At 39.0% G+C, this 57,671-nt stretch carries 58 protein-coding genes and 1 tRNA gene (2 of these 59 cut by a window edge); 4 read left to right on the forward strand and 55 right to left on the reverse strand.

Annotated features, from left to right (window positions below; translation table 11 throughout):
- The 13 genes from rnr to ACRPLY_RS20095 all read right to left on the reverse strand — a co-directional run.
- A protein-coding gene (gene rnr, locus ACRPLY_RS20035; RefSeq protein WP_028412057.1) for a ribonuclease R crosses the window boundary here: on the reverse strand, positions 1-1,090 show its 5' portion. It extends 1,253 nt beyond the left edge of the window; the window shows 1,090 of its 2,343 coding nt (coding positions 1-1,090); its start codon is at positions 1,088-1,090; its stop codon lies off the left edge, out of view.
- Positions 1,091-1,128: 38 nt separating this feature from the next.
- Positions 1,129-1,869, reverse strand: a complete 741-nt coding sequence (locus tag ACRPLY_RS20040; RefSeq protein ID WP_028412056.1) for an alpha/beta hydrolase — start codon at positions 1,867-1,869, stop codon at positions 1,129-1,131.
- A 268-nt stretch (positions 1,870-2,137) separates the two neighbouring features.
- Positions 2,138-2,371 carry a preprotein translocase subunit SecG gene (secG, locus tag ACRPLY_RS20045; protein ID WP_014457843.1) on the reverse strand — a complete coding sequence of 78 codons (234 nt, stop codon included), beginning with the start codon at positions 2,369-2,371 and terminating at the stop codon, positions 2,138-2,140.
- Positions 2,372-2,579: 208 nt separating this feature from the next.
- Positions 2,580-3,875: a phosphopyruvate hydratase gene (gene eno / locus ACRPLY_RS20050; protein WP_028412055.1), complete on the reverse strand. Its 1,296-nt coding sequence runs from the start codon at positions 3,873-3,875 to the stop codon at positions 2,580-2,582.
- 24 nt (positions 3,876-3,899) lie between these two features.
- Positions 3,900-5,432: a 2,3-bisphosphoglycerate-independent phosphoglycerate mutase gene (gpmI, locus tag ACRPLY_RS20055; protein WP_028412054.1), complete on the reverse strand. Its 1,533-nt coding sequence runs from the start codon at positions 5,430-5,432 to the stop codon at positions 3,900-3,902.
- Entirely contained in the window at positions 5,432-6,187 is a 756-nt protein-coding gene (tpiA, locus tag ACRPLY_RS20060) for a triose-phosphate isomerase (protein WP_013085385.1), read from the reverse strand. Before tpiA ends, gpmI begins: the two co-directional genes overlap by 1 nt.
- A 175-nt stretch (positions 6,188-6,362) precedes the next feature.
- Positions 6,363-7,547: a phosphoglycerate kinase gene (locus ACRPLY_RS20065; RefSeq protein WP_028412053.1), complete on the reverse strand. Its 1,185-nt coding sequence runs from the start codon at positions 7,545-7,547 to the stop codon at positions 6,363-6,365.
- 309 nt (positions 7,548-7,856) lie between these two features.
- On the reverse strand, positions 7,857-8,864 hold the full coding sequence (gene gap, locus ACRPLY_RS20070; protein ID WP_014457839.1) for a type I glyceraldehyde-3-phosphate dehydrogenase: 1,008 nt from the start codon (positions 8,862-8,864) through the stop codon (positions 7,857-7,859).
- A gap of 46 nt (positions 8,865-8,910) precedes the next feature.
- Positions 8,911-9,939, reverse strand: a complete 1,029-nt coding sequence (locus ACRPLY_RS20075) for a sugar-binding transcriptional regulator (RefSeq protein WP_014457838.1) — start codon at positions 9,937-9,939, stop codon at positions 8,911-8,913.
- Positions 9,940-10,072: 133 nt separating this feature from the next.
- Positions 10,073-10,321 carry a glutaredoxin family protein gene (locus tag ACRPLY_RS20080; protein ID WP_165635049.1) on the reverse strand — a complete coding sequence of 83 codons (249 nt, stop codon included), beginning with the start codon at positions 10,319-10,321 and terminating at the stop codon, positions 10,073-10,075.
- 12 nt (positions 10,322-10,333) lie between these two features.
- Entirely contained in the window at positions 10,334-11,644 is a 1,311-nt protein-coding gene (rpoN, locus tag ACRPLY_RS20085; RefSeq protein ID WP_028412050.1) for an RNA polymerase factor sigma-54, read from the reverse strand.
- 286 nt (positions 11,645-11,930) lie between these two features.
- A complete protein-coding gene (locus tag ACRPLY_RS20090) occupies positions 11,931-12,605 on the reverse strand; it encodes a hypothetical protein (RefSeq protein WP_165635050.1) in 675 nt (224 codons plus the stop codon).
- Positions 12,606-12,806: 201 nt separating this feature from the next.
- A tRNA-Arg gene (locus ACRPLY_RS20095) sits at positions 12,807-12,878 on the reverse strand.
- A gap of 220 nt (positions 12,879-13,098) precedes the next feature.
- Here ACRPLY_RS20095 and clpP point away from each other — a divergent pair.
- Complete coding sequence (clpP, locus tag ACRPLY_RS20100) at positions 13,099-13,686, forward strand: ATP-dependent Clp endopeptidase proteolytic subunit ClpP (protein ID WP_013059707.1); 588 nt, start codon at positions 13,099-13,101, stop codon at positions 13,684-13,686.
- A gap of 34 nt (positions 13,687-13,720) precedes the next feature.
- Here the strand turns inward: clpP and ACRPLY_RS20105 are convergent, their stop codons facing one another.
- The 25 genes from ACRPLY_RS20105 to uvrB form a co-directional block, all read right to left on the reverse strand.
- The gene (locus tag ACRPLY_RS20105; protein WP_013059708.1) at positions 13,721-13,975 is read right to left on the reverse strand and encodes an HPr family phosphocarrier protein; all 255 of its coding nucleotides are present in this window, start codon (positions 13,973-13,975) and stop codon (positions 13,721-13,723) included.
- 28 nt (positions 13,976-14,003) lie between these two features.
- The gene (gene whiA / locus ACRPLY_RS20110) at positions 14,004-14,948 is read right to left on the reverse strand and encodes a DNA-binding protein WhiA (protein WP_013085390.1); all 945 of its coding nucleotides are present in this window, start codon (positions 14,946-14,948) and stop codon (positions 14,004-14,006) included.
- Between the two features lie 33 nt (positions 14,949-14,981).
- Positions 14,982-15,968 (reverse strand): gluconeogenesis factor YvcK family protein, encoded by a 987-nt coding sequence (locus ACRPLY_RS20115; RefSeq protein ID WP_325077789.1) that lies wholly within the window; start codon positions 15,966-15,968, stop codon positions 14,982-14,984.
- A complete protein-coding gene (gene rapZ, locus ACRPLY_RS20120) occupies positions 15,965-16,858 on the reverse strand; it encodes an RNase adapter RapZ (RefSeq protein ID WP_013059711.1) in 894 nt (297 codons plus the stop codon). The genes ACRPLY_RS20115 and rapZ overlap by 4 nt, the downstream gene beginning before the upstream one ends.
- A gap of 41 nt (positions 16,859-16,899) precedes the next feature.
- Positions 16,900-17,358, reverse strand: a complete 459-nt coding sequence (locus tag ACRPLY_RS20125) for an 8-oxo-dGTP diphosphatase (RefSeq protein ID WP_013059712.1) — start codon at positions 17,356-17,358, stop codon at positions 16,900-16,902.
- A 303-nt stretch (positions 17,359-17,661) separates the two neighbouring features.
- The gene (trxB, locus tag ACRPLY_RS20130) at positions 17,662-18,615 is read right to left on the reverse strand and encodes a thioredoxin-disulfide reductase (protein ID WP_013059713.1); all 954 of its coding nucleotides are present in this window, start codon (positions 18,613-18,615) and stop codon (positions 17,662-17,664) included.
- Between the two features lie 111 nt (positions 18,616-18,726).
- The gene (locus tag ACRPLY_RS20135; protein WP_432232096.1) at positions 18,727-20,229 is read right to left on the reverse strand and encodes a tetratricopeptide repeat protein; all 1,503 of its coding nucleotides are present in this window, start codon (positions 20,227-20,229) and stop codon (positions 18,727-18,729) included.
- Positions 20,230-20,410: 181 nt separating this feature from the next.
- Positions 20,411-21,034, reverse strand: coding sequence for a bifunctional phosphoribosyl-AMP cyclohydrolase/phosphoribosyl-ATP diphosphatase HisIE (hisIE, locus tag ACRPLY_RS20140; protein WP_432232097.1), 624 nt, complete (start codon positions 21,032-21,034; stop codon positions 20,411-20,413).
- The gene (hisF, locus tag ACRPLY_RS20145; protein WP_025752585.1) at positions 21,031-21,789 is read right to left on the reverse strand and encodes an imidazole glycerol phosphate synthase subunit HisF; all 759 of its coding nucleotides are present in this window, start codon (positions 21,787-21,789) and stop codon (positions 21,031-21,033) included. Before hisF ends, hisIE begins: the two co-directional genes overlap by 4 nt.
- On the reverse strand, positions 21,789-22,523 hold the full coding sequence (gene hisA, locus ACRPLY_RS20150; protein ID WP_325077790.1) for a 1-(5-phosphoribosyl)-5-[(5-phosphoribosylamino)methylideneamino]imidazole-4-carboxamide isomerase: 735 nt from the start codon (positions 22,521-22,523) through the stop codon (positions 21,789-21,791). Before hisA ends, hisF begins: the two co-directional genes overlap by 1 nt.
- Positions 22,510-23,157, reverse strand: a complete 648-nt coding sequence (gene hisH / locus ACRPLY_RS20155; protein ID WP_034264272.1) for an imidazole glycerol phosphate synthase subunit HisH — start codon at positions 23,155-23,157, stop codon at positions 22,510-22,512. Before hisH ends, hisA begins: the two co-directional genes overlap by 14 nt.
- Positions 23,158-23,742, reverse strand: coding sequence for an imidazoleglycerol-phosphate dehydratase HisB (gene hisB / locus ACRPLY_RS20160; protein WP_013059719.1), 585 nt, complete (start codon positions 23,740-23,742; stop codon positions 23,158-23,160).
- 73 nt (positions 23,743-23,815) lie between these two features.
- Positions 23,816-25,084: a histidinol dehydrogenase gene (hisD, locus tag ACRPLY_RS20165; RefSeq protein ID WP_028412044.1), complete on the reverse strand. Its 1,269-nt coding sequence runs from the start codon at positions 25,082-25,084 to the stop codon at positions 23,816-23,818.
- A 15-nt stretch (positions 25,085-25,099) separates the two neighbouring features.
- The gene (gene hisG / locus ACRPLY_RS20170) at positions 25,100-25,732 is read right to left on the reverse strand and encodes an ATP phosphoribosyltransferase (RefSeq protein ID WP_013059721.1); all 633 of its coding nucleotides are present in this window, start codon (positions 25,730-25,732) and stop codon (positions 25,100-25,102) included.
- Complete coding sequence (locus ACRPLY_RS20175; protein ID WP_028412043.1) at positions 25,732-26,913, reverse strand: ATP phosphoribosyltransferase regulatory subunit; 1,182 nt, start codon at positions 26,911-26,913, stop codon at positions 25,732-25,734. The genes hisG and ACRPLY_RS20175 overlap by 1 nt, the downstream gene beginning before the upstream one ends.
- A gap of 183 nt (positions 26,914-27,096) precedes the next feature.
- Complete coding sequence (locus ACRPLY_RS20180; protein ID WP_013059723.1) at positions 27,097-27,624, reverse strand: acyltransferase; 528 nt, start codon at positions 27,622-27,624, stop codon at positions 27,097-27,099.
- The gene (ppaX, locus tag ACRPLY_RS20185) at positions 27,621-28,268 is read right to left on the reverse strand and encodes a pyrophosphatase PpaX (protein WP_033580418.1); all 648 of its coding nucleotides are present in this window, start codon (positions 28,266-28,268) and stop codon (positions 27,621-27,623) included. Before ppaX ends, ACRPLY_RS20180 begins: the two co-directional genes overlap by 4 nt.
- Before the next feature lie 60 nt (positions 28,269-28,328).
- On the reverse strand, positions 28,329-29,162 hold the full coding sequence (lgt, locus tag ACRPLY_RS20190) for a prolipoprotein diacylglyceryl transferase (protein ID WP_028412041.1): 834 nt from the start codon (positions 29,160-29,162) through the stop codon (positions 28,329-28,331).
- Between the two features lie 16 nt (positions 29,163-29,178).
- The gene (gene hprK, locus ACRPLY_RS20195) at positions 29,179-30,114 is read right to left on the reverse strand and encodes an HPr(Ser) kinase/phosphatase (protein ID WP_028412040.1); all 936 of its coding nucleotides are present in this window, start codon (positions 30,112-30,114) and stop codon (positions 29,179-29,181) included.
- 191 nt (positions 30,115-30,305) lie between these two features.
- Entirely contained in the window at positions 30,306-30,671 is a 366-nt protein-coding gene (locus ACRPLY_RS20200; protein ID WP_013059727.1) for a phage holin family protein, read from the reverse strand.
- 2 nt (positions 30,672-30,673) lie between these two features.
- Positions 30,674-30,868, reverse strand: a complete 195-nt coding sequence (locus tag ACRPLY_RS20205; RefSeq protein WP_013059728.1) for a PspC domain-containing protein — start codon at positions 30,866-30,868, stop codon at positions 30,674-30,676.
- Positions 30,869-30,909: 41 nt separating this feature from the next.
- Positions 30,910-32,001 carry a DUF4097 family beta strand repeat-containing protein gene (locus ACRPLY_RS20210; RefSeq protein ID WP_028412039.1) on the reverse strand — a complete coding sequence of 364 codons (1,092 nt, stop codon included), beginning with the start codon at positions 31,999-32,001 and terminating at the stop codon, positions 30,910-30,912.
- A 38-nt stretch (positions 32,002-32,039) separates the two neighbouring features.
- Positions 32,040-32,351 (reverse strand): hypothetical protein, encoded by a 312-nt coding sequence (locus tag ACRPLY_RS20215; protein ID WP_013059730.1) that lies wholly within the window; start codon positions 32,349-32,351, stop codon positions 32,040-32,042.
- A gap of 87 nt (positions 32,352-32,438) precedes the next feature.
- Positions 32,439-35,315, reverse strand: coding sequence for an excinuclease ABC subunit UvrA (gene uvrA / locus ACRPLY_RS20220; protein ID WP_028412038.1), 2,877 nt, complete (start codon positions 35,313-35,315; stop codon positions 32,439-32,441).
- Positions 35,316-35,321: 6 nt separating this feature from the next.
- A complete protein-coding gene (gene uvrB / locus ACRPLY_RS20225) occupies positions 35,322-37,301 on the reverse strand; it encodes an excinuclease ABC subunit UvrB (protein WP_033580416.1) in 1,980 nt (659 codons plus the stop codon).
- A gap of 335 nt (positions 37,302-37,636) precedes the next feature.
- Here uvrB and ACRPLY_RS20230 point away from each other — a divergent pair, with 335 nt between their 5' ends.
- The gene (locus ACRPLY_RS20230; protein WP_033580415.1) at positions 37,637-39,298 is read left to right on the forward strand and encodes a sigma-54 interaction domain-containing protein; all 1,662 of its coding nucleotides are present in this window, start codon (positions 37,637-37,639) and stop codon (positions 39,296-39,298) included.
- Positions 39,299-39,362: 64 nt separating this feature from the next.
- Here the strand turns inward: ACRPLY_RS20230 and ACRPLY_RS20235 are convergent, their stop codons facing one another.
- The 7 genes from ACRPLY_RS20235 to ftsE form a co-directional block, all read right to left on the reverse strand.
- Positions 39,363-40,277, reverse strand: coding sequence for a proline dehydrogenase family protein (locus ACRPLY_RS20235; protein ID WP_028412035.1), 915 nt, complete (start codon positions 40,275-40,277; stop codon positions 39,363-39,365).
- Positions 40,278-40,592: 315 nt separating this feature from the next.
- Positions 40,593-40,817: a DUF2198 family protein gene (locus tag ACRPLY_RS20240; protein WP_028412034.1), complete on the reverse strand. Its 225-nt coding sequence runs from the start codon at positions 40,815-40,817 to the stop codon at positions 40,593-40,595.
- A 26-nt stretch (positions 40,818-40,843) separates the two neighbouring features.
- On the reverse strand, positions 40,844-42,034 hold the full coding sequence (locus tag ACRPLY_RS20245) for a PDZ domain-containing protein (RefSeq protein ID WP_028412033.1): 1,191 nt from the start codon (positions 42,032-42,034) through the stop codon (positions 40,844-40,846).
- A 162-nt stretch (positions 42,035-42,196) separates the two neighbouring features.
- Positions 42,197-43,636, reverse strand: a complete 1,440-nt coding sequence (locus tag ACRPLY_RS20250) for a S41 family peptidase (protein WP_028412032.1) — start codon at positions 43,634-43,636, stop codon at positions 42,197-42,199.
- A gap of 173 nt (positions 43,637-43,809) precedes the next feature.
- Entirely contained in the window at positions 43,810-45,018 is a 1,209-nt protein-coding gene (locus tag ACRPLY_RS20255; protein ID WP_430078317.1) for a murein hydrolase activator EnvC family protein, read from the reverse strand.
- A gap of 115 nt (positions 45,019-45,133) precedes the next feature.
- Positions 45,134-46,024: a permease-like cell division protein FtsX gene (ftsX, locus tag ACRPLY_RS20260; protein WP_014457813.1), complete on the reverse strand. Its 891-nt coding sequence runs from the start codon at positions 46,022-46,024 to the stop codon at positions 45,134-45,136.
- Entirely contained in the window at positions 46,014-46,700 is a 687-nt protein-coding gene (gene ftsE / locus ACRPLY_RS20265) for a cell division ATP-binding protein FtsE (protein ID WP_013085414.1), read from the reverse strand. Before ftsE ends, ftsX begins: the two co-directional genes overlap by 11 nt.
- Before the next feature lie 338 nt (positions 46,701-47,038).
- On the opposite strand from ftsE, the gene ACRPLY_RS20270 reads away from it, so the two are divergent.
- Positions 47,039-47,575 (forward strand): flavodoxin family protein, encoded by a 537-nt coding sequence (locus ACRPLY_RS20270; protein ID WP_028412030.1) that lies wholly within the window; start codon positions 47,039-47,041, stop codon positions 47,573-47,575.
- A gap of 25 nt (positions 47,576-47,600) precedes the next feature.
- Here the strand turns inward: ACRPLY_RS20270 and cccB are convergent, their stop codons facing one another.
- The 6 genes from cccB to secA all read right to left on the reverse strand — a co-directional run bounded on the left by cccB (position 47,601) and on the right by secA (position 54,814).
- Positions 47,601-47,915 carry a cytochrome c551 gene (gene cccB, locus ACRPLY_RS20275; protein WP_013059743.1) on the reverse strand — a complete coding sequence of 105 codons (315 nt, stop codon included), beginning with the start codon at positions 47,913-47,915 and terminating at the stop codon, positions 47,601-47,603.
- Between the two features lie 124 nt (positions 47,916-48,039).
- Entirely contained in the window at positions 48,040-48,756 is a 717-nt protein-coding gene (gene tatC, locus ACRPLY_RS20280) for a twin-arginine translocase subunit TatC (protein WP_432232098.1), read from the reverse strand.
- A gap of 59 nt (positions 48,757-48,815) precedes the next feature.
- Positions 48,816-49,034 (reverse strand): twin-arginine translocase TatA/TatE family subunit, encoded by a 219-nt coding sequence (locus ACRPLY_RS20285; RefSeq protein ID WP_028412028.1) that lies wholly within the window; start codon positions 49,032-49,034, stop codon positions 48,816-48,818.
- Between the two features lie 26 nt (positions 49,035-49,060).
- The gene (locus ACRPLY_RS20290) at positions 49,061-50,794 is read right to left on the reverse strand and encodes an alkaline phosphatase D family protein (RefSeq protein ID WP_371129336.1); all 1,734 of its coding nucleotides are present in this window, start codon (positions 50,792-50,794) and stop codon (positions 49,061-49,063) included.
- 305 nt (positions 50,795-51,099) lie between these two features.
- A protein-coding gene (gene prfB / locus ACRPLY_RS20295) for a peptide chain release factor 2 (RefSeq protein ID WP_114896991.1) occupies positions 51,100-52,198 on the reverse strand; the annotation gives its coding sequence in 2 pieces (ribosomal slippage) (positions 51,100-52,134 and positions 52,136-52,198; 1,098 coding nt in all).
- Positions 52,199-52,297: 99 nt separating this feature from the next.
- Positions 52,298-54,814: a preprotein translocase subunit SecA gene (gene secA / locus ACRPLY_RS20300; protein ID WP_013059748.1), complete on the reverse strand. Its 2,517-nt coding sequence runs from the start codon at positions 54,812-54,814 to the stop codon at positions 52,298-52,300.
- Between the two features lie 226 nt (positions 54,815-55,040).
- Here secA and ACRPLY_RS20305 point away from each other — a divergent pair, with 226 nt between their 5' ends.
- A complete protein-coding gene (locus tag ACRPLY_RS20305) occupies positions 55,041-55,445 on the forward strand; it encodes a GNAT family N-acetyltransferase (protein WP_028412025.1) in 405 nt (134 codons plus the stop codon).
- A 73-nt stretch (positions 55,446-55,518) separates the two neighbouring features.
- Here the strand turns inward: ACRPLY_RS20305 and hpf are convergent, their stop codons facing one another.
- The 4 genes from hpf to fliD all read right to left on the reverse strand — a co-directional run.
- On the reverse strand, positions 55,519-56,070 hold the full coding sequence (gene hpf, locus ACRPLY_RS20310; protein ID WP_013059750.1) for a ribosome hibernation-promoting factor, HPF/YfiA family: 552 nt from the start codon (positions 56,068-56,070) through the stop codon (positions 55,519-55,521).
- 188 nt (positions 56,071-56,258) lie between these two features.
- Positions 56,259-56,597, reverse strand: coding sequence for a hypothetical protein (locus ACRPLY_RS20315; protein ID WP_028412024.1), 339 nt, complete (start codon positions 56,595-56,597; stop codon positions 56,259-56,261).
- Between the two features lie 2 nt (positions 56,598-56,599).
- On the reverse strand, positions 56,600-57,001 hold the full coding sequence (fliS, locus tag ACRPLY_RS20320; protein ID WP_028412023.1) for a flagellar export chaperone FliS: 402 nt from the start codon (positions 56,999-57,001) through the stop codon (positions 56,600-56,602).
- A gap of 16 nt (positions 57,002-57,017) precedes the next feature.
- A protein-coding gene (gene fliD, locus ACRPLY_RS20325) for a flagellar filament capping protein FliD (RefSeq protein ID WP_028412022.1) crosses the window boundary here: on the reverse strand, positions 57,018-57,671 show its 3' end. It continues 1,152 nt past the right edge of the window; the window shows 654 of its 1,806 coding nt (coding positions 1,153-1,806); the start codon falls outside the window, past its right edge; its stop codon occupies positions 57,018-57,020.

Raw genomic sequence — 57,671 nt, forward strand, 5'->3', positions numbered from 1 at the left:
CACTTTCAAAAATCTCATGTTTTACTACTTCACCTTGTGGATTAATTTCCATCTCACAAGAAAGTGTAAAACGGTTAACTTTTGGATTTAATGAGCAGATTCCGTTAGATAAACGGTGAGGAATCATCGGAATAACTCGGTCTACTAAATAGACGCTTGTTCCGCGCTCTGCTGCTTCTACATCAATCGGAGAACCTTCTTTAACGTAGTGACTTACATCTGCAATATGAACACCTAATTTGTAGTTTCCGTTTTCAAGCTCTGTAACCGTTACAGCGTCATCCAAATCTTTTGCATCTGCTCCGTCAATGGTTACAATAACTTGATCCCGAAGATCGCGACGGTTACCGATATCTTTTTCATCAATCGTCTCAGGTGTATCAATTGCTTGCGTTAAAGCGTCAGCAGGAAATTCTTGAGGAAGACCGTGCTTATGGATAACAGAAATGATATCGATCCCCGGATCGTTTTTATGTCCAAGAATTTGAACAACTTTTCCTTCTGCATTCATGCGGCCTTCCGGATAGGTTGTGAGCTCTACTACTACTTTATGGCCTTCAACTGCACCGTTTCTTGCTGCTTTGGGAATAAAGATATCACCTGCAATTTTTTTGTCATCCGCAATCACAAAGCCGAAATTCTTGCTTTGCGTATACGTACCTACAATTTGCTGGGTACCTCGTTCTAAGATTTTTACAATGGTTCCTTCACGACGAGCACCTGATGATTCTGATAACACTCTTGCAAGCACAATATCTCCGTGCATAGCATTGTTTGTTTCAGTAGGGGGAATAAATACATCACCCGCATCTTTTTCTTCAGGAACTACGAACGCAAACCCTTTTGCATGTCCGCTTACTTTCCCTTTGACAAAATTCATTTGTTCCGGCAGCCCGTAGCGGTCATTTCTTGCTCGGATAATTAAACCCTTCTCTTCCATAATAACAAGTGCCTTAACAAACTCTTTGAATGACTCTGCATCCTCCGTATTAAATTCTTTTGCAAGCTCTTGGACAGTCAAAGGTTTGTAATTATCCCTTTTCATAAAATCCAATATTTCATTCATATAGGGCTGATTTTCTTCTTTCACATCATGTCCCTCCTTTTTCCTTATTCGTATTATCTCTATTACCAATCAAGTGATTCCAAAAATGCATATACATCCTCGTGAAGCTGATCTCGCTCTTTATCAAAGGTAATGGTATGACCAGATTCTTCGTACCACTTTATATCTTTTGTAGGAGACTCGACGCTATTATAAATAATATTGGCGCTGTCTGTATTAATCATATGATCATGACGACCTTGTACAACAAATGTCGGTGCATAAATCATATCAACTGAATTTCGCACTTCAGCGATTAATTCCTGTAAAGACTTTAACGTGTTCATTGGTGTTTGTTTGAACTCTTCCATTTCTTGTTCAATCTGTTCAGACGATTTACCTTCACGCTTTTTATATTCGCGTGCATACGCTAAAACACCTTCATACATGACTTCTTCACTCTTTATATACATAGGCGCGCACATAGGCACAATACCCTTTATAGGTACAGTGTAACCTAATTTCAGTGAAAATACGCCACCTAGTGAAAGACCTACAGCGGCAATACTTTCATGGCCTTTACTTTTCAAAAACTCATAGCCTTCCATGACATCTTTCCACCAATCTTTTGGACCAGTATGAACAAGCTCTTCAGGCGCTACACCGTGTCCTTTATAGTGAGGTGCGTGGCATGTGTATCCTTTTTTCTCTAAAAAACGACCTAACATACGAACATCAGCAGAATTTCCGGTAAAACCGTGAAGTAATAAAACAGCCTTTTCGCCGCCTTCAAATGTAAATGGCTTTGGTTGTGCAATTTTCATATATCATTTAACTCCTTTTAGTTATAATATCTGCAGTCATAATAGAAAAAAACATGTATTTATGTGACGGTCATCACATAACAAGAGATGTGTCCGTCAACTTTTACGCTTTTATACTATATTTAGTACTTTTTTCTAAAGCTATATTATATCATTACTTAAAAATGAAATTAAAGTATTCAACACGCCCATTAAAAAAGCCACCTAATACATAAGTTGGTATACACCAAGTACGTATGCATTAGGTGGCAGTCTATCCAGTAACATATTAAAGTTTGAAATAAGATACAGCAAGTGTTAACGCAAAGAATAAGATAGATAACACTACTGTCAAACGGTGTAAAACTAAGTCAATTCCACGTGCTTTTTGTTTTCCAAATAACGTTTCAGCTCCACCGGAAATAGCTCCAGATAATCCAGTAGTTTTGCTTGATTGTAAAACGACCACAACAATCAATGCAATTGAAACAATCACTAGCAAAGTAATCAGCAATGTATGCACTAAGACACACCTCCTACACCAAGTAATAGTCAATCAGCGGGGTTTCTTCATCCCTTCTGATTGGCATTACCGGGGATAAAGTACGCGCACTACGCTAAGGTTAATTTATCATAAAAAACCCTCTCATACAAGTAATGACAGCGAAATACACCGGATTTTAACATAAAAAAACGGATGACAATCGTCATCCGTTTTTTATGATTTCAACTTATTTTTTTAAGTTGTAGAAAGATTTAGCGCCATCGTATACAGCTAGAACACCTAGCTCGTCTTCGATGCGTAGTAATTGGTTGTATTTCGCAATACGGTCTGTACGGCTCATAGAACCAGTTTTGATTTGACCAGCATTTGTTGCAACAGCGATATCAGCGATTGTTGCATCTTCAGTTTCACCAGAACGGTGAGAAACTACTGCTGTGTAACCAGCACGTTTAGCCATTTCAATAGCTTCGAACGTTTCAGTTAATGTACCGATTTGGTTAACTTTGATAAGGATAGAGTTACCTACGCCTTGTTCGATACCTTGAGAAAGTTTTTTCGTGTTTGTTACGAATAAATCGTCACCAACAAGCTGTACTTTGCCGCCAATGCGCTCAGTTAATAGCTTGTGACCATCCCAGTCATTTTCGTCTAAACCGTCTTCGATTGAAACGATTGGGAATTCGTTAACTAACTGCTCGTAGAAATCTACCATTTCAGCAGAAGTTACGCCTGTACGACCTTCGCCTGCTAAGTCATATTTACCAGTTTCTTTGTTGAAGAATTCAGAAGAAGCAACGTCCATACCTAATTGGATGTCTTGACCAGCTTTGTAGCCAGCTTTTTCGATTGCTTCAACAATTACTTCTAATGCTTCACGGTTAGAACCAAGGTTTGGAGCGAATCCACCTTCGTCACCTACAGCTGTGTTTAAGCCTTTTGCAGATAAAACAGATTTTAACGCGTGGAATACTTCAGCACCCATACGGATTGCTTCTTTGAATGTAGGAGCTCCTACAGGTAAAATCATGAACTCTTGGAAGTCAACGTTGTTATCAGCATGAGAACCACCGTTGATGATGTTCATCATTGGAGTTGGTAATTGCTTCGCGTTGAATCCACCAAGGTAACGATATAATGGAAGACCTACGAAATCAGCTGCTGCGTGAGCTACTGCCATAGATACACCAAGGATAGCGTTAGCACCTAATTTACCTTTGTTTTCCGTACCATCTAGCTCAATCATAAGGCGGTCGATACCGATTTGATCAGTTGCGTCCATACCTACTAATTCAGGAGCGATAATTTCGTTTACGTTTTCTACTGCTTTTAATACACCTTTACCTAGGTAGCGAGATTTGTCACCATCGCGTAATTCTACTGCTTCGTGTTCACCAGTAGAAGCACCACTTGGTACGATTGCGCGTCCGAAAGCGCCTGATTCAGTATATACTTCTACTTCAACTGTTGGGTTACCGCGAGAATCTAATACTTCGCGTGCATAAATGTCAAGAATTGTTGGCATTTTAAAACTCTCCTTTATAATTAATTATTTAATTAATGTTTTACCTGTCATTTCTTTTGGCTGTGCTACATCTAGAAGAGTAAGCATTGTAGGAGCTAGATCCCCTAGAATACCGTCTTCACGAAGCTCTAAGCCTTGTTTTGTTACAATTACCGGAACAGGATTCGTTGTATGAGCCGTCATTGGATTACCTTCAAGTGTAATCACTTCATCAGCATTACCATGGTCTGCTGTGATAATTGCTGTACCGCCTTTAGCTAAAATTGCATCTACAATTTTGCCTAAGCACTCATCTACTGTTTCAATCGCTTTTACCGTTGGTTCTAACATACCTGAATGACCTACCATATCAGGGTTTGCAAAGTTTAATAAAATAGCGTCCTGCTTGTCGCCCTCGATTTCTGCAAGCAACGCGTCCGTCACTTCATAAGCACTCATCTCAGGTTTCAAGTCATATGTTGCTACTTTTGGTGAATCGATTAAGATACGTGTTTCACCAGGAAACTCTGCTTCACGTCCACCGCTCATAAAGAACGTTACGTGAGGATATTTTTCCGTTTCAGCAATACGAAGCTGCTTTAAGTTATTTTGAGATAATACTTCACCAAGCGTATTATCTAAGTTAATTGGCTTAAAGGCTACATATCCGTCAACTGTTTCGCTGAAGTGAGTTAGACATACAAAATGTAAGTTTTTCGGATGTTTCTCACCGCGATCAAATGAGCGGAAATCTTCGTTTGCGAACGTATTTGAAATTTGAATTGCGCGATCGGGACGGAAGTTGTAGAAAATGACTGCATCTTCGTCTTGAATTGTCGCAACTGGCGATCCGTCTTCCTTTGTAATAACAGAAGGTAAAACGAATTCGTCATAGATTCCATTTTCATATGAATCTTTTACGCACTCTTCAGCGCTTGTATATGATGGACCTTCACCGTACACCATTGCGCGGTATGATTTCTCTACGCGCTCCCAGCGTTTGTCGCGGTCCATTGAGTAGTAACGTCCTGAAAGTGTTGCAATTTCACCAACGCCGTACTCTTCAATTTTTTCATTAAGTTCTTTTAAATACGTTTCAGCAGATTGAGGTGCTACGTCACGACCATCTAAGAAGCCATGAATGTAGACTTTTTCTAAGCCTTCACTCTTAGCTAGACGCAATAATGCATAAAGATGTTCGATATGACTGTGTACACCGCCATCAGATAAAAGTCCGAAAAGATGAAGGTTTGTACCCTTTTCTTTTGCGTGCTTTACAGCTGCTACAAGCGTTTCGTTTTGTTCAAACTCGCCTTCACGAATTGCTACGTTTACACGAGTTAAGCTTTGGTACACAATTCGGCCTGCACCGATGTTTAAGTGACCTACTTCAGAGTTACCCATTTGGCCTTCCGGTAAGCCTACAGCTTCTCCAGACGCCTGAAGTGTAGCATGAGGATACTCGTTCCAGAAACGGTCGAAGTTTGGTTTTTTTGCATGTGTTACCGCATTACCTTTATCTTCATCGCGTAATGCAAAACCATCTAAGATGATTAATGCTACTGGCTTTTTACTCATTACTTACCAGCCTCCAAAAGCTGTAAGAAAGAATCTGCTTCTAAGCTTGCTCCACCTACTAAAGCTCCGTCAATGTCTGATTGAGACATATATTCTTTAATATTAGCAGGTTTTACGCTACCGCCGTATTGAATACGTACAGCATCTGCAACATCTTGAGAGAATTGCTCTGCAACAACGCTACGGATGTATGCACAAACTTCGTTTGCACCTTCAGCAGTTGAAGATTTACCTGTACCGATTGCCCAGATTGGCTCATATGCGATAACCGTTTGTTTTACTTGCTCATCAGTTAGACCAGCTAATGCTTTTTGTACTTGATTAGCTACAACTGTTTTTGTTTGGTCTTGTTCATACTCTTCGTTTGTTTCACCGCAGCAAACGATTGGTGTTAAACCGTGTTTGAATGCAGCAATTGTTTTTTGGTTTACTGTTTCGTCCGTTTCAGCAAACATTTCACGACGTTCAGAGTGTCCTAAAATTACGTAGTTCACACCTAGGTCTGCTAATGCAACAGGGCTCACTTCTCCAGTGAACGCACCGTTTTCTTCGAAGTGCATGTTTTGTGCACCAATTTTTAAGTCTGTGCCTTTAGTCGCTTCTACTAAACGATCTAAAAATAGTGCAGGTGCACATACTACTGAATCTACGCTTTCAGGAGATGGTACTGCTCCTTTTACTTCTTCAACAAAGCTAGTTGCTTCAGAAAGTACTTTATTCATTTTCCAGTTTCCTGCAATAATTGGTTTACGCATGTGTAACACCGTCCTTTGTTTATTGTGGGTTTTCACTTCACGCGTTAGATGTCCAAGAGGGTGCTGTTAAAAGTGATTCGGTCCCTTTTATCTCTTGGTCATCCTTCTTCGCTGCTTGATAATTATTTATATTATCAGTCGTCAGGTCGGTCCTCCGTCTTACTGAAACATAAACTTACTTATCGTTTAGTGCAACTACGCCTGGAAGTTCTTTACCTTCCATAAACTCTAGTGACGCACCGCCACCTGTAGAAATATGGCTCATTTTATCAGCTAGGTTGAATTTTTCAACAGCTGCTGCAGAGTCTCCTCCGCCGATTACTGAATATGTGTCAGTTGCTTCTGCTAAAGCTTCAGCTACTGCTTTTGTTCCATTAGCAAATGCGTCTAATTCAAATACACCCATTGGTCCATTCCAAATAACTAACTTAGAGTTTTTGATTACGTCAGCATAGATTTCACGCGTTTTCGGTCCTGCGTCTAAGCCTTCCCAATCGCTTGGAATGTTTTCAATTGATACAACTTGAATATTAGCATCATTTGAGAAGTCATCTGCTACTACCACGTCCACTGGCATGTAGAAGTTTACTCCGTTTTTCTTAGCTTTTTCCATGAAAGATTTTGCAAGTTCAATCTTGTCTTCTTCAAGAAGTGATTTACCTACTTCATGGCCTAGTGCCTTAATAAATGTGTAAGAAAGTCCTCCACCGATGATTAAGTTATCTACTTTATCAAGTAAGTGGTCAATTACACCGATTTTGTCTTTAACTTTTGCTCCACCAACGATTGCAGTAAATGGACGTTCTGGGTTCGATAATGCTTTTGAAAGCACATCAAGCTCTTTTTCCATTAAGAAACCTGCTACTGCTGGAATGTGTTGAGCAATTCCTTCTGTTGAAGCATGCGCACGGTGAGCTGCACCGAATGCATCGTTTACGTATACATCTGCTAATTCAGCAAACGCTTTTGCTAATTCAGGATCGTTTTTCTCTTCGCCTGGGTAAAAACGTACGTTTTCAAGTACTAAAACATCGCCTTCGCTCATGCCGTCGATTGTTTTCTTTACTTCTTCACCAAAAGCTTCGTCAGCTTTTGCAACGTCTTTACCAAGAAGAGCTTGTAAACGTTCTGCAACAGCATTTAGACGTAATTCTTCAACAACTTCGCCTTTTGGACGTCCAAGATGGCTAGCTAAAATTACTTTTGCACCTTGTTCTACTAAATATTGAATAGTAGGAACAGCTGCACGAATACGAGTTTCGTCTGTTACTTTTCCGTCTTTCATTGGTACGTTAAAGTCTACGCGACAAAATACTCGCTTTCCTTTTACATCGATGTCTTTCAACGTTTTTTTGTTCATCGTTAAAAGGCCTCCTTAAGTATTTATGGTACTAAGCAAGTAGGCTTCTATGTAATCATCAATCCACAAACCAACGTACATTTCATTTTATATATTGGCGCCTTTCTATATAAAGTGAAACTCGAGTTAGCTGTTTATGACGCTTTTTCATGTAGAAGCCAATACATAAATCAAGGAAGAGGGGGTATGCCCCTCTCTTCCTTAGCAAGTCTTATTATAGTCGTTCTATTTTCAGATATCCAATAAAAAAGGAAAGTCTAGTCGATTTCTGTCTTATTGAATCAAATAGAAGCGAATTTTAAGTTATTCTTATAGTCCTTTAGCAGCGATGTATTGAGCAAGGTCTACTACACGGTTAGAATATCCGCTCTCGTTATCGTACCAAGAGATAACTTTAACCATGTTACCTTCCATTACCATTGTAGATAATGCATCGATTGTAGAAGAGTTGATGTTACCATTGTAGTCACCAGATACTAGTGGCTCTTCGCTGTAACCAAGGATGCCTTTAAGATCGCCTTCAGCAGCTTCTTTAAGAGCGTTGTTTACATCTTCAACAGTTACTTCTTTATCAAGTTCAGCAACTAAGTCTACTAAAGAAACGTTTGGAGTTGGAACACGCATAGCTCCACCGTTTAATTTACCTTTTAATTCAGGTAATACTAGAGATACAGCTTTAGCAGCACCAGTTGAAGTTGGGATGATGTTTTCAGCAGCTGCACGAGCACGACGGTAATCTTTGTGTGGTAAGTCTAAGATTTGTTGGTCGTTTGTGTAAGAGTGAACTGTTGTCATCATTCCGCGTTTAAGACCGAACTTGTCGTTTAACACTTTAGCAAATGGCGCTAAGCAGTTAGTTGTACAAGAAGCATTTGAAATTACGTTGTGGTTAGCTGCATCGTATTTGTCTTCGTTAACACCCATTACGATTGTGATGTCTTCATCAGATGCTGGAGCAGAGATAATTACTTTTTTAGCTCCTGCTTCTAAGTGTTTTGCAGCGTCAGCGCGTTTTGTGAAGAATCCAGTAGATTCAACAACAACTTCTACGCCTTGTTTGCCCCAAGATAATTGAGCTGGGTCGCGTTCAGCAGAGATTTCGATTGTTTTACCGTTTACTACTAAGTTGCTACCATCTACTACTACTTCTGCATCTAATTTTCCGTGTACAGAATCATATTTTAAAAGGTGAGCAAGCATGTTAGCATCTGTTAAGTCGTTGATTGCTACTACTTCAACGTTATCATTTTTTAAAGCTGCGCGGAATACATTACGGCCGATACGACCAAATCCGTTAATACCAATTTTTACTGCCATGGGTATTTCCTCCTTGAATGTAAAAAGTATTTTTTTATATGAGGGATTAATTAAAATCCCTTACTAACTCTTTTGCGGCGCCTTCATCTGTAATGAGAATCGAATCATGCGCTTGTTGCATAAACGCTTTAATTGCCTTTGCTTTTGATGAACCTCCTGCAACAGCAATAACACATTTATTGTTCTTTAAATCATCGAGTTGTATGCCAACTGTTTTAACTTTATGAACAACTTCGCCTTGATGATTAAAATAGTATCCAAATGCCTCACCTACAGCATGTCCATTTTTCACTTTTTCTAAGTCAGCTTGTGGTGTTTTACGGCGTTCTGCCATTGTCATAGCGTCTCCTATTCCGTGAACAACCATACCAGCGGACTTGATTAAATGAAGCATGTCTTTAATAGATGGCTCACCGATAATGGATCGGTATGCTTCATCACTAAGCTGATCTGGAACATGAAGCAAGCGATAGTGACTCATGGACTTTTCAGCCATCTTAGCACAAATCGTGTTTGCTTGGTTTTGTACATTTTCACCTAACCCTCCGCGAGCAGGTACAAAAAGTACATCAGGGTGTTTTGAATCAGGTGTCATCATTTCGGCAACGGCGGCAAGCGTTGTACCACCTGTAACAGCAACGGTATTTTTTTCACCAACAAGGCGCTCCTTGATACACGAAACAGATGCTCGACCCATTTCATTTTTGACCCAAGGAGACTGATCACTATCTCCAGATACAACAACAACTTCTGATAAAGAAAACGCCTCTTTTAATGTTGTTTCCAATAATCGAAGTCCTGAAACTTCCTTCATTACTTCTTCTAACTCAGCTAGAAGTAGTTCTCCCTCGTTTGTAAGCGTCATCCCACTAGGGTAAATGTCAATCAAATCTTGTTCTTTTAAGAATGTTACTTCGCTTCGTAACACACGCTCTGTTAGCCCAAGGCTTACAGCTAAGTTTCTGCGGCCAATCGGCTGCATTAAACGTATGTATTGCAAGATTTGATAGCGCTTTTGCATAACTGAGAGAAGTTCAGGTAATAATTTTCGTTGTACTTCTATTAAAGAACGCATGTTAAAATCCCCTTAAGGCATAAACTTGCTGGACATATTTTGTCCCATATAGACATATTATGTCCCACCTTGCGCAAAAAAAATTCACCCTGCTACAAAATCTATTCTAACAGGAGTGAATCCTTTATTCAACTCATGTGTTGCCTATTTTTAAAAGTAAGCGTTTTCTTAATGGAATACCTGTTATTTTTCCATATTCCACTTCTTCTCCATCCATTTCTACTACAGGAATCGCAAGGTGATACTTTTCCAACCACTCATCGTTTTTGTAAATATCTCGTGCCATAAGCTGAAAGGGAAACTCAGACTGCATCTCTGCAAGCAGCTTCTTTGCATCATCGCATAAATGACAGCCATTTTTGGTATATAGTACGACTTCCACATTCCCACTCCTTTACTGCGTGACAAAAAGTTTTCGTTGACTGGATGGTAGAACGTTTAATTGGTCTCGATATTTGGCTACCGTTCTTCTTGAAATAGTAACGTTATAATTGCTTTGCAAGACGTTAGCCAACTGCTGATCTGAAAGCGGACGCTGTTTGTTTTCTTCTGATACTAGCTTTTTAAGCAGTTCTTTTACGTGAGTTGTAGAAGTCGCTTCGTTGTTGCCCAGTTGAATACTAGTTGAGAAAAAAGATTTCATTGAAAAGGTGCCAAAAGGTGTTTGAATATATTTGTGCCGAGTAGCACGGCTAATCGTTGATTCATGCACAGAGGTTTGTTCCGCTACTTCCTTCATCGTTAACGGCTTCAAATACGAAGGGCCCTTTTTAAAAAATGCTTCTTGTTCAACGAGTAAAGTATTCATTAATGCGTTTAATGTGTCTTTGCGTGTGTGTAAACTTTTCATAATCCATTGAAATTCACGATATTTCTCTTGCAAATAAGAAAACATTTCTTGGTTCTGCTTATTTTTCAGCTGAAGTTTGTATTGTTCGTTCACTGAAAGACGAGGTTCCAAATCCTCATTTGCATAAGCAACGACATTTCCATCTTCAATTTTCACAATAAAATCCGGTACAATGAATCGTTCATTGGACTTCATATAAAATGATCCAGGACGAGGATTTAATTTCTTAATCTGTTCATGTAATTGTTGAAGAGCTTCAAGTGAGATTTGACATAACTTTGAGATTTTCATCCATTTTTTATAAGCAAATTCCTCAAAGTGATGTGTCAAAATTTGCTCTATTTTTTCTGTCCATTGATTACTTCTTTTTAATTGGAGCATTAAGCACTCCTGTAAACTTCTCGCCCCTACTCCTGCCGGGTCCATCTGCTGCACAAGTTGAAGAGCCTTTTCAACCTGCTCTTGATCTTGGCCAAGCTGGTTAGCAAGTATGATTAACTCATCGTGCAAATAGCCAGCATCATCCAGACTATGAATAACAAACTCAACGGCTGCCTGCTCACATTCATCTAATTTTAATAATGCGGATTGATTCATTAAATGTTCGTACAGCGTTTCTTTAGGAGCTGGTATACTGCTCATATAATCTGTTGAATCAGAAGTTGCATGATTTTTTTGATTGTGAGATGTATTGACGGGCAGCTCTGAAAAATCTATAAGCGGATTTTGAAGCGCCTGCTCATGTAAAAACGCTACAATATCCATCGATGAATATTGTAAAAGAGAAATAGCTTGTGATAATTCTTTTGACATCGTCAGTTTTAACGACTGCTGCTGAAATAATCCAATCTCCATTATTTCTCCCCTCCCCTTCATCTATTTTACTATAAAAACGCTTTCAAAGAGCATATAACTATTTTTTATATGTAATTTTTTCATCAAAAAATCTCCGTCAACCTTTGTTAACGAAGCATTTCATCCTATTTTTAGTTACTAACCATCAAAAAAGTAATAGAGCTATACACCTTTATAACTTTTCATTATAATTCGCGCCTACTACATGATCCGAGTACTAATTCGACATGACGTTTTCTTCGTCATGTCGAATTTTCTGCATTTGTATAATATATAGAAGAATTGCTTATTGAATAGTTTGTGCCATTTGCATAAACTTGTCTAAGTTTTCTGCGTCATTTTTCGTAAAAATGGTTAGCTTCATTGGTTTCTTTCCTTTAACCAACACGGCGTTTACCGTATGATCGCCAGATGTGGCTTCATACCAAACAGAATCTTTGAAGATTCCATTCTCTTCAAGATTCTTTTTCTCTGCTGCATTTTTATTAACTGCTGTTGCCGTTTGTTTAACAGATTGAGCAGCGTCATCCAGCGATGCTTCTGATGAAAGCATTTCAATACGCATAAATTGAGAATCATCTGAAGTTAACACTAACGCATCTTTTCCAGGTTCTTCACCCGTTAGTTTATAGCCGTCCATTACTTGAATAGAATAATCTTGTTCTGGGCTTTTTGTTAGTTTTGTTTCTGAAGAAGACCTTGACTGTCCACCTTCCGCCGTTTCGCTAGTCGATGATTGACTTCCTGAAGGTTCGGCTGAGATTTCAGCAGAATCCGCATCTTTTTTCGACTCTTCTTTTGCAGCGCCTGATGTTTGATCAGATTTAGAAGCTGTATCCTGCTGAACATTTTCTGCTTGATCATTAGACTTCGGCTGAGCAGAATCTTCGTTCGTCCCGCATGCAGATAGTAATAGGGCTACCGATGCACTGACAATGGAAAGTTTGTTCATGTATTTCATATTTATTCCTCCTCCGTGTTTCTTTTCCTTATATACTGTTTTATAGTATTCTGACAAATTCCGCAACCGGTACAATGGAATTAATTTCTTGCTTCCTTACGCGTATAAAGGGTTATAGAAGGAAAATAAATATTATTTTTTGAGAAGATGAGCCTTTTTACTCAAAATAAAAAACGTTGCGTAATCCGCAACGTTTTAAGACGCCCTCGACAGGATTCGAACCCACCCTAAGAGAACCGGAATCTCTTGTGCTATCCACTACACTACGAGGGCATATTTGTCACAACTTCCATTATAGGAGAGAAAACTTCTCTTTTCAATAGAATACTACGTTTATTTTTTTTAGAAGGGGGAAAAATTTTAATAATGTCAAAGAGGAATACATAGTCTTTTAAGCGAATATGTGTAGTAGAGGTTCTTTTGTTTGACCTTTATTGACCATACGTGTATTATAGGTACATAACAAATTATTCTTGTTAAGGAGGAATTTAATATGAACTTAATTCCTACAGTTATTGAACAAACAAACCGTGGTGAACGTGCTTATGACATTTATTCACGTTTATTAAAAGACCGCATTATTATTTTAGGTAGTGCTATTGATGATAATGTAGCTAACTCGATCGTTTCTCAGCTTCTATTCTTAGCTGCTGAAGACCCAGAAAAAGATATCTCACTTTATATCAACAGCCCAGGTGGCTCTATTACAGCTGGAATGGCTATCTATGATACGATGCAATTCATTAAGCCAAAAGTTTCTACAATTTGTATCGGTATGGCTGCATCAATGGGTGCTTTCTTACTGGCTGCTGGTGAAAAGGGCAAACGTTTTGCTCTTCCAAACAGCGAAGTAATGATTCATCAACCTCTTGGTGGTGCTCAAGGACAAGCTACTGAAATCGAAATTGCGGCAAAACGTATTCTATTCCTACGTGAAAAACTAAATTCAATTTTAGCCGAGCGTACAGGTCAACCGTTAGAAGTGCTACAACGTGATACAGATCGTGATAATTTCATGACTGCTGAACGCGCTTTAGAATACGGTCTAATTGACAAAGTATTAGAAAACGACCCTAAATAAGAAAAAAGCCTTTCCCACTTTGGGAAAGGCTTTTTTATGCATCGTTCTCTACGTAAGCGACTAACGCATCCATTGCTTCTTTTTCATCTACCCCTTCAACAATGAGCGTAATAAGAGAACCGTTATTAATCGCTAAGCTCATTAACCCCATGATACTTTTAGCGTTGACTACTTTCTCATCTTTCTTCAAGTACACATCAGATGTAAAACGAGTTGCTTCTTGCACGAATAGTGCCGCAACACGAGCTTGTAATCCCGTTTTTAATTTTACTTCTACTTGTTTTTCCATGATAAAATCCTCCCCCTTGCAATTCCCCTTATGTGACTGGCTGACCGGCGCGAAGCTTGTCTGCTATTTGGTCAATTTTACGCAATCGATGGTTAATGCCTGATTTGCTAATTTGACCTCCAGATACCATCTCACCAAGCTCCTTTAACGTAACGTCTTGATATTCCACACGCAAACGAGCAATTTCTCTTAGCTTTTCTGGTAAGATATCTAATCCAGCTGTTTCATCAATATAACGAATGTTTTCCACTTGACGAATGGCCGCTCCGATTGTTTTGTTTAAGTTAGCTGTTTCACAATTAACTAAGCGATTAACGGAATTTCGCATATCTCGGACAATTCTTACATCCTCAAACCGTAAAAGAGCGTTATGGGCTCCAATGATATTTAGAAACTCCGTAATTTTTTCAGCTTCTTTCAAATAGTTAATATAGCCTTTTTTTCGTTCTAATGTTTTACTATTCAATTGAAATTCGTTCATTAAATTGCATAAAGCTTCGTTGTGCTCTTCATACAATGAAAAGATTTCAAGATGGTACGATGATGTCTCCGGGTTATTAATAGAGCCGCCGGCTAAAAATGCGCCTCTTAAGTAGGATCGCTTACAGCATTTCTTTTGTACTAGCTCTGGTGAAATACGATGTGTAAACGTGAATCCTTCTTCTACAATTTTTAAGTCTTCCAAAAGCATTCTTGTTTTCTCTACTAATCGAACAATATACACATTGTTTTTCTTCAGCCGCATTTTCTTACGTACAAGCAGTTCTACTGACACATCATAATTTTTCTTAAGCAGGACATAAATGCGTCGAGCAATCGCTGCATTTTCAGTTTGGACATCAACTGTGAATTTTTTATTCGAAAAAGAAAGTGAACCATTCATTCGAATTAATGCAGAGAGCTCTGCTTTTGCACAGCAATCCTTGACTTCTAAATTCGTTAACTCTTTTTTTGTTTCTGATGCAAATGACATAACTTCACCTCCAATCTACATACGGAAATAGTGTTAAACACCTGTATTCGCTTTACCTTGCAGCGATGTCAGCATAGAATACACAAGCTTTGCTACTTTTTTTGTATCATGCCTAATTACGCTGCCGTCATACTGAATAATTTGATCTTCAATCACTTCTAAACCTAATTTTAGCAATACTTCACGGTCATATTCTACAGGCTGAGCCTGCTCTACTTGATATTTCTTTTTTAAAGGTGCCGGAATAGGTGCATTATTGACAATAATCGCATCTAAAAACGCACACGGCATATGGTTGTAAAGCGCTTTAATATGATCACTTGCCTTAAAACCCAATGTCTCACCCGGCTGCGTCATCACGTTGCACACGTACACTTTCTTTGCTTTTGTCGAACAAAGCTCATTACAAATATCTTGCACCAGTAAATTCGGCAAAATACTTGTATAAAGACTTCCCGGCCCCAATACAATTAAATCAGCGCGTCGAATAGCTTTTATTGTCTCGACAAGCGGTTTCACATCGGCAGGCGATAAAAACACTTTATTAATTTTTTTATTAACTTCTGGAATTTTAGATTCACCTGTTACGATGGATCCATCTTGCATCTCCGCATGCAGCACAACACTTTGATTAGCTGCCGGAAGCACTTTCCCTCTGACGTTTAGTACTTTGCTCATTTCTCGTATAGCATGCACAAAATCGCCAGTAATAGACGTCATAGCTACAAGCAACAAATTGCCAAGAGAATGGCCTGTAAGCTCATTTCCTGTATCAAATCGATGTTGAAAAAGCTCTTCAACTAGTGGCTCTACATCAGATAAAGCAGCTAGCACATTTCGAATATCACCAGGAGCAGGGATTTCAAGTTCATCGCGCAATCGGCCAGAACTTCCCCCGTCGTCTGCTACGGTTACGATGGCTGTAAGATCAAGAGGGTATTCCTTCAACCCTCTTAACAGCACTGGTAAACCCGTTCCTCCCCCAATGACGACAACTTTTGGAAGCTGTTCACTGCTCATCTATGATTTTCCTTTCTCCTCTCAATGTCACGATGAGAAATATGAGTTTTGTATTCATTCTGGAAATGGTGACCTAAATATTCAGCTAATGTGACGGAGCGATGCTGTCCCCCTGTACACCCTATAGCGATGACCAGCTGGCTTTTACCTTCTCGCTTGTACTGCGGAAGCATAAACGAAAGTAGGTCTACTACTTTTTCAATGAACTTTTGAGTTTCCGTCCATTTTAATACGTAAGAAGAAACCTCTTCTTCAAGCCCTGTTTTAGGACGCATATGGTCAATATAGTGAGGGTTTGGCAAAAAGCGCACATCAAAGACTAAATCAGCGTCAATAGGCACCCCGTATTTAAAACCAAATGACATCACATTAACAGTAAAAACTTGTGAAGCGTGCGAAGAAAACTGAGTTAAAATCTTTTCTCTAAGCTCTCTTGGCTTTAACTCTGATGTCTCATAAATAAGCTGAGCTCTTCCTTTTAACTCCTCAAGCAGCTCCCGTTCCATACCAATTCCTTCTAACGGTAAACCCGAAGGAGCTAGCGGATGTGAACGTCTCGTTTCTTTGTAGCGCGTCACCAGTACAGAATCTTTTGCATCTAAAAATAAAATTTGTGGCGTGACCCACGTTGTTTCACTCATGTTATCTAATGCTTCAAATAGGCTTTCAAAAAACTCTCTGCCTCGCAAATCCATAACAAGAGCAACTTTATTCATTTTATTCCCTGACTCTTTCATGAGTTCCAAAAATTTCGGTAGCAATGTAGGGGGTAAATTATCTACACAAAAGAACCCTAAATCTTCAAAACTCTGAATTGCTACTGTTTTTCCTGCACCTGACATTCCAGTAATAATCACTAATTGAATATCGCTTACAGACCCAGTACTCATTTTTCATCCCCCTCAATCTATGCATACATGTCTATTTATCATTAACAAGGATCAATTCGATAAGATAATAACTCGAAATCCGTTGTATACGTAAAGTTGCCATAAATAACACCCGACCCTTTTGCTACATAATCGATAATGTGATGATCTCCCGGGGCCATCGGCAATTCACTTACTTCACTCAAATTATGCCAACCGAGTTTGCCTTCTTCTGATTCTAGCACATTTGTCCCATCAAAATCTGTAGCAAAAAAAGTAAACATCATCCACTCAGATGAAATTTGATCGTTTTCTTTCATCGTAAATGTAAAAATACCTTTTACAGTGGGATTTTTCAAATAAATTCCTGTTTCTTCACGAAACTCTCTTACAACAGAGTCTTTTACAGATTCTCCTTGCTCCATTTTCCCACCCGGGGCCACCCACCAGTTTCTTCGTGGCTTTTGAAGCAACAATACTTTATCGTCTTTCATTAATACACAATTTGTGACCCTTTGCATGTTTTCCACCTCATCATATGTATACTGACATTTTCTTTTATTATACTACGAAACAAACTTCTCTCACAACGGAGATGAACTAACTATTACTAAATTTTCTGAAAATAAACGCTTGCTGTTATATACGTAAATTCAATCTGTTATAGTCAAAAAAAAGAGGCATAGGAACACGTCCTATGCCCGACATACATATATTTTATAAAAGGGGGTCAATTACTATCTATATAGTACCCCATCAATGTTTCACAGGTGTTACAGAACAGTTAAAACCGAATTACGTTTTGTAAACGATTGATTTCAGCCTTATTGCTGAATAGCTTTTAACTTTTCTTTTAACTCTTCTACATAGTGCTGAGCCGCTTGAGCAGCAATGCTGCCATCACCTGTAGCTGTTACAATTTGACGAAGAGCCTTTTCACGAACGTCTCCAGCTGCGAACACACCTGGTACTTTTGTTTCCATTTGCTCGTTCGTTTCAATATATCCTTCTTTATTCGTGATGTTTAGGCTTTCGAATGGTTTTGTTAGTGGAACCATTCCAACATAAATGAATACGCCGTCCGCACCAAACTCGCGCTCTTCACCTGTTTTTGTGTCTACTAACGTTACGCTGCCTACTTTACCGTCTTTTTCATTTACTTCTTTGACTGTTGTATTCCAAATAAAATCAACTTTTTCGTTGTCAAATGCACGCTGCTGTAGGATTTTCTGCGCGCGAAGCTCATCGCGTCGGTGAATAATTGTTACTTTTGTTGCGAAGCGTGTTAAATATACGCCTTCCTCAACCGCAGAGTCTCCACCGCCTACAACGACTAGCTCTTTACCTTTAAAGAATGCACCGTCACATACAGCACAATAAGATACGCCGCGGCCGCCTAGTTCTTTTTCTCCTGGCGCACCTAATTTTTTATATTCAGCACCAGTAGCAACGATTACTGAACGTGTTTTATATTCTTTGCTGCCTGCACGAACTGTCTTGTATTCTTCTCCGTCGATGATTTCTTTAATATCACCGTACGCATATTCCGCACCGAATTTTTTTGCATGCTCAAACATTTTGTTAGAAAGGTCAGGACCAAGGATATGATCATAACCTGGATAGTTTTCTACATCTTCCGTATTAGCCATTTGACCGCCTGGAATTCCGCGTTCAATCATTAGTGTTGATAAATCTGCACGAGATGTATATACAGCAGCAGTCATACCTGCTGGACCTGCCCCAATAATAATGACATCATAAATTTTTTCTTCTGTCATTTCTTTACACTCCTTTTAGGAAATTCCTTCGTAGTTGATTCCAAATTTATGGATAATTATTTCGTTACCACTATCCTAATATGTTCTTCCTATTATCGTCTATTTTTTTGCTCAATTTAATAACTTATTCACAATTTTACTGTACTTTCTAACTGTTGCAGCCGAAATGGAATATTGTTTTGCCGCATCGGCTTGAGTAATAGACTGGTTTTGTTCTTTCGCCCATATATATGTGACGGCTGCAGCCCATGCATTTACGTTGACATGCTGAAAATCATAGGATTGTTTATATACCTGTACATATACATAAAACCAAAAGCTTAAAAGATCCTGGGTATCACTTTCAGTCTGCGATTCCATCTCCAGTTCAATAACATCTGCCACCTCAAAAATCACATGTTGTTTATCCTGCCATACATACGTATATACTTCATCCAAAAGTGTACTCATATGTATGGACGATTTGATTTCTTCTAAAAGAAGCAGACGCTGCTGTTCAGGAAGCTTTTTTGCCATATACAAGCTGTAAAGCTGATCGTGAACATTGTTTGTTGCACACTTCTTTTTCGCTGTAACATCCACTTTCGATTGAAAAACCTTCGCAGCTTTTTGACTGATGCGCCAAGGCTCCTCTCCTTCTTTATCAGGAACGTCTTCCAATGCCAGCTTCCACATTTCTTTAGAGAAGGCTTCATGTCCAGTATAGTAAGAGGCGTATGAAAGCCAATAATGAAATGAGTTGTCTCCTTGAAAACCTTGTGTATAAAGCTTTTTTAACCATCTGTATGATAGTTTGTATTGACCAATCAACGCAAATGTTGCTCCAAGCTTATAGCGGTGTTCAAATGACATCGGATAAACGCGGCTAAGCCCGTCTGTAAGCTCCTCAACTTCTTTATGCTTATGGCAATAATAATAGAAAATCAGCTGATTGCATAACGCATGAAGATTTCCAGGGTTTTTCTCCAATACTTCATTCAGCAAATCCATTGCCTCATCAATTTTATTTAAATAAAAATAAGCTAACGCTAAATTATTATATGCAGACCAGAATTCTGGATACTCATCAATTATTTCAGTTAACAAATCCACTGCTTCTTCAAAATTCGTTGCTTCAAGCAGTCGTTTTGCTTGTTCTTGTTTTATAATCAGCATGTCGCCTAGCTGATTTTTAGGCTCTTCATCTTCTTCATCCACATCAATTGATAGTAAATCTAACAGATCTGTAGCCGATCGAAAGAGGTCACCATTTGGAAAATGCTCAATGTAATACATCGCGTATTTTTTTGATTCTTCAAACAGTCCAAGATGCGCATAGCTGTTGGCTATATAGTAGTAACAGCTTCCTAATGTATCGTCCATATGATGAATCACATGGAGAAAAAGCTCGTTGGCATCTTGATAATCTCCCTGCTCCGTTAAAGCTACTCCAACGTTTGTAAGAAGCTGTGGATTACGGGCATTTTCTTTGTTTGCACGCGTTAAATACTTGAGCGCTTTATCTGACTCCTCTTCTTCAAACGCCTGCAGCGCTTTTTCGAAATAGAAGTCACCCGTTTGCGAAAATGGAATTACTTGTGCCATTTTTTGAATTACTTTTGAGTGTTTTTCCATTAAGCCCTCCAAATAAGTTGATAATTTCGACGTTCGTAGTATATCACATTTGCCAAGAAGTTTAATACCTCTATTCAAAAAAGGAGCCTGCAAGCAGTCGTTTCTTGACGCAAATAAGAGAAGGTTTTGCCTCTTTTATCTAAAATGAGACAACTCCTTCTCTCCTTTCACTATGTAGCTATTAGCTAGAGTGACGTTCCTTTAATACTGATAGGACATCGTCCAAAGGCAGCTTTTGCTCACGAAGTAAAACAAGTACGTGGTACAGTAAATCCGCAACTTCCCACTTCAGCTCATCATTGTCACGATTTTTTGCTGCAATAATCACTTCACCTGCTTCTTCTCCTACTTTTTTGAGGATTTTATCTACGCCTTTATCGAATAAGTACGTCGTATAAGCTCCTTCTGGCATTTCAGCTTCACGCTTAGCAATCACTTCTTCTAGCTCATTAATAATAGCAAACCGATTATCATTTTGTTTATTTTCGCCAAGAATTGTTTCATTAAAACAGCTGTAAGCCCCCGTATGACAAGCAGGACCTTGAGGCTCCACTTTTACAACAAGAGAATCAGCATCACAGTCATATGCCATGCTCACAATTTTTTGTGTGTTCCCAGAGGTTGCGCCCTTGTGCCATAACTCTTGTCGAGAACGGCTGTAAAACCATGTTTCACGTGTATCAATTGATTTTTGAAGTGATTCTTCGTTCATATAAGCCAATGTTAAAACTTCTTTGCTCACAGCATCTTGTACAATAGCTGGCACAAGTCCATCACTGTTGAATTTAATGTTTTCAATCGTCATCGAATGCTCACTCCTTGTTGTTTTGCATAGCTTTTAATTTCTTTTACAGATGTTTCTTTATAGTGAAAGATCGAAGCCGCCAAAGCCGCGTCAGCTTCTCCTTTTTCAAACGCATCGACAAAATCTTGACCATTTCCTGCGCCGCCAGAAGCAATAACAGGAACGCTCACCGCTTGGCTGACCGCTTTGGTTAACGCTAAATCAAACCCTGACTTTTCGCCGTCTTTATCCATGCTCGTTAACAAGATCTCACCCGCACCGCGCTTCACTGCTTCTCTTGCCCAGTCGATTACTTCCCAGTCCGTTGCATTGCGGCCTCCGTGTGTATAGACTCGCCATGATTGTAAGCTTTCATCGTACTTAGCATCGATTGCTACCACAATACACTGAGCTCCAAAAAAGTCGGACCCTTCTGTAATCAGTGCTGGATTGAGTACGGCCGCTGTATTTAATGACACTTTGTCTGCACCAGCACGAAGCATTCTCTTCATATCTTCTAATGCATTAATTCCTCCGCCCACCGTAAAAGGAATCGCTAGCTGAGATGCTACTTCTTCTACAACATGTACCATTGTTTTGCGTCCTTCATGAGAAGCAGAAATATCTAAAAAGACTAATTCATCTGCGCCTTCTTCATCATAAAATTTCGCCAACTCTACAGGATCTCCTGCATCTCGAAGTTCCACAAACTGAACTCCTTTTACCACACGGCCGTCCTTTACATCTAAACAAGGAATGATTCGTTTTGTAATCATTACGCTTTCACCTCTTGAAGTGCTTCAGCTACTGTAAACTTATTTGTATAAAGTGCTTTCCCTACAATCGCACCAATAACGCCGTCAGCTTCATATTTCTTTAGTGCATCTAGATCAGCAAGCTTACTAACTCCCCCTGATGCAATCACACCTTTTCCAGTAGCCTTAGCCATTTCAACAATTCCTTCCACATTAGGACCAGACAGCATACCATCTGTAGAAATATCCGTGAAAATAAATGTTTCCGCACCAGCATTAGCCAATTCTTTTCCTAGTTCTGTCGCTTTGATTGTAGATGTTTCCACCCAGCCTTCCGTCGCAACATAGCCATCACGTGCATCAATACCAATAGCAATACGCGCACCATATTCCTTCAACATTTTTTTCACAAATTCAGGATTTGAAATAGCTGCACTTCCTAAAATAATGCGGTCAATTCCGTTTTCTAAATAGTAAGCAACGTCAGCTTCTGAGCGAATGCCTCCTCCAATTTGCACACGTACATTTAATTTCTTTTTCACGCCTAGCACAAATTCATCATTCACGCGCTTAGCCGCTTTTGCGCCGTCTAAATCAACCATGTGAATCCACTGAGCGCCTTCACTTGCGAATTGTGTGGCCATATCTACCGGAGAGTCTCCGTACACCGTTTCTTTTGTGTAATCTCCTTGAAGCAAACGGACGCACTTCCCTCCGCGCATATCAATGGCTGGATATATTTCAAATTTGCTCATACGATGGGCTCCTTTTCTCTACGAAGTTTGCATAATTTTGAAGCATTTGCATTCCGATTGCACTGCTTTTTTCAGGGTGGAATTGAGTGCCAAATACGTGTTCTTTTCCAACAACTGCTGGAACTTCAACATCATAAGGACTTGTTGCTAAAAGCACGTCTTGGTCGTTTGTTTTTACGTAATAAGAGTGAACAAAGTACACGTGACCTGCACTGATTCCATCAAGCAGAGCGGACTGCTGATGAAAATCTAAAGAGTTCCAGCCCATATGCGGAACTTTATATGTCTGTCCTTCCGCAGTAATGCCGGGAATACGCTCGACTCTCCCTTTTAACAGTTCCAGCCCTTTTGTTACACCGTTCTCATCGCTTTCTTCAAATAAAAGCTGCATACCTAAACAAATTCCAAGCAAAGGCATTCCTTTTTCTACTTCTTCTTTAATAAAGTCCGTCAGCTTTGTTTGATTCAGCTGTTCCATCGCATCTTTGAATGCTCCAACTCCAGGAAGAATCAGCCCTTTTGCCTTTCTTAGTTCTGCAGGATCTGCGGAGATGATATAGTCATAGTTTAATCGTTCAAGAGCTTTACTTACGCTGTATAAGTTTCCCATCCCATAGTCAATAATGCCAATCATTTACAACATCCCTTTCGTCGAAGGCACACCTTTGACACGCGGATCAATCGTTGTCGCTTCGTCCAAAGCACGTGCTAATGCCTTAAATACCGCTTCAATAATGTGGTGCGTATTTTTACCGTAGTGTACGATTACATGTACATTCATGCGAGATTCTAATGCAAATTTCCATAAAAATTCATATACAAGCTCTGTATCAAATGTACCGACGCGCGAAGCGGGAATGTCACCTTTAAATTCAAAATGAGGACGATTGCTTAAATCTACTACGACTTGGGCTAACGCGTCATCCATTGGTACAAACGCATTTCCATAGCGTTTAATTCCTTTTTTATCACCGAGCGCTTCTTTGAACGTTTGACCAAGGCAAATACCGATATCTTCCGTTGTATGGTGATCATCAATCTCCGTGTCTCCATCTGCTTTTACATCAAGGTTAAACTGTCCGTGTTTTGTAAATAAATCGAGCATATGATTTAAAAAAGGAACGCCTGTATCAATGTTCGCTTTTCCTTCTCCATCGATTCCAATCGCTAATGCAATATCCGTTTCGTTTGTTGTACGTTTAATACTTGACTCTCTCATTGTGAAACTCCTTTCAACTGTGCATGTAATAAGTAAAGAAAAGAACATTTCTACTCTTTTTTTAATCTCCGCCTTATTTTTTAAAGCGTTCTTCAACCGCCCTTGCATGAGCTTCTAGCCCTTCTAAACGAGCAAACGCTGCGATTTTTGAGACATTTTTCTGCAGGGCTTGTTGGCTGTATGAAATAATACTAGACTTCTTCACAAATGAATCAACTGATAAAGGACTTGAGAATTTTGCTGTCCCATTGGTTGGAAGAACATGGTTTGGTCCAGCGAAATAATCGCCAACAGGTTCTGAACTGTATCTTCCTAGAAAAATAGCACCGGCATGACGAATGGAACCTAAAAGTTCAAGCGGACTTTCAGTCATAATTTCTAAATGCTCAGGGGCTAATTGATTCACAGCTTCAACCGCTTCTTCTAATGACCCGGTCACATAAATAGCGCCATGGTTATCAATAGAAGGTTTGGCAATTTCTTTACGTGGTAAAGATTCTACTTGCCTTTCCACTTCTTCTTTAACAGCTTCGGCTAACTTCATAGAAGGCGTAACTAAAATACTTGAAGCTAATTTGTCATGTTCTGCTTGAGACAATAAATCAGCGGCCACTTCGTTCGGCTTAGCCGTATCGTCTGCTAGTACGACAATTTCACTAGGTCCAGCAATTGAGTCAATGTCTACTAAGCCATATACTTCTCTCTTCGCCAATGCAACAAAGATATTACCGGGCCCTACAATTTTATCGACGGGTTGAATTGTTTCTGTTCCATAGGCAAGTGCTCCTACTGCCTGAGCTCCCCCTACTTTATAAATCTCTTCGACCCCTAGCTCACTCGCTGCTACAACTACTCCAGCAGGAAGCGCGCCGTCTTTTCCTGGAGGTGAAACCATCACGATACGTTTTACACCTGCCACTTGAGCAGGAATGACATTCATTAAAACGGAAGAAGGATACGCTGCAAGACCTCCCGGTACATAAACACCTACTGCATCTAAAGGCGTTACTTTCTGCCCTAAAATGGTGCCGTCTTCTTTTGTTGTCATCCAAGACTGCTCGACCATTCTTTCGTGGTAATCACGAATGTTGTCAGCAGCTTCACGAATGATTGACAGCATATCTGCATCAACCAGCTCATAAGCACGCTTCTTTTCTTGTTCTGTCACAAGCAAAGAAGAAAGCTCAACGCCGTCAAATTGGGCTGTATATCTTTTTAAAGCTTCGTCTTTTTGCTCTTGCACTTGCTTTAAAATATTTACGACAATTTCTCTTTGGGCACTCGTCCCTTGATCAATCGTACGCTTTAAGCTCACTTGTTCTGTTACACGTGTAATTTTCAATGTATGTCACCTCTTTTATACAGGTTGAACCACTTGGGCTAAACGATTCACTAAATCATCAATTCGTTCGTCTTTTAAACGATAGCTTACAGGGTTCACAATCAAACGCGATGTAATATCTTCAATGTGCTCCAATTCAACAAGTCCGTTCTCTTTTAGTGTTTGTCCTGTTGATACAATATCAACAATCCGATCAGCAAGGCCGATTAAAGGCGCTAATTCAATCGAACCATTCAATTTAATAATCTCTACTTGCTCTCCTTGCTCCCTGAAATAAGTAGATGCTACATTTGGATATTTGGTTGCCACTTTTTGAGCAATTTCTGATTTTTTAGCATTAGGCAAGCCGGCAACGGCCAGATGACATTTACTAATATTTAAATCCAACAGCTCATAGACATCTCGTTCTTCTTCTAACATTACGTCTTTGCCTGCAATACCAAGATCCGCTACTCCGTATTCTACATAAGTAGTAACGTCCATTGGTTTCGCTAAAATAAAGCGCATGTTCTCTTCAGGAATGTCTACAATCAGCTTGCGCGAATCGTCAAATTCTGGCGGCAATTGAAAGTCTGCTTGACGCAAAAGTTCAGCTGCTTCTTCAAAAATACGTCCTTTTGGCATTGCAATTGTTAATAGTTCACTCATTATTGTCCCCCCTTGCCTCGTTTTCCAATTAGAAACGTGACTTCTTCAAACTGTGCAGTAAATACATCAACATCATCAACGCCCGCAATTTCCTGAGTCACTACCCGGTATCCTTGCTTGCGCTGTTCAGCAGCTAAAGCTAATGCCTCATCTAAACGCTCTTGACTATATAATATGCCGTATACTACTGAAGGCTCATATACTTCTTCGCCCAGCGCTTCAATTAAGCGGTCGAGCTGAATTCCAAATCCTGTAGCTGGTGTTTTAGACGCGAATTTTTCAAGAAGCTGGTCATAACGTCCTCCATTACCGATATGGAAACCAACGTTTTCAGCAAAAACTTCAAATAAAATACCTGTGTAATAGCTCATATGACTGACTAAGTTAAAATCAATTTTAATTTCATCCGTTACACCGTACGCATCAAGCATATTCCATAGCTTTTTCAAATCACCGGCTGCTTTTTGCCCAGCTTCGTTTTCAACGAGTTCAACCGCTTCTTCAATCTTCTTTTCATCTCCACGCAGGTTAAGCAGCTGAAGGAGACGCTGTTTATCGATAGAAGATAGATTCAAATCTTTTACATGATTACGATAACCCACGTAATTTTTCTCATATAAAAAGCGGCGAAGCACGTTAGCACGTTCTTCATTTCCGACAATCTCTAAAAAAAGCGAATTAACGAACCCGATGTGGCCAATTGCGACTTTAAATGATTTAAGTCCCGCTCTTTTTAATGCGCCGATCATGAGAGCAATGACTTCAGCATCGCTGCTCATCGTAGCGTCTCCAATTAGCTCAACGCCTATTTGTTCAAACTCCGCCGGGCGGCCACCCTCACGCTGCTGAGCTCGGAATACATTTGCTTCATAAGCTAAGCGCAAAGGAGAATTATTTAAAAGTTTTGAAGCGGCCACACGTGCAAATGGCGTTGTTACATCCGGTCGTAGCACAAGCGTATGCCCTTCTTTATCTAAAAGTTTAAACAATTGTTGATCTAAAATAGCTGATGCGCTTCCTACCGTCTCGTAGTATTCCACAGTAGGTGTTGCCATATATTGATAGCCCCAGCTGCTGATTTCATCTGCCAGCTGACTGCGAACTTGTTTTTTTCTTTCAAAAAGAGCTGGCAGGGTATCTCTCATTCCAAGGGGTTTTTCAAACATAAATAACTTTGACATTCTGACACGTCCTTTAAGCTTGATTTTATCTATTAAGGAACCATTGATAGGTTGATTTTACTTTATCGCGCTAATGTATTAGCGAAATAACAAATTAAAGTTATTGATAGTTTACACCCGATAAAGTCAGCCGTCAACCGCCAGCTGTTCAAATTTACAAAAAAAACCACAGCTTAGTTCTTGCTAAGTTGTGGCTTTAGGTTCTGCTTCCCTGCGCTTTTCCATTTCTTCTTTTGTATAGATGACACGCATAGGGTTACCTCCAACAAAGAAACCGGGTGCTACATCTTTATGAACCACCGTTCCAGCCGCTACAACCGCTTCGTTGCCGATTGTTACACCTGGAAGGATGGTGCTATTTGCTCCAATCATCACTTCATCCCCAATGATGACATCTCCAAGACGATATTCCGTTATCAGATATTCATGAGCGAGAATAGTGGTATTGTATCCAATGACCGTATTGCGTCCTACTTGTATTTTTTCAGGAAACATAATATCGAGCATCACCATAAGGGCAAAGGATGTTTGAGGTCCTACTTTCATCCCTAAGCACGCTTTATACAGCCAGTTTTTCATCGAAAGAAAAGGCGTATAACGAGCGCATTGAATGATGAGGAAGTTGCGCACTACTTTCCAAAAAGGCACGGTCTTATAGACATGCCAAAGGGAGTTAGCTCCTTTAACCGGATAGCGCGTTGTTTTTCTCACTGACGTTCTCCTTTTAATATATCAATTAAATCCGTCATATTTTCTAAAATAATATCAGGGTTATAAGAAGCGATATGATCTCTTCCTTTTGCACTCCAAGCAACTCCAGCTGTTTTCGTGTAAGCTCTTTGGCCGGAAACGATATCGTGATGGTTATCTCCTACCATCAGCGCTTCTTCAGGTTTAGCATCAAGCAGATTCAGCGCTTTTTCGACCGGCTCAGGATGCGGCTTTGCATTTGTTACGTCTTCAATTGCGACAATCGTATCAAAGAACTGATCTAACTTTGTTAACTTAAGCCCCATCATGACCGTATTTCTTTGCTTAGTTGTGACAATACCTAATTTATAATTCTGCTCGTGCAGCCATTTAACTGTTTCAAGTACGCCTTCAAATTCTTTCACAAGCAAATCATGATTAGCTAGATTATGCGTGCGATACATCTCAATCATTTCGTTTACTTTCGTTTTATCCATTTCTACAAACGTGTCGTATAAAGGCGGACCCATGAACTGTAAAATATCTTCACGAGTGTATTGTTCAGGATAATAGTGATTAAGCGTATGAGTAAACGAAGCAATAATTAATTCATTTGTATCAATTAACGTACCGTCTAAATCAAACAAAACCGTATTAATCGTCATTATTCATTTCCTTCCCTTGCGTCAAATCAAGTTTGTCTAAACCTTGTAGCTTTTCTTCATTTACGCCTTAGATTGTGCTTCTTCATTCTCTAAGTATTTCTGTTTACTCATTCCCGTCACGCGGCGGATAATAATTAAAATAATGGCGATGACAATCAGTGCAAGTGAAACAACTTGAGCGATTCTGAGTGTATGCGTCAGCATTAAACTATCCGTGCGAAGCCCTTCTACAAAGAAGCGTCCAACTGAGTACCAGATTAAATAAGATAAGAAAATTTCTCCTTTTCGCAGACTGGTGCGGCGAAGTACCATCAACAGGATAAATCCGGCAAAATCCCATAATGATTCGTATAAAAACGTAGGGTGATAATATGTACCATTAATATACATTTGGTTAATAATAAAATTTGGAAGGTGCAACCCTTCTAAAAAAGCACGGGTAACCGGCCCCCCATGTGCCTCTTGATTCATAAAGTTGCCCCAGCGCCCAATGGCTTGGCCAAGGATTAAACTAGGCGCAGCAATATCAGCCAACTTCCAAAATGAAATCTTTTTTACTTTCGAATACACAATGGCAGTTAATACGCCTCCGATTAAGCCACCATGAATGGCGATCCCGCCTTGCCAAATCTGAGGTATTTCGTTCAAATGCTTTGAATAGTATCCCCATTCAAAGGATACATAATAAATTCGTGCACAAATAATAGCTATTGGCACAGCAAATAGAATAAGATCAACAAATGTATCTTTTGATAAGCCTCTTCTTACGCTTTCTCTTGTCGCAATATAAAGACCCAACAGAACACCTGCACCGATAATGACACCATACCAGTAGACCGTTAGAGGGCCAATTTCAAGGAAAACGCGATCTAACGGCTGAATAGTTGCTTCCACAAGTTAACACCCTTTCTTATAAATCTTCACGGTCTCCTTCTTCAATTACATCTGTTAGACGTGCAGAAAATTGTTCTGCTGCGTTAATACCCATACGCTTTAAGCGGAAGTTCATTGCTGCCACTTCAATGATAACAGCTAAGTTTCGTCCCGGACGTACTGGCAATGTAATTTTTGTAACGTCTGTATCAATAATTTTCATTTTATCTTCTTCTAAACCAAGGCGATCATAATGTTTCTGCTGATCCCATGTCTCTAACTGAATAACAAGTGAAATTCGCTTATAGCTTCGTACAGCTCCTGCGCCGAATAGCGTCATCACATTGATGATCCCTAGTCCTCGAATTTCAAGCAAATGCTCGATTAAACCAGGCGCATTTCCTACAAGGGTGTCTTGATCTTCTTGACGGATTTCCACACAGTCATCGGCTACTAGACGATGCCCCCTCTTAACAAGCTCTAGAGCTGTTTCACTTTTACCAACGCCGCTTTTTCCCATGATTAATACACCAATTCCGTATATATCAACTAATACGCCGTGCAGGGCAGTCGTAGGTGCTAGCCTGCTTTCAAGAAAATTCGTTAAATGGCTGGAAAGTCGCGTTGTTTTAAAGCTTGAACGCAGCACGGGAACTGATTCACGCTCTGAAGCTTCGATAAGTTCTTTCGGTACATCCATTTCGCGGGAAACAATGATAGCCGGCGTGATATCTGTACACATTTTTTCCATTCGAACTTTTTTTTGTTCCTCATCTAACTGTTTAAAAAATGATAGTTCTGTTTTACCTAACAGCTGGATACGTTCTGCTGGGTAGTATGTAAAATAACCTGCCATTTCAATACCTGGACGTGAAATATCACTCGTTGAAATAGGGCGGTCGATTCCTTCTTCTCCGCTAATAAGCTCTAATTTAAATTTCTCAATGATGTCTTTTGTACGTACTTTAACCACCGTGCATCCTCCTTTTATAAACAGTCATATACCTGTTCATGTCTACAGTATATCCAACTCTCGCTTTTATGTCGCGTTTGGTTCTACTAGCCACTTTATTTTATCATTAATACAGAAAGAAAAGAAAAAAAAGATGGCATAGGCTGCATCGCCTTACCATCTTTTTTAGAAAATTAAATATTGCAAGAAAGTTATCTTCTATTTTGAAGCGGTTCAACAATCACTCGTTGAATAAGCGCATTTAGAAGCGACATAATTACCGAGGCTAAAAGCGCTGTACCAAACCCGTCAATATTAAAAGAATCTCCCATAACACTTTGTGTAATCATCAGCGTAATGGCATTAATGACGAATAAGAATAGGCCAAGCGTAAGAAATGTCACCGGCAGGGTAAGTAAAATTAAAATCGGCTTAACAAACACATTCAAAATCGATAGAATTAAGCTCGCGATAATAGCTGCACTGACCGATTCCAAGTGAAAGGTGTCAATATAACCTGCGATTACGATTAATACGAGGGCATTGATTAAAATACTAATGATTCCACGCAATAACATTTTTAGAAATCTCCTTCTTCATTTGGAACTAAAAACACAAAAATCATATATAAAATGACCGGAGTACCTACTGTAAAAAATAAACTGATGATAAACAATACGCGGAGTAGTGAAGCATCTATTCCGATATACTGAGAAATACCGCCGATAACACCCGCAAGCTTGCGATTTGTTCGCGAACGATACAACTTTCGCACGTTAATCATCTCCTTTGTTTTTTTACTAAAACAAGCATTTTCTATTTTATAACAATTGAGCCCGTTTTGGATTCAGCTAACAATTTATAGCCTTTCGGCGAAGCGACATTTGCTTTGAAACGAAGTTGTTTCATCACCGTTTCTTTTTTCTCATCTACTATTTCCATCTCAGGAAGTGTACACGTAAAATTCCCAAAGTTAGATTTCAAATCTCCATCAACGGAGAGGTGGGACGGCGTATAGAGCGTAATGCTTCCTGTAGTCGTTTTGAAAAATGCTTTTTCAATGCGCTCTCCTTTTAAATACGTATCAATATCCCCGTTAAATGTCTGAACATCAATCTTTTTTGTATCTCCATCAAATTTAACCGTTCCATTGATTGTTTCAAGCTCACATTTCGAAGCGAGTATTCGAGAAAGTTCCATATGCCCGTTTGATGTCTCCATTTCAAGAGAATGGCTATTCACATCGTAAAAGCGGATGGTGCCATTAGCTGTTTTGGCTTTCAGGTCTCGTACGCTTAGTCTTTCCCCATCGATTGAACCATTAAACATACGGAGCTTGACGCGTTCATATTCCATTTCTGGAATATAAATAATCGCTTTCACCTTCATTTGCTTTTGCTGAATTGCAAAGCGCAGTTTGCCATTTTCGATGGAAAATGCGGTATGCTGCAAGAAAGTGCGGCGCGCTTCATCCGAATTCTCTACTTTGTAGATAGCAGCTTCACACTCTATTCGTACTTCTGTACTTCCCCAAGGTCGGAGTTGAACGCTTCCATTTGCTAAATCTACGTCAATCTCTTGAATATATGCTTCTGATTGCTGAAAGATGTGCTGAACGTCAATCGAAGGACCAAAGTTAAAATCTAAATCTCCTTCTTTTACTTTTTTTACCGTTTGATCTACAAATGTAAATAATTTTTCCTTTAAAGAGCTTTGAGATGACTTAGAAGCGTACGTTTTTTTCTGTTTTCCTCCTACATAAGGGGATAGCTCAGCTTTATCAGGCGTAGCATAGTAAGAGTCATTAGCTGAGTCTTTTTCCAGTGAATTCAGCAAGGTTAAAGCCTCATCTACGCTAAGTTTCCCTTCTTCTACCATCTGTAAAATTTGTTTGCGCTTTTCACTCATACCTTCCATCTCCTCTTTACGTTTTAGTCATTTAACTTTTATCTGCTTAATATTTGTATCCCTTTTACAATATTCCATACAAACACAACAACATTAACTAAAGAAACAACAACTAAAGCTACAATTAAAAGAATAAATACCGTTCCACTAGAGCCAGTAAGAGCAGGAAGCAAGAAAAATAAGAACAAGATCGCTGTAGCGATAGGTAATAAATGTGACAAAAATGCAGTTTTTGCATGTTTCTTTACTTCTATGTTATGAACAACAAAATAAATAATAATAGGTAATAAAAATGGTGCAAAGAAAACGCTAAAATAATTTAAGGAAGATAGTATGCGATTTCCTTCCATAATAATCAGCTCCTTATATCATGTATTACGTTTTAATGAGTTAAAAAGTTTCATTCTTTATAAAAAAGACACCAATGCTGGTGTCTTTTAACGAGTTAATGCCTCTGCTTTTTCAACTTTTTTCTCCATACGCTTACGGTCACGTTCTAAAATTGGCTTCAAATAATGGCCCGTATAGGATTCTTTTACTTTCGCCACTTCTTCTGGCGTACCCGTAGCCACAATTTGTCCGCCTTTATCTCCACCTTCAGGCCCTAAATCAAGTAGATAATCAGCTGCTTTGATCACGTCTAAATTATGTTCGATCACTAGAACTGTATCTCCATTTTCAACTAAACGCTGAAGCACTTTTAATAAACGTGCGATATCATCGACATGAAGACCGGTAGTCGGTTCGTCTAAAATGTACAGCGTTCTTCCTGTTGAGCGACGGTGAAGCTCTGAAGCTAACTTTACACGCTGGGCCTCTCCACCCGATAAAGTAGTGGCCGGCTGTCCAAGCGTGATATAGCCAAGTCCTACATCGTAAATGGTCTGTAGCTTCCGCTTAATCTTTGGAATGTTTTCAAAGAAGTGAAGCGCGTCTTCAACTGTCATATCCAACACATCTGAAATGTTTTGATCTTTGTATTTTACTTCTAAAGTTTCCCGGTTATATCGTTTGCCGTGGCAGACTTCGCAAGGAACGTATACATCTGGCAGGAAATGCATTTCGATTTTAATAATACCGTCTCCTCGACAAGCTTCACATCGGCCGCCTTTCACGTTAAAGCTAAAGCGGCCTTTTTTATATCCGCGCACTTTTGCTTCGTTTGTTTGGGCAAATACATCTCGAATGTCATCAAATACACCCGTATAGGTTGCAGGGTTTGAACGAGGCGTACGGCCTATGGGAGACTGATCAATATCAATGACTTTATCTAAATGTTCAATGCCTTTGATTTCTTTATGTTCTCCTGCTTTGCTTTTTGCTTTATGCAGCTTTTGCGCCAATGATTTGTGAAGGATATCATTTACAAGCGTACTCTTACCTGATCCAGATACACCTGTAACAGCTGTGAATACACCTAACGGAAGCTTTGCTTTTACATTTTTTAAATTGTTTTCTTTTGCTCCTATAATTTCAATCATCCGATCTTTATCTATCGAACGTCTTTCGGCTGGAAGTGGAATAAACTTCTCTCCTGATAGATATTGACCCGTTAAGGAATTTTCATCATCCATCACTTCCTGAGGCGTGCCTTGAGAAACAACGGCACCCCCGTGTACGCCGGCTCCTGGTCCGATATCAATTAAATAATCAGCTGCCATCATCGTATCTTCATCATGCTCTACAACAATCAACGTATTTCCAATATCGCGCATGTCTTGCATTGTGCGAATTAAGCGATCGTTGTCACGTTGATGAAGACCGATAGAAGGTTCATCTAAAATATAAAGAACCCCCGTCAAACGAGAACCGATTTGAGTAGCCAAGCGAATGCGCTGCGCTTCCCCTCCTGAAAGAGTTCCAGCAGAGCGGTTCAATGTTAAGTAATCAAGTCCCACGTTAATGAGAAAGCTTAGACGCTCACGAATTTCACGCAGTATCATATCCGCAATCTTCATGTCTTTTTCAGATAAACTGAGACTTTCAAAAAAGTCATATGCTTCTTTTACTGAAAAGCGTGTTGTATCTCCTATATGCTTTTCGTCAATAAGCACCGCTAAGCTTTCGCGTTTTAAACGATTTCCTTTACATTTTGGACAAGCTTGCTGAGCCATGTATTTTTCCATTTGCTCACGGATATAATCAGAACTTGTTTCATGATAACGGCGTTCTACGTTCCGAAGCACACCTTCAAATTCGATATGATTTTCTCTTACTTGGCCAAAATCATTTTCATAGCGAAAGTAAATTTTTTCTTTACCGCTGCCATATAATACTTTATCAAATAAATGTTCCGGGATATCTCGAACCGGCACATCCATGTCGATGCCGTAATGTGTACATACGGCTTCAAGCAGCTGCGGATAGTATTGAGAACTTGTTGGCTCCCAAGGTGCAATAGCGTGCTGATGAAGTGTTAAGTCATAGTTAGGAATCACTAAATCTTTATCCACTTCCAATTTCGTTCCTAACCCGTCACACGTTGGACACGCCCCGTACGGACTATTAAATGAAAACATGCGGGGCTCAAGTTCTCCAATGGAGAAGCCACATTTTGGACAAGCATGATGCTCGCTAAAAAGTAATTCTTCCTCACCTATTACATCAATAATTACTTTCCCATCTCCAAGGCGAAGAGCTGATTCCAAAGAGTCCGACAAACGAGCGGCTACACCTTCTTTGACAACAACGCGATCAATCACTACTTCAATGGAGTGCTTTTTGTTTTTTTCCAGTTCAATTTCTTCTGTTATTTCACGCATTTCTCCGTCTACTCGAATGCGAACGTACCCTTCCTTTTTAATATCTTCTAATACTTTTACATGGGTGCCTTTTCGGCCAGATACCACAGGGGCCAGTACTTGAAGTTTTGTACGTTCAGGGTACTCTAAAATTCTATCTACCATTTGCTCAATCGTTTGAGACGTAATTTCAATTCCATGATTAGGACAAATCGGCTTTCCTACACGAGCAAACAAAAGGCGCAAATAGTCATAGATTTCGGTCACAGTTCCGACGGTTGAACGAGGGTTTCGGCTCGTTGTTTTTTGATCGATTGAAATAGCAGGCGACAATCCTTCGATCGAATCTACATCTGGCTTATCCATTTGACCTAAAAACTGTCTTGCATACGCCGAAAGTGACTCGACATAACGTCTTTGTCCTTCAGCATAGATTGTATCGAAAGCTAAAGAAGATTTACCAGAACCTGACAACCCTGTTAATACCACTAATTTGTCTCGCGGGATTTCAATATCGATATTTTTCAAATTGTGGGCTCGTGCACCTTTTACCACGATTTTTTCCATCGCCATGTTTTATCACCCTTCCGCTTTTAATTCTAGAATCAAGTCACGAAGCTCAGCTGCGCGTTCAAAGTTAAGCGCTTTGGCTGCTTCTTTCATTTCTTGTTCCATTTCTTCTACGAGCTTTGCTTTTTCTTTTTTATTGAGTTTATCAAATGCCGGTGCTTCTTCATACGTTTCTGTATCTTCTGCTACTACTGTTGCACGAATTGAGCCTCGAACTTCTTTTTGAATCGTTGTCGGTGTAATACCATGCTCTTCGTTGTAAGCTTCTTGAATACTTCTACGACGCTTGGTCTCATTGATAGCAATGTCCATGGAGTTTGTGATGCGATCTGCATACATAATGACATGTCCATTAGCATTTCGCGCAGCACGTCCGATGGTTTGAATAAGCGATCGTTCTGAACGCAAGAATCCTTCTTTGTCCGCATCTAATATGGTTACTAACGAAACTTCTGGAATATCTAAACCTTCACGAAGTAAGTTAATCCCTATGAGCACATCATATTTTCCAAGCCGCAGCTCTCGGATAATTTCAATACGCTCGAGCGTCTTCACCTCAGAGTGAAGATATTGAACTTTAATGCCAATTTCTTTTAAGTAGTTCGTTAAATCCTCAGACATTTTCTTTGTTAACGTCGTGACGAGCACTCGTTCATTTCGCTTAATCCGGTCGTGAATTTCTCCAATTAAATCATCAATCTGCCCTTCAATTGGTCGAACTTCAATATTTGGATCTAATAATCCCGTTGGACGGATAATTTGTTCAATCACCTCAGGCGCCTTCTCAAGTTCGTAAGGACCTGGTGTTGCTGAAACATGGACGATTTGTTTAATATGCTGTTCAAATTCATCAAATTTAAGCGGACGGTTATCTAATGCAGACGGCAAGCGGAAACCATGGTCCACCAACACTTGTTTACGCGCTTGGTCTCCATTATACATTCCTCTAACTTGAGGAATGGTAACGTGGGATTCATCCACCACAAGAAGGAAATCTTCCGGGAAGAAATCCAGCAGTGTATAAGGTGTAGAACCAGCCGGACGAAGCGTTAAATGACGAGAGTAATTCTCGATTCCTGAACAAAATCCCATTTCTCTCATCATTTCTAGGTCGTAGCGAGTGCGCTGTTCCAAGCGCTGCGCTTCTAAAAGCTTTCCTGCTTCTTTTAACTTCTCTAGCTGTTCTTCTAGTTCTTTTTCAATGTTTTGAATGGCCACACGCATTTTTTCTTCCCTCGTGACGAAGTGAGATGCCGGGAAGATAGCCACGTGTTCACGATCTCCAATAATTTCTCCTGTTAAGGCGTCGACTTCGCGAATGCGGTCAATTTCATCCCCGAAAAATTCCACGCGAATACAGTGTTCATCTCGAGACACAGGAAAAATCTCAACAACATCACCGCGAACGCGGAACGTTCCGCGCTTGAAGTCAATATCGTTTCTTTCGTACTGTACATCCACTAGCGTACGAAGCAGCTGATTGCGTTCTTTTTCCATTCCTACTCGAAGAGATACGACCATTTCTTTGTATTCTTCCGGAGACCCTAATCCATAAATACAGGATACGCTGGCAATAATAATGACATCTTTTCGTTCAAAAAGAGCAGAAGTTGCTGAGTGACGAAGTTTATCAATCTCGTCATTAATGCTTGCATCTTTTTCAATAAATGTATCTGTTTGAGGTACATAAGCTTCAGGCTGATAGTAATCATAGTAACTGACAAAGTATTCGACTGCATTATTAGGAAAAAACTCTTTAAACTCACTGTACAATTGACCAGCAAGCGTTTTGTTATGAGCCATAATTAATGTTGGCTTATTTATTTCCTTAATAACATTAGACATAGTGAAGGTTTTTCCCGTTCCTGTAGCACCTAACAAAACTTGATGCTGCTTACCTTCTTTAATTCCTTTCACAATCTTTTCAATTGCCTTTGGCTGATCACCTTGCGGTTGATATGGGGATACTAATTCAAACTGATCTTTCAAATGAAGGCCTCCGTTTCTATTTTCTTGTTTTATCTATTTTTATTACGATATGTAAAAACCGAAAACACGAACTGATATTCGTATTTTATCACTTTATACTCATAAATGAAACTAATGAGTATTAATCTTATATAGTGTTTGTTTGTTTTGATTTTTTACCCTGTTACTTTATTACCCACTAAATTCTTATACTACCCTTTTCGAGGGGAATACAACTCTTTAGATGAAAGCAATAAAAGAAAGTAAGCTGCCTAATTGTCTGAAAAGGATAGGCTTTTGCGCCAATTTCTAAATTATGATACAGTATAAAAAATATGTACTGAGAGGGGTTTAGTATGGCAAGCGTTGATCAAGTTCTTATAAATAACTCCTTTATAACAGTTGAAGAATCAACTTCTTTAGCTAAAGTGAAATCTGAACTTTCCAACTATGATTTCGTTGTAGTCACAGCAAGTACCTTTTATGTAATACAAAAAGATGAACGATACCTTTTAACAGGTCATGACGAGGCATCGTCCATTAAAAAAGTAATAGCGGACACAAATTGGCCTTCATCTTCTACTTCTACGTTAGCCAATTTACAAGCCAACACAAACTGGAATAGACCAGTCCTCATTCAAGCAGAAAACCAAGAAACCACAATAGGACTTGTAACACCTTCACAGTGGATTACACATTTGCATAGCCAAAATGAGATATTAGCTTCCTATTTTGATACATTGGCAGAAACCATTAATGATGCAGTGACAGCGGTCGATCATGAAGGAAATGTAATCTTGTGGAATACTGCTGCGGAACATACGTATAAGATTCAGAGAGATAATATTATTGGTAGAAAAATCGGAGAGCATTTTAAAGATGAATCCATCATTCTACATACGATTCTAAATGAAGGGCGTCCTGTGCGCGGAACGTATCATCGTCCTAATGAACAAACTCACGTGCTCATCAATGCATCTCCTATTATAAGAAACAACCGAGTCATAGGTGGAGTAGCAACCGAACATGACATTACCAATATTGTAAGACTAAATGAAGAAATTGATGTATCTCTTCTCATTCCGAAAGATAATCCATTTTCTTCTTTTGCGGGTATCAGTCCTGAAATTAAGCAAGCCGTTGACATTGCCAAAAAAGTGGCATCTACAGATATGCCTATTTTATTAACAGGAGAACCTGGTTCTGGGAAAGAAATGCTGGCTCAGGCCATCCACTACGGGGGATCCAAACATAAAGAACCTTTTTTATCTTTAAATTGCGCCACTATTCCATCTGGACTTCTGGAAATTGAACTCTTTGGTCATCAAAAAGACGTCTTTTCAGAAGATCCAACGACCATTGCAGGAAAACTGGAGCAGGCTCATAACGGGACGTTATTTATTGAAGAAATTGATAAAATGCCTCTTGAAATTCAAGTTAAGTTTCTCCGTTACTTGGAAGAACGAGCCTTTTATCACGTTGGAGGCACGGAAGAAATTCAAGTCCAAACCCGAATTGTAGCCTCTACTACGACGCCTTTGGAAGAGTTGCTAAAAGCCGGTGAATTCCATGAAAATCTTTACTATTTGCTGACCGTCATTAATATTATCATTCCGCCGCTTCGAGACCATAAAGAAGACATTGAAGCATTAACGCAGCAATTTGTACAGGAATTTAGTAAAAAGTATAAAAAGAAGGCTCCTTTCATCAGCTCTGAAGTTCTCGAAGCCTTTATGCAATACGATTGGCCAGGAAATATTCGCGAGCTGAGAAATACGATTGAACGAATGATTTTTCTTAGTGATCAGTCGTTGATTACCCTTACGCACCTTCCTGACAATCTGAAGGATGCCAGTTCTTTCACAGAAGTTCAAAAAGAAGAAGATTCTCTCCAAGAAGCTAGGCTAATAGAAGAGACTCTTCAAAAAACCTATGGAAACAAAAGTGCAGCAGCAGATCTGCTTGGCATTTCGCGCGGCACCCTTTATAACAAAATCAAAGAATACGGATTAAACTAATTAAAAAATTCGACACGAAGCTCAGGATACTTGTGTCGAATTTTTTATGTTTCTTGGACTGAACTTATTTGGAGAAATTTTTTAATACGAACCATACGTTGGCGGGGCGTTCGGCTAGGCGTCTCATGAAATACCCAAACCAATCAATTCCGTAAGGAACATAAACCCTGACTTTATATCCTTCTTTGACCAGACGATCCTGTAGCTCTACGCAAATTCCATAAAGCATTTGGAACTCAAACTGATCATTTGAAATGCCGTTTTCTCTTACTAATCGTTTTGTATACTGAATCATTTCCTCATCATGACTCGCTACAGCTGTATAGTGTCCATTTAATAAATGCATTTTAATGATTTTTTTATAGTTTTCATCTACGTCTTTCTTTTCCGGAAACGATACTTCTGGCGATTCTTTGTAAGCTCCTTTTACCAGACGTAAATTGGCTTGATATTGATGTAAGTCATTCATATCTTGTTCTGTACGATAAAGATACGCTTGAATCACAATTCCAATATTATCAAATTCTTTGCGTAATTCTTTATACATATCAAGGGAGATTTGGCAGTGCAAGTAGTCTTCCATATCAATTCGAACAAAAATATCATTCACTCTGGCTGTGTGTAGAATTCTGCGCATATTTTCCATACAAAGCTCTTTGCTAATATCCAATCCTAAAGAAGTCATCTTTAATGATAAATTTGATTGAACGCCCGATGCTGCAATGGCTTCTAGTGTCTGAATGCACATGGCCGTAGATAACCTAGCTTCCTCTTCTGTAAAAACAAATTCGCCTAAATGATCGAGTGTCACAACTTTCCCACCATTGTTAAGCTCCTTGGATGTTTGAATTGCTGATTCAATTGAGTCTCCAGCAACAAAACGAGCTGCCCCCATCCGCAATCCATACTTTTTAGCTAATTTATTCATTGAATGATTTTTGCCAAGCGACTGAAACATCGTTCTCATTAACACTTCCATCGATACTAAACCTCCTTTTATTCATAAAAATCAAAATAAATATAATTTTCAGATTAATTTCTTTATTTTTCTATACCCTAACTACATATTTGTACACGTATTTAAAATAATTTACACAAAATTGTTTAAGTTATTTTATTTACAAACATATTTGTATAATTAATTTAATTATACTCATTTATCGATGGAACCGTAACAACAGTGTTATGAGTTCTAACTCGTTTTTCGACATAAAAAAGCTCTCCACATTTCGTAGAGAGCTTTTGCGTACGTTTTGATAATAGGACGATTCACTTATCATCAAAGCAACAATCTTTATTTTCCAGCTGCTAGCATGCCTTTTGCATATATAAAACCAATGGCTGCTGAAAGTAAATCTATTAAAATAATAAGTGGATAATCTGCGTACCCTTTATATACAGAAACAGCTATCAACAAAAGCGTCAGCGCTGTGGCAACATATAGGTTATATGTTACTCTAGCAAACAGAACAAGCAATATGGCGGGTAGAAAAACTGCGGCAATCGTTTTGACTTCCACAAACATTTCTCCTTTTTATCCGTCTTTTAACCAGCTTGTGAATTACGTTTGGTATAATTGTGTACAAACAAAATACCTAGTTCATGATGTTCGTTGTCATACAATGCTCGCTGAGTAAAGCGAACTTCTCCATTTTCGTCAATAACTTCTAGCTTACAAAAAGCACGGTTATTCACTTGTAATGCTTCATAAAATTTATGGACTTCAGATATAGCGATTCCATTTACTTTAATAATCACTTCTCCTACTTTCAAACCCATTTTCTCTGCCGGAGAATGAGGGATGATTCCTAACACAACCAAACCTTGTGTACGCTTAGTAAATAGTGCGGGCGCTTTTTCATCGCTTCGACGCTGCTGCAAACGAATCCACTCTCTTCCTATGATCGCTAGAATAACAACAGCGACAGCGGCAGGAGGATAAAAAATAGCAGCAATTGTAATAATCGTTAATCCCACGCCTAATGCTAATACACGCTTACCGGTAAATTCAATAGATTTAAACGGAACCATACTTTGAATTCGCTGATAAAAACCGATAGCAAAAGGAACAAAAAACAGGCTAAATGATGTTCCGTCAATAGATAACACAGGCCACCATGGAAACACAGACGTAATGGCGCTGCCTGGAATTAAGACAAAAAGCGGAACAACCCATAATTTTTGAGAATAATGAGCCCCAATTTCCTGCCCTCTTTTACTTTTCACAATGGCTGGAGACGTACCTTTTGCTCCAAACTTCCAAATTAAATATCCTTCTGCTAATACAAGCAGCGACATTAAAATAGTAAGAGAAGGTAAATCTGCGTTATGAGCTTGCACAGACCACGTTTGAATAAATCCTTCACCGAAACCAGCTGCAGGAATAAGCAAGGTCGCAAGCACAGCCAGTCCTACGGTATAAGAAGGAGAAAGCCATTTAAACGTCCACGGGCCGCTTATGATAAAAGTTAAAACAGCTACAAGTACAATCGTTCCTATAGATACATAGACACCTAGCAACACGGTAACAACGGATAAAATCAAACCAATAATGATACCTGGAAAAAATAAATATTTTGCTTCTAAAATAAAATCAAACACGCGAACATGAAAATTCTGACGCTCTCTCTTGACGCGAGAAAGACCTACAAAAAACGAGACGAGCAGAAATAAATAAGTTAACGGGTGCAAAAATAAACGCCCGATACCTTTTAAAAGCTCTAATGCAAAATCCATTTTTTCACCACCTGTATTTTTCACATTTTTATTACAACATTTACGATTGATTGTTATGTATCATAGGCTTCTTTATTTTATCAAAATGCATCACTAACCGACAATGTTGTTTTTACTAAAAAAGTTCCGTGCTTTGGAAAAGCACGGAACTTTTTCTACTTCTTATTGACTAGCTAGCTTTAAAGCCGTTTGAAGCTGACGATCTTCATCTTTGGATTTAATTTTTTCTAATAGTTTTGTTTGTAAAAGCGCTGCTGTATCTTCATCAATTTCACCTGTAGCTTTTTGCTTATTGGCTTTTTGGAATGCAGTTACAGCTGTTTCTGTCTCTTTACTAAAATATCCGTCTGTACGTCCAGGTTCAAAGCCAAGGCCTTTTAGCATCACTTGAGCATTCTTCACTTGGTCACCTGTCATATCACGTGTTAATGGCTTTTTATCAACTTGAATTGGATTTGCATAATAGTAATCCGGCTGCTTGACTTCTACCGTTGGTTTTATACCTTTTTCGTTAATCCAGTTTCCATCAGGCGTTAGCCATTTATAGAACGTTAATTTTAAATTACTGCCGTCTTCCATTGGAACAGCTTGTTGAACCGTTCCTTTTCCATAGGATTTTTCACCGACTAGCTTGTATCCGCCTGCTTCTTTTAATGCCCCGGCAAGAATTTCAGAAGCAGATGCACTTCCTCCATCAATCAAGGCCACAATTGGATAATCCTTTTGCTTTTTCATTGAAGAAACCACTTTTTGACGTTCACCGTTACGATCTTCAATTTGAATGTATGGCTTTTTATTCGTTACTAATTTATCGAGCATTTTTTCAACACTCGTTAAATAGCCACCAGGATTTCCACGAACATCTAGAACTAAACCATCAATATGTTTATTTTCAAGTTTTTTCAACTGTTTCGTAAATTCGTCTCCCGTTGACTCAGAGAATGACGTAATTTCCATGTAACCAATTTTTTTATTGTTTACATTTTTAACAGAAGAATAGACGGTTTCAATTGGAATCTCATCTCTTACAACTTTTACTTTCATCGTTTCTTTCACGCCTGGTCTTTGAACATCTAATGTCACGGTAGAGCCTTTTTTACCGCGAATTTTTAATACCGCTTCATTCAATTCAAGACCCGCGATACTTTTACCATCGATCTTTAAAATCTGATCATTTGGTTTTAATCCTGCTTTTTCCGCAGGAGATTGTTTAAACGGAGCTACGATTGTTACTTTTCCATCTACCATGCTTACTTCAGCACCAATCCCCTCAAACGATGAATCAAGAGACTGCGTGAATTGCTGTGCCGTTTTCTTATCCATGTAAGATGAGTGGGGGTCTCCTAAGGTTTGTACCATTCCTTGGATTGCGCCATCTAATAATTTTTTGTCATCTACATCTTTGTAATATTTTGAAGATATCAGTTCGTAAGCCTGCTTGATTTTGTCTAGCTCTTCCTTTTCCACTTTACTATCATTTGAAGAAGTTGTAAGGGGGGTACTGACCGTTCCAGCATTTGCATACTGAATGCCAAAATATGTACCTGCTGCTCCAACAACTAAGGAGAGTGCCATTAATAGTGCAACGATTTTCCGATTCAAGTTCTTTCATCCTCCTCAACCTTAAGCCATCTCTTCTTATTATAATAGATACAACCAAAACTATGTAATAAAAAGGATGCATGTGTTATTTGTAGCAAAAGGCACCACACAAATCAAGTGCGATGCCTTTTTGTTAAACTATATGTTGAGCTTGTACCACGTATGCTAGGAACTTAAAATTTAATATAACGTTCAGGGTTTACAGCAGAGCTTTTGCCTTTCCAATCGCCCTTATGCAATTCAAAATGCAGGTGAGCACCAAACGAACGTCCTGTGTTCCCTATATAACCTAATTGTTGACCTTTATTGATAGATTGACCACTTGAGACGCTGTAGCTCTCTAAGTGAGCATAAACTGTAACCCACGTCTGACCTTCGACATTGTGACGAATAAATACGGCATTACCAAAAGAAGAAGAATGATATGCTCTAATTACTTTTCCGCTTGCTGCGGCTACAACTGGCACACTTTCTCCTCGCTTTCCAATATCAATACCGTAATGTCCTCTTCCAAACGTTTCTCGATATCCAAAATGAGATGTTACCGGGCCCTTTGCCGGCCTCATAAACGACCCGCTTGTAACAGGTGGTGCCTCCTCTGTTGCCCCGGCTTTTTCAATTTCTTGCTGTTGAGCTTGTGCTGCATTTTTTTGATCGGCTAAAATAGAAGCTTGCTCTTCTAATCCAACGGCTTCTTCATTAAATTCTTTTTCCTGATCTTTGAGCGTTTGCATGAGGTGATTCTTTTCATCCACTTGTTTTTGCAGCTGCGCACGAAGATTTTTAAGTTCTTCAAGCGCTTGATTTACTTCCGTTAGCTTGTTTTGAACTTTTGTTTCTTTCTCTTCTTTTGCCTTTTTATCAGCTTCATGCTGCATTAACAAATCGCGGTCAGCCCCTACAATTGTCGAAACCGCACTCACTCTGCTAATAAAGTCTCCGAAGCTTTCAGAGCCTAGCAGTACATCTATGTAATCCACAGACCCGCCGTTTTCTTGTAAAGCACGAGCACGCTTTTTTAATAGCTCATTTCGTTTTTCAATTCTTTTTTTTACAACGTCAATTTCATTTTTCAGCTTTTCGATGTCTTGCTTTGCTTTTTCTACTTCAGCTTCACGGCTGCGGATGTCTGCATTTGTCTGTCCGACTTCTGAATCCAAACGCACAATCTCAGCTTCTTCGTTTTTTTGCTGTTCTTGAACTTCTTTTAATTTCTCTTTATTTTGATTAATATTTTGGTTCACATCGTTACTTTTTTTCTCTAAATCACTGAGTTTAGTAGTGCTGGCACTTTCTGCATAAGCAACTTTTTCATTACCTATCCAAGCTGTACCTAGTCCAACTAAAACTGCTGCTGTCATTACTAATGTCTTACGTGTCATTTGTTTCTCCCCATTAGCACTTTTTTCTATTTTTATCTGTAATTACACAACAACCTCACATCTGATAAACATCAAATGTGAGGTTGTTATAATCTATTATGTTAAAAATCTATCTTTATTTTCGTAAGAATTTACGGATGGATAATGTACTTCCCCACATCCCAATTAGACCACCGATTACAAGTAGTAATAGCGATACTTGAAGCACGAATGGAAAAGCAGGTAAAAGTTCAAAGAATCCATCGAACTTAGGCTGAACTTCATTATATAAAACGCTGTACACACCGATAATAACAGCAATTGGCACAATAGAACCAAGCACTCCTAAAAACAGACCTTCAATAAAGAACGGCCAGCGAATAAAGGAGTTTGTGGCTCCAACTAAGCGCATAATTTCAATCTCTTCACGGCGAGCTACAATCGTAATTTTAATTGTATTTGAAATGAGGAACATCGCTGTAAATAGAAGCCCTAAAATCAGTACTACTCCGATATTACGAGCTACTTTCAGCACTTTAAATAACTTTTCAACTTGATCTTGTCCGTATTGAACTTTTGCTGCATACGGATATTTCTCAATTTGTTTAGCTACTTTTGCGACATCAGTCGGCTCTTTTGTTTTAACAACAAACACATCATTTAATGGGTTTTGCTGCTCAAACGGTTCAAAAGCTTGTCCTTCATCACCCATACTATTAATTAAATCTTTTAACTCTTTATCTTTAGAAGAAAACGTCACCGTATCAACTTGCTTAATTGCATCTAGCTTTTCTTTCATTGCTTTTCGATCATCCGCTGTCGCTGCAGCATCAACGTGAACGCGAATTTCCACATCATTTTCAATCAATTTAGCAATGTGGTTTAAATTCATCATCAACATAAAAAATACGCCTACAAGCAAGAGCGTCACGGTAACCGCGCTTGCAGATGCGAATGTCATCCAGCCGTTTCTTCCTAAACTTTTAGATCCTTCACGTAAGTGGCGACCGAATGTCCTAGCCTTCATATCCGTATTCACCTCTTACTTCATCACGCACAACATTTCCATTTTCAATCGCAATTACGCGCTTTCGAATTGTATTTACAATTTCACGGTTATGCGTTGCCATTAAAATAGTCGTACCGCGTTTATTAATCTCCTCAAAAATATCCATGATTTCCCATGAAGTCTCCGGATCAAGGTTCCCTGTCGGTTCGTCGGCGATGACAACCTTAGGACTATTCACAATTGAACGCGCAATAGACACACGCTGCTGCTCTCCTCCAGATAATTCATCAGGGAAAGAATCCATTTTACCCTTTAACTTAACAAGCTCTAGCACCTCTAGCACTCGCTTTTTAATTTCTTCGGGACTTTGCTCAATTACTTCTAGTGCAAAAGCAATGTTTTCATAGACCGTTAATTTTGGAAGCAGCTTGAAATCTTGAAAGACTACACCAATATGACGTCTAAAGATAGGAACTCTGCTATCTTTTATTTTTGCTACATTTGCACCGTTTACAATGATATTTCCTGAAGAAGGCTTTTCTTCACGATACATCATTTTAATAAAAGTGGATTTTCCTGCTCCACTTGGTCCTACGATATAAGCAAACTCACCTTGATTAATCTTGATGCTAATGCCATTGATTGCTTTTACACCGTTCGGATACGTTTTATATACATTTTGCATTTCAATCATAAGTAATCACCTAATCAAGTGTGTTATTTTAATACTATGTAAAACTTGTCAAAATACGACAAAACTCTACAATTCAAACCAAAAATTCGACTCTTCTCACGCGCTTTCTCATTATAACATCACTCTTCGTGAAAATAAGCCCCAAAAATATTACATTTTTATTTCAAATATGACATAAGTAGGATATTTTTAGCAGGGTATGAGAATTTATCCTTATTTTTAATTCTGTTGTTTTTTGCTGTTCATTTTTTTACGAATATCGTTAGACAAAGCACATTCATGTCTACTTTTTTACAAACAAGGTATGATAAATAAGAAAAACGATGAGGAGAGATAACATGATCACTATTTATGGAAGTTCACGGGAAAACGGAAATACGGAAGAATTGGCTAAAGCAGTCTTAAAAGATATCAATACTGAAGAAGTTTACTTACGTAGGCATACCATTAACCCCATTACTGATATGCGTCACGATGAACATGGATTTACCAATCAACAAGATGATTATTATGATATAGCGAAAAAGATGGCAGCGCACGATACTATTTTATTTGTTACGCCTCTTTACTGGTACGGTATGAGCGGATTGATGAAGAACTTTGTGGATCGTTGGTCTGAAAGCCTTAGAGATTCGACAATCAACTTTAAAGAACAAATGAAAAATAAGCGCGTCTATGTATTAGTAGTCGGGGGCACAGGCGCATCTGTAAAGGCCCTTCCTCTTATTATGCAATTTCAATACATTGTCGATTTTATTGGTTCTTCCTTTAGCGGATACATCATTGGAGAAGCCAATGCACCTGGAGACATAGCAAAAGATGTCAAAGCTCAACAGCAAGCTATTGTCTTAAATGAACAATTAAAGCAGCTTTAACACAAAAATAAGACGGATACCCGTCTTATTTTTTCTTTGCCAGCCAAGCCGCAACTTTTTTGGCATCTTCTTCATTAATCAGTCCTTTTGGCATACCGCCTTGACCATTGTTAATAATGTTTTCAATTTCAGCTTCTGAGTGCTTGCTGCCTACATGCTGCAAGCTTGGCCCATTTGCTCCTCCTAAATCTACACCGTGACAGCCTGTACAGTTTTTCTTCACAATATCTTCTGCACTCGCTGAAGATTCACCGGCAGATTCATTTTTGGAACTGCCTCCGCCGCACGCGGACAAAACAAGCGCTAGGCCAATTGTTAACGTTAATAATACTTTTTTCAAGCCTTCTCCCCCTTGCTGTAGAGTTTTCACTCTATTATAACCTACTCAAGAATGTTTAAAACACTCTGTTTACAAGGACTTTGTTTCAATTTCATGAATTCTCTCATCGTATTTATGTATGAGGTCAAGCAATTGATTCGTTTCCTAAACGTTTTTTGTATACTACGCGTGAAATTGTCACACTGAGCTCATATAAGAGCAGAAGCGGGACAATGACTAAAATATCCGAAATAAAATCAGGAGGAGTAATAAGCACAGATATCACAATTAAAGCAAAATAAGATAACTTCCTTGCTTTAGCTAACCTCACTGGATTTAGAACCCCTAAACGCGTTAAAAATAAGACACCTAAAGGCATTTCAAATAAAAAACCAAATGGTAAACACAGATTAAGCATAAAACGGAAATAATGCTCCGCCGTAAACATGAGTGAAAACTGATCATTCGACAAACCTGTTAAAAATGCTAAAACCATTGGAAATAAAACAAAATAACCAAACCCCAAGCCACTTACAAATAAGAGAAAAAAGAATGGAATGAAGGTAATCATAATCTTATACTCTTCCTTTTTTAATCCCGGTGAAACAAACCGAAATACTTGATAAGCAGCTACTGGAAGTGTAAAAGCAAGCGCAAAAACAAATGCAATCACCATATAAATCCATACAATTTCACTTGGTCCAAGTACAGCAAGCTTGCCGTCCAAATCTTTCACTAGCCACTGATAAATATCTTGTACAAATACAAAACTGACAATAAGTAAAACTACAAATGCACAAAGTGTTTTAATAATACGAACACGCAATTCTTCAAGGTGCTCCATCAAGCTCATTTCTCCCATTGTCTATTTCTCCTTTCTGACAAGTAGAAATAGACGAGTTTCCTCGTCTATTTCCTTACTTACAATGTCGATTCATTCCTTTTTTGTTCAGAAACGGTTGCTGCCTGCTTTTCTTTAACACTTTCATCATCTGATACGAGCCCTTTTGCTGCTCCTTTAAATTCAGTTAATGTTCGCCCAAACGCCCGTCCAACTTCCGGCAGCTTAGACGGCCCAAAAATAATTAACGCAATGACCAAAATAATAACTAAACCAGGAATTCCAATATTAGAAAGCATACTTGACCTCCTTTCCATTACTCAATTTACTGCTGTACTTTTTCTTTCTTTTTCAACTCTTGTTTTTCATGTGCTTTCCCGTGTGCCCGCATACGATCTTCCTCTACTTCCTTAGAAATCTTTAGCCCACGCGGCACGTTATTTACTTCAACTTCTGTCATACCTTTTCCATCTTTTTTATATTGAAAGGAAGCTCGAGTTGAAATTTCCGCACCAGGTTCTGTTACAAAAGGCACAACGCGATAATCAGCTTGCCATATATCAGGAGTGACCGTACACCTTACATATCCTCTGTAATCATTAAAGAATGTGAGATGTGGATTTTGACTTAAAATTTTATCCGTATCAGCTCGTTTATCTGCTCCGTTCCCTCCGGAAGTGATGGAGGTGCCAACGAACTCTGCACCAATAATTCTTGAATTAAGATTGGCAAAATCCGTGTGTAAATTAGAAGCCCAGTTAGCGTGCACATCTCCAGTTAGTACAATGACGTTGTCCAACTTTTTCTTTTCAATAAAATCAATAACACGCTGACGATTCGCCGTATACCCATCCCATGCATCCATGCTGTATGTAGGCTTAGCCGCCGTTCCAAATTTTCTGGGAGCAAAGAAAATTTGTTGAGCCAGTACGTTCCAATGACACGCTGATTTTTCAAGATTAGTAAAAAGCCATTTTTCTTGTTCAATCCCTAATAGCGTACGTTTAGGATCAAGAGATTCTGGCGTTTGCGGCTTTGTTCCGTCTCCATTTGCTTGATCGTCTCTGTATTGACGCGTATCCAACACTTGAAAGGAAGCTAGTTTCCCATATGAAAAGTCACGATACAATCTCATATCCGTTCCGTGAGGCAAGGATGTTTGACGCAAAGGCATATGTTCGTAATAAGCTTGATAAGCTGCCGCGCGGCGTTGAATAAATGCTTCTACTGATTGTCCTTTTTCAGGAATTACATTTGCATAATTGTTTTCTACTTCATGATCATCCCACGTCACAATCCACGGAAAAGCAGCATGCGCAGACTTCAAATTGGCATCTGACCTGTACTGAGCATGCCTGTTTCGATAGTCTTGAAGCGTTTGAATTTCTGCGCTGCTGTGAGTACGAACATTTCCGCTTGCAGCCACATACTCGTTTGGTCCATATTCATAGATGTAATCGCCCAAATGAACCACAAAATCCAATTGTTCTTTAACCATATGTTCATAAGCTGTAAAGTAACCATGTTCATACTGTTGACACGAAGCGAATGCAAACGTCATGCTGGCTACTTCTGCATTTGCTGAAGGAAGTGTTTTTGTTTTTCCAACCGGGCTTAACTCATGACCGCTTTTAAATCGATAATAATAAATACGGCCTGGCTTTAATCCTTTTACATCAACGTGAACAGAGTGAGCAAGTTCAGGTCTAGCTATTTCTGTTCCTCGTTTGACAATTCGATGAAAGTCTTCATCTTCGGCAAGCTCCCATTTTACTGGAACGGGTTGATTAGGCATTCCCCCGCCATTCAATGGGTCTGGTGCTAATCTTGTCCAAAGAACAATACTATCTGCTAAAGGATCTCCCGATGCGACGCCTAAAGTGAACGGATAACTTGAAAATTTAGGCGCTGCCGCTGAAACTTCTACTGCATTTAAACCGATAGACTGAGCAATTGTTAAGCCAAGTGATACTCCTGCTACTTTTCCAGCTCCTTGTAAAAAACGCCTTCTATCAAACCCTTTACTCGAAGAAAAACTGTTCTGTTTTACTTGCTCTATTAATTCGTGTAACGATTTATTTGCCACTGCACATGCCCCTTCCTCTTGATTCAACTCAAATTATAAAAGCTGTTTGTAAAAGAGGTATAAAGGATTGTAAAGAAGCATTTACCATAAAATAGGTATTTTAAACCATTTTATTTCATTGACAAAATAAGCGAACGGACGACAGCAACCTTTAAATTTCTGCATTTTCTTAATTTTCTATCTACAAATAGTTCTTTACGCTCGTTTTTCTTCATTCAAATTTTACAAAGTCCTAACAACTAAAAAAAGGCAGCATACCGAGGTATACTGCCTTTTGATTAAATATGAGAACGTAAATACGCATCAATAAACGGATCTAGATCTCCATCCATTACACTTTGCGTGTTTCCGACTTCCGTATTTGTGCGGTGATCTTTTACTAACGAATACGGATGGAATACGTAAGAACGAATTTGACTTCCCCATCCAATATCTTTTTGTTCTCCGCGGATTTCAGCTAGCTGTTCTTGCTGCTTCTCAATTTCTAACTGATACAACTTAGATTTTAACATCTTCATTGCTTGCTCACGGTTTTTAATTTGTGAACGTTCCGTCTGACAAGATACGACTACATTAGTTGGGAGGTGAGTAATACGAACAGCTGAATCTGTTGTATTGATATGCTGACCTCCGGCACCGCTTGCACGGTACGTATCAACCTTCAAATCTTCCGTACGAATATCAATTGAAATTTCATCGTTAAATTCCGGCATTATGTCGCACGATACGAATGACGTATGGCGACGGCCTGATGAATCAAACGGAGAAATACGAACGAGACGATGAACGCCTTTTTCAGCTTTTAAATACCCGTACGCATTATGGCCTTTAATTAAAAGCGTTACACTTTTAATACCAGCTTCATCCCCAGGTAAGTAATCAAGTGTTTCTACTTTGAAACCTTTTTTCTCCGCCCAGCGCGTATACATACGTAGTAACATTGAACCCCAATCCTGTGATTCTGTTCCACCAGCACCTGGGTGCAATTCTAAAATGGCGTTATTTTTATCATACGGCTCGCTTAAAAGCAGCTGTAATTCAAAGTCGTTCATGCCTGAAATAAGCTCTTTTAGTTCACTAACTAGTTCTTCTGCTAAATCTTCATCGTATTCTTCTTTTACAAGTTCATGAGATATCTGTAAATTTTCGTATGTTTCATCTAAGTGGTTAAATTGATTTACTGCATCTTTTAAACCATTGGCTTCATTAATAACAGTCTGAGCTGCCTGCTGGTCATTCCAAAAATTTGGATCAGCCATAGTCTCATCTAATTCATCGATACGAGCTTGTTTTGTATCGAGGTCAAAGAGACCCCCTAAAGTCCGCTAATCGCTTAGCTGTTTTGTCAAGTTCTTGCTTAATTTCTACTAAATCCATGAGTTAAACACCTCTATTTTATTTTTGACGCACAGGAAGGAAATGAGAAGACTCATTTCCTTCCTGTACTAGTTCATTCTATACTAATTGACTCTTATTTTATGATTCTTTACCGCAGCAGTTTTTATACTTTTTGCCACTTCCACAGATACAAGGATCATTTCGGCCAACTTCTATCGCATTTACTTTTGGCTTCTTCTTAGCCGGCGCGTCTCCTTCTTTTGGATGAACAGCCGCCTGACCTTGCGCTACTTCTTGACGCTCAAGGTTGTTGTTAATTTCTGCTTTCATGATATACTTCGTCACTTCTTCTTCAATGGTTGCAATCATATTTTCAAACATCGCAAAACCTTCCATTTGGTATTCGCGAAGAGGATCTGTTTGGCCGTACGCACGAAGGTGGATACCTTGGCGAAGCTGATCCATCGTATCGATATGATCCATCCATTTAGAATCAACTGCTCTAAGAACAACTACTTTTTCGAATTCACGCATTTGTTCTTCAGGGAGCTGCTCTTCTTTTTCATTATAACGAGCTTTTGCATGATCTACCAGCAGTTCTACCATTTCTTCAGGCTCTTTACGGCGAAGATCTTCTTCTGTGACTTCGCCTTCCTCAAGAACATTAGCATTTACGTAATCAATAATCGCTTGTAAATTCCATTCTTCTTCTAATTCTTCACGCGGTGTATTTACCTCAACCACACGCTGTAGCGTTGATTCAATCATACGTTCTACAATCGCACGTAAGTTGTCTGAATCAAGCACTTCAAAGCGCTGTTTGTAAATAACTTCACGCTGCTGACGAAGAACATCATCATATTGAAGCAATTGTTTACGCGCATCAAAGTTATTACCTTCAACGCGTTTTTGAGCGGATTCAACAGCTCTTGTTACAATTTTACTTTGAATTGGCTGTGAATCATCCATACCAAGACGATCCATCATCGCCATCATATTATCAGAACCAAATCGGCGCATTAATTCATCTTCCATGGATAGATAGAATTGAGACACCCCTGGGTCCCCTTGACGTCCAGCACGTCCGCGGAGCTGATTATCAATACGGCGTGATTCATGACGCTCTGTACCAATTACAGCAAGACCTCCAGCTTCAACGACACCTTCACCTAGTTTAATATCCGTACCACGACCGGCCATATTCGTTGCGATTGTTACCGCACCTTTGTGACCCGCATTCTCGATAATATCCGCTTCACGCTCATGCTGTTTTGCATTTAAAACGTGATGGCGAATGCCTTTTTTCTTTAATAATGCTGATAAAACTTCAGATGTTTCGATCGCAACTGTACCAACAAGAACAGGCTGTCCTTTTGCGTGGCGCTCGGCAATATCTTCCACTACCGCATTAAACTTGCCTTCCATTGACTTGTAAATTAAATCCGCTTTATCATCACGTGAAATTGGCTTGTTTGTCGGAATAACGACAACGTGCATGTTGTAGATATTACGGAATTCTTCTTCTTCCGTTTTAGCTGTACCCGTCATACCTGATAATTTTTCATACATACGGAAGTAGTTTTGGAATGTAATTGTAGCTAACGTCATGCTTTCATTTTGAATCTCAACGTTCTCTTTAGCTTCGATAGCTTGATGCAAGCCGTCACTAAAACGTCTTCCTTTCATCAAACGACCAGTAAATTGGTCAACGATTACGACTTGATCTTCATCAATTACATAATCCACATCGTTTTGCATCGTTACATGTGCTTTAAGCGCTTGGTTGATGTGATGGTTTAGCGCTACGTGTGAAATATCAAATAAGTTTTCAATGCCAAATGCGCGCTCGGCTTTTGACATACCTTCTTCGGTTAGCTGAACGCTTTTTGTTTTGATATCAAAAGTAAAATCGGTTTCTTTATCAAGCGTGCGAACGAATGCATTAGCTTGAATATAAAGCGCAGTCGATTTCTGTGCGCTGCCGGATATAATAAGCGGCGTACGTGCTTCATCAATTAAGATAGAGTCAACTTCATCGATTACAGCAAAATGAAGCGGACGTTGAACCATTTGTTCTTTATAAAGCACCATGTTATCACGTAAATAGTCAAATCCTAGTTCATTATTTGTACTATACGTAATATCCGCTGCATATGCTTCTTGTTTTTCTTCACGCGTTAAATGGTTTAAGTTTAACCCTACTTTCAAGCCTAGGAATTCATATAAACGACCCATTTCACTAGCATCACGGCTCGCTAAGTATTCATTGACTGTTACTACATGTACACCTTTGCCTGTAATGGCGTTTAAGTATACAGGCATAGTAGCTGTCAACGTTTTACCTTCACCCGTTTTCATTTCCGAGATATTCCCTTCATGCAGAGAAATACCCCCCATTAGCTGAACTTTGTACGGATACATGCCTAACACACGTTTCGCTGCTTCACGTACAACCGCAAAAGCTTCATCTAATAGGTTATCGAGCGATTCACCATTTTGGTAGCGTTGTTGAAATTCAGCTGTTTTTTCACGAAGCTGATCGTCCGTTAAAGACGCTATTTCAGGACCTAACGCATCAATTTGGTCCGCCATTTTTTCTAAACGGCCGATTTGGCGCTGATTGCCGTCAAACACTTTTTTAAATAATCCAAGCATATTAAAACGCTCCTCTATTTATAATCAGTACATTTTATACTATTTTCATTCATATCTGTATCTTTCATTATAAAACATTCTGAGTAAAATTGTAACATTGCAGCTAAACAAGTAGCAACTTGTACCCTTTTTCGTCTGTCTCTTTACTAGTACTACTCTATTAAGGAGTTATTTTCTATTGTGATTTTCCCTGCCTCACTCTTACAATAAAAAAGGGGAATGTAGAATGAACGTTCAAACGATTACGAAAGAACAAGCTTGGGAAGTCCGACATATCGTCATGTGGCCTCATAAAGATTTCAGTTATGTTCAGCTGAAAGAGGATCCATCAGGCATGCACTATGGACTGTTTGAAAAAGGAGAGTTAAAATCAGTTGTTTCCTTATTTATAACAGGTGATGAAGCTCAATTCCGGAAATTTGCTACGCTCAAAGAAGAACAAGGAAAAGGGTACGGCAGTCATTTGCTAAAAGAAGTTTTGTTCAAACTCAAGAATCTTGGGATACGAAGGGTCTGGTGTAACGCACGAGAAAATAAAGTATCTTTTTATCAGGCATTCAAAATGAAAGAAACCACGCGTGTATTCACCAAATCTTCTACACGCTATGTAGTTATGGAACTATTTTTTTAAACAGCTAAAAAAGCAGCGTGCGGAAGCACGCTGCTTTTATTTTACTGCTCTTATTTAAGAAAGACTGTAACCTTTAGTTTGGTTCAATCAATCCATATCGGCCATCTTTTCTTCGGTACACAACGTTTGTAATGTTTGTCTCAGCATTTGTAAATACAAAGAAACTATGTCCTAACATATTCATTTGTAAAATAGCCTCTTCGCTATCCATTGGTTTTAAATTAAATCGTTTTGTACGAACTAGCTCTAATTCATCCTCTTCAGTTGCAACAGCTACGTTCGCTTCACTTTCTAATGCTGCAAATAGATACTTCTCAGCACCTTTTTCACGCATTTTTCGATTCACTTTTGTTTTATGTTTACGAATTTGACGCTCTAATTTATCTAGGACAAGATCGACAGCTGCGTATAAATCACTGTGGGTCTCTTCAGCTCTCAATACGAGATCATTCATTGGGATTGTGACTTCTATTTTTTGATCGTTATTGTAGACTTTTAAGTTTACATTTACGTCAGCAGTTGGTGTCTCGTCGAAATAACGCTCTAACTTACCAAGCTTTTTCTCTACGTATTCCCTAATTGCTGGAGTCACCTCAATGTTTTCACCGCGAATGTTATACATCATGTTCGAACTCCTCCTTTAATCCATTGCTATACCTCTACAATTCTACAATACCCGACACAATCCCTTCCTAAACTATTAAAATTTTTAGAAAATTTAGTGAAAATTTTTGGAACCTGAGAAAAGTTTATGAAAAAACCAAAAAAATAGACCTTCTTCATAAGAAGAAGGGTTGTATTTTTTACGCAAAATTAATTTTTTTTATCGTAAAACATCCCATCAAACGATTTCATTTCGTAAGGGTTTACATAGCTGTTATTATGCTTTTTTTTCACTTTTAGCAAACGGAGATCTTCCATGATTCGATGCCGGATGAAGATCAGATTTTGATCAATCGTCTTATTCATTTCGACAATTTTCTTACCCATCCATTCATGATCTCTACTTTTTGGCGGCAGCTTCTCCATGAGGTCACGTCTTTTTAATAGAAGATACTCTAATTTCTGAATGTCCTCTTCTCGATTTTTGTCAGAAAATATTTGAGTAAGTCGGTAAATCTCGTCAGTTATCTGATACAGTTCGTTTATCATATTTATGCTTGGCCGCCGCTTCCATGGACTTGCTGGCGGTGAAGCTGCACAACTTGCTTCCACGTATCGCGGAACTCTGTTACATATTGTTCGGCTTCATCCAAGCTCTCTATGTCATTTTTTGTGTTCGCTTCAATTAAACACTGGTTGATATAGTCATACATAGTCATCATAGACTTAGCAACTTGCACGTTTGTATCAAGGGTAATCATTAATTCTTGAATAATATTTTGTGCTTTTAACAAATTCGTATTTTTTAGCTCAATATTTTTTTCCTGTATGCCTGTTCGTGCAAGTTTGATAAATTTCAAACACCCGTTATACAGCATAAGCGTTAACTCTCCTGGAGAGGCAGTCTGAACAGCTCCCTGCTGATACGCTTGATATGGATTATTTGCTGCCATAAACGTTCACTCCTTCTTAACTAAAATATTGCGATAACTGCGCGCTTTGAGCATTTGCATTTTGAATGGCTTTCTCCATTGCTGTAAACTGACGATAATACCGGTCCTCTACTTGTGTGAGCCTGCTTTCAAAACTAGTAATTTGGCTGTTTACGCTTTTTAAATTCCGCCCAAGCAAAAATTGTTCACTTGTCCATGTTGAACGGCCAGCGCGCTGCTCAACTTTGGATACGGTTTGAGTAATCGTATCTCGTAAACGTCGTACAATCCCTTTTTCACTTGTTGTACTTCCACTTTTCATAAATAAATCCATAACAGACTGCGGGTCTTTTTCAATTGCTTCTTTTAATTTAGTCCCGTCACCTTCAATCACTAGCTTGCCTCGATCACTATAGTTTGCGCTAGTTGAAATACCGATGTCCGTTAGCTGTGAAAATGCTCCGCTCACTCCTGATACAGAGGCATACCAGTTAGAACGCATTTGATTCAGCCCGCTTGATAAAATTGTGTCTCCTTTTAACAAACCGCTTTTTGCTTTATCATCCCACTGCTCAGCTTGTTTGTCCGTTAGCTTTTCTCTTTCTTGATCCGTCAAAGGCTGATAGTTTCGGTCTCTTTCTTCGGTAATCTTTCCATTAATTTTCTCAATCAGCTCATTATATTTAGTCAC

The organism is Priestia sp. TGN 0903, assembly GCF_050846855.1.
Lineage (GTDB): Bacteria > Bacillota > Bacilli > Bacillales > Bacillaceae_H > Priestia > Priestia zanthoxyli.

Excerpts from the sequence above, each read along its gene's own strand:
- ftsX (WP_014457813.1), bottom strand. The coding sequence starts at position 46,024 with ATGAAGGCTAGGACATTCGGTCGCCACTTACGTGAAGGATCTAAAAGT.
- rapZ (WP_013059711.1), bottom strand. The coding sequence starts at position 16,858 with ATGAGTACTGGGTCTGTAAGCGATATTCAATTAGTGATTATTACTGGA.
- ACRPLY_RS20285 (WP_028412028.1), bottom strand. The coding sequence starts at position 49,034 with ATGCTTTCTAATATTGGAATTCCTGGTTTAGTTATTATTTTGGTCATT.
- trxB (WP_013059713.1), bottom strand. The coding sequence starts at position 18,615 with ATGACAGAAGAAAAAATTTATGATGTCATTATTATTGGGGCAGGTCCA.
- ACRPLY_RS20090 (WP_165635050.1), bottom strand. The coding sequence starts at position 12,605 with ATGAAATACATGAACAAACTTTCCATTGTCAGTGCATCGGTAGCCCTA.
- ACRPLY_RS20115 (WP_325077789.1), bottom strand. The coding sequence starts at position 15,968 with ATGAGCAGTGAACAGCTTCCAAAAGTTGTCGTCATTGGGGGAGGAACG.
- ppaX (WP_033580418.1), bottom strand. The coding sequence starts at position 28,268 with ATGACGATTAATACGGTTTTGTTTGATTTAGACGGTACGTTAATTGAT.
- ACRPLY_RS20230 (WP_033580415.1), top strand. The coding sequence starts at position 37,637 with ATGGCAAGCGTTGATCAAGTTCTTATAAATAACTCCTTTATAACAGTT.
- hisH (WP_034264272.1), bottom strand. The coding sequence starts at position 23,157 with ATGATTGGCATTATTGACTATGGGATGGGAAACTTATACAGCGTAAGT.
- hisIE (WP_432232097.1), bottom strand. The coding sequence starts at position 21,034 with ATGACGATTGAAAACATTAAATTCAACAGTGATGGACTTGTGCCAGCT.
- secA (WP_013059748.1), bottom strand. The coding sequence starts at position 54,814 with ATGCTTGGATTATTTAAAAAAGTGTTTGACGGCAATCAGCGCCAAATC.
- gpmI (WP_028412054.1), bottom strand. The coding sequence starts at position 5,432 with ATGAGTAAAAAGCCAGTAGCATTAATCATCTTAGATGGTTTTGCATTA.
- hisA (WP_325077790.1), bottom strand. The coding sequence starts at position 22,523 with ATGAGCAAATTTGAAATATATCCAGCCATTGATATGCGCGGAGGGAAG.
- ACRPLY_RS20315 (WP_028412024.1), bottom strand. The coding sequence starts at position 56,597 with ATGATAAACGAACTGTATCAGATAACTGACGAGATTTACCGACTTACT.
- ACRPLY_RS20040 (WP_028412056.1), bottom strand. The coding sequence starts at position 1,869 with ATGAAAATTGCACAACCAAAGCCATTTACATTTGAAGGCGGCGAAAAG.
- ACRPLY_RS20270 (WP_028412030.1), top strand. The coding sequence starts at position 47,039 with ATGATCACTATTTATGGAAGTTCACGGGAAAACGGAAATACGGAAGAA.
- whiA (WP_013085390.1), bottom strand. The coding sequence starts at position 14,948 with ATGTCATTTGCATCAGAAACAAAAAAAGAGTTAACGAATTTAGAAGTC.
- tpiA (WP_013085385.1), bottom strand. The coding sequence starts at position 6,187 with ATGCGTAAACCAATTATTGCAGGAAACTGGAAAATGAATAAAGTACTT.
- hisB (WP_013059719.1), bottom strand. The coding sequence starts at position 23,742 with ATGAGAGAGTCAAGTATTAAACGTACAACAAACGAAACGGATATTGCA.
- ACRPLY_RS20305 (WP_028412025.1), top strand. The coding sequence starts at position 55,041 with ATGAACGTTCAAACGATTACGAAAGAACAAGCTTGGGAAGTCCGACAT.
- ACRPLY_RS20105 (WP_013059708.1), bottom strand. The coding sequence starts at position 13,975 with ATGGAAAAACAAGTAGAAGTAAAATTAAAAACGGGATTACAAGCTCGT.
- ACRPLY_RS20200 (WP_013059727.1), bottom strand. The coding sequence starts at position 30,671 with ATGTTATTGCGTGGAATCATTAGTATTTTAATCAATGCCCTCGTATTA.
- ACRPLY_RS20065 (WP_028412053.1), bottom strand. The coding sequence starts at position 7,547 with ATGAACAAAAAAACGTTGAAAGACATCGATGTAAAAGGAAAGCGAGTA.
- ACRPLY_RS20125 (WP_013059712.1), bottom strand. The coding sequence starts at position 17,358 with ATGCAAAGGGTCACAAATTGTGTATTAATGAAAGACGATAAAGTATTG.
- hisG (WP_013059721.1), bottom strand. The coding sequence starts at position 25,732 with ATGAGTGAACTATTAACAATTGCAATGCCAAAAGGACGTATTTTTGAA.
- ACRPLY_RS20135 (WP_432232096.1), bottom strand. The coding sequence starts at position 20,229 with ATGGAAAAACACTCAAAAGTAATTCAAAAAATGGCACAAGTAATTCCA.
- gap (WP_014457839.1), bottom strand. The coding sequence starts at position 8,864 with ATGGCAGTAAAAATTGGTATTAACGGATTTGGTCGTATCGGCCGTAAT.
- ACRPLY_RS20215 (WP_013059730.1), bottom strand. The coding sequence starts at position 32,351 with ATGGAAGGAAATCGCATACTATCTTCCTTAAATTATTTTAGCGTTTTC.
- tatC (WP_432232098.1), bottom strand. The coding sequence starts at position 48,756 with ATGGGAGAAATGAGCTTGATGGAGCACCTTGAAGAATTGCGTGTTCGT.
- hisF (WP_025752585.1), bottom strand. The coding sequence starts at position 21,789 with ATGATTACAAAACGAATCATTCCTTGTTTAGATGTAAAGGACGGCCGT.
- ACRPLY_RS20245 (WP_028412033.1), bottom strand. The coding sequence starts at position 42,034 with ATGGATTTTGCATTAGAGCTTTTAAAAGGTATCGGGCGTTTATTTTTG.
- ACRPLY_RS20210 (WP_028412039.1), bottom strand. The coding sequence starts at position 32,001 with ATGAGTGAAAAGCGCAAACAAATTTTACAGATGGTAGAAGAAGGGAAA.
- eno (WP_028412055.1), bottom strand. The coding sequence starts at position 3,875 with ATGCCAACAATTCTTGACATTTATGCACGCGAAGTATTAGATTCTCGC.
- fliS (WP_028412023.1), bottom strand. The coding sequence starts at position 57,001 with ATGGCAGCAAATAATCCATATCAAGCGTATCAGCAGGGAGCTGTTCAG.
- ftsE (WP_013085414.1), bottom strand. The coding sequence starts at position 46,700 with ATGATTGAAATGCAAAATGTATATAAAACGTATCCGAACGGTGTAAAA.
- uvrA (WP_028412038.1), bottom strand. The coding sequence starts at position 35,315 with ATGGCGATGGAAAAAATCGTGGTAAAAGGTGCACGAGCCCACAATTTG.
- ACRPLY_RS20255 (WP_430078317.1), bottom strand. The coding sequence starts at position 45,018 with ATGACACGTAAGACATTAGTAATGACAGCAGCAGTTTTAGTTGGACTA.
- hpf (WP_013059750.1), bottom strand. The coding sequence starts at position 56,070 with ATGATGTATAACATTCGCGGTGAAAACATTGAGGTGACTCCAGCAATT.
- clpP (WP_013059707.1), top strand. The coding sequence starts at position 13,099 with ATGAACTTAATTCCTACAGTTATTGAACAAACAAACCGTGGTGAACGT.
- ACRPLY_RS20075 (WP_014457838.1), bottom strand. The coding sequence starts at position 9,939 with ATGCGTTCTTTAATAGAAGTACAACGAAAATTATTACCTGAACTTCTC.
- ACRPLY_RS20175 (WP_028412043.1), bottom strand. The coding sequence starts at position 26,913 with ATGTCAAAGTTATTTATGTTTGAAAAACCCCTTGGAATGAGAGATACC.
- ACRPLY_RS20235 (WP_028412035.1), bottom strand. The coding sequence starts at position 40,277 with ATGGAAGTGTTAATGAGAACGATGTTTCAGTCGCTTGGCAAAAATCAT.
- rpoN (WP_028412050.1), bottom strand. The coding sequence starts at position 11,644 with ATGGAGATTGGATTATTTCAGCAGCAGTCGTTAAAACTGACGATGTCA.